This window comes from Halobellus captivus, from assembly GCF_007655485.1.
GTDB lineage: Archaea > Halobacteriota > Halobacteria > Halobacteriales > Haloferacaceae > Haloquadratum > Haloquadratum captivum.
This window is the reverse complement of the sequence record NZ_VJXQ01000005.1, coordinates 1-57,671: the sequence shown is the minus strand read 5'-3', so window position 1 is coordinate 57,671 and position 57,671 is coordinate 1. Positions and strand designations below refer to the sequence as shown.

Below are 57,671 nucleotides of genomic sequence, written 5' to 3'. Positions count from 1 at the left end.
ATTTAGTCAAAACGTGAATATTGATTTGGCATACACAAATTCCTCATCGCGAACTCTGTTACCATATGAAATCAACCCACGTATCTCCGGTCTTATTTCGGTCAATAGCAACTCGGGAATTAATCTCCTCTTGTATGGTATCTTAAATGCTCTTGATCAAGAAATTCCCACTGAGCAAAATTTTGAAGAGATCCGTATGCATCGGTGTTGGCAGGAAATATATGAATACTAAAATAAGTCGTGAACTCATTTTTAGAAAAGAGATTTCTAACACATATTGCGATCTTGCTAATATTGATATTGGTATGTTGTCTCCACAAGATCTTCAATACTATACTGAATCTAAAAAATATTCGAGTATTGATGTTAACAGATTACGTGAGGCAGATTATTGTATTATCGCCCGCCAAGAAGGCCATCCAGTACATCATTCCTGTATTTCTACTTCACAATATTTTGAGCATCCTAGAAAAGAATTAGCCATCGATATTTGCGCGAATGGAGGTTATGTGTACAACGTGAAGACAGAAACAGAATATCGGGGACAGGGAATTGCATTGGAGGTACTAAAATACATTGACCGATTCGCTACTACAGAAGGAATCGAACGGATCTACGCTGATGTGGATGCTAAGAATCACGCTTCTAAAAAACTCTTTCAAAAATCAGGGTATACTATATGTGGAATTTTGGATTACATACAATATGGATCTCTTAGTTTTGTCATAAATAGGGGGACCAAATTCTATTATAATTCGTATAGAATACTACCGTTCAATATACACCTCTCCAAATACCGTTCTTCCCGTCGACGCAGGATACAGTCTGACATTTCCGAGTGTGCGAGTGTGTGGCAGGAACAGAACCGATCGGTAGTTCTATTTGGTGCTGGGAACCACGCCGAAGAGGTTCTCGAAGTGGAATCCGTGAGGTTTTCAGTCTCGTATGCCGTTGACGAATCAACGGACAAGATCGGAACGACGCTTTCTGGAGGAGAGGTCCCAGTTCGCCCACTAGATGCTATATCAGAAAATCCACCGGACATCGTCGTGATCTGCTCTCGTGCTTTCCAACAAGAGATGGTTACAAGAGTTAAAGAGTATGATAAGTTCCCTCGTATACTGACACTATATCCAACAGTCGGGTATGAATGACCCTATATCTCCAAATTAACCTCTGTTTCAGTAATTGAATCTCCCTCACGGATCTCTACGGTCGCCTGTTTACCAACAACTTGATCAAAATATTTTGCTGAAAGTCCCTTACCTTGGGTGTCACCGCGACGAAGAATCCCGATATCGTCTTCGGAAATTATATCGCCCTGCGAGATATCTCGTGAAGCAAATAGCGACCTTCGAGCTCTCCTTGCTGTATCACGCTCGATATCTTGAATTGAAAGTCTACCGTCACCGAGTGATCGTTCCGTCTTTCGAATTTGCGTCACCATTTCGCGTACCTCATCAGGTTCCAGCGCAAACGAATGATCGGGCCCCTCCATTTTTTTATCGAGCGTAATATGTTTCTCGACTATTGAAGCACCTAGGGCGACGGCAGTAGGAGGAGCTGTAACAGGATCAGTCGTGTGATCAGAAAACCCAACTGTAGTATCGAATTCTTGCTCCAGTGTTTTGACTGCGCGAACGTTGATCTCATTGAGTGGCGTCGGATACGACGACACACAGTGGAGGAGAGCAATGTCTTCTACTCCGTTCTCTCGAAGTACGTTGACGGCCTCCGAAATTTCCTCCGATTTATGCGAACCTGTCGACATAATTATTGGTTTGTCGTAAGTGGCGAGATCTTCGAGAAACGGATGATGTGAGAGAGTAAATGAGGAAACCTTGAACGCTGGTACGTACTCGTCGATCTCCCGAGTTGATCGCTCGTCGAACGACGACGACATAAACTGAATACCTCGTGATTGGCAGTATTCGTATAACTCTGGGATCCATTCATACGGCTGTTCGAGACTTTCGAGGAGTGCATACGTCGAGTCGCTGGGGTCTTCGACTATATCTCGATCGTCGACGTACAGGTCCTCCGCTCGGAACGTCTGGAATTTCACCGCGTCGGCTCCGGCATCGACGGCGACGTCAATGAGCTCCTTCGCGGTATCGAGATCGCCGTTGTGATTTGATCCCGCCTCTGCAATTACGAACGCTGGCTCGTCCGGCCCGACGAGTCGGTCTCCGATGTAAAACTCGACCATACTGTTCTTCCCACGAGCGAACGAATAAAACCATCCGATCGAATTATGATATTTCGATATCTGGTCACCAAGGCGGATGGGCCGAAAAAGTGCTTCTTATATCCGTTATGTGTGGTATTCGTGTAGTCGGTGCACGGCTGTGATCACGTCCTCGACGTCTTTGTCATCCATCTCCGCGTGGAGGGGAAGACTTACCAACCCCTCGTACACCCTCTCCGTCTCGGGGAATGCCCCTCGTTCGTATCCGAACTCCTCTTGGAAGTATGAGTGGTAGTGAAGTGGAACGTAGTGGACTTGTACTCCCAGATTCTCAGCGTGTAGCGCGTTGACGGATTCCTTTCGGTCACAGCCGAATTCCTCGCCAATCTCGACGGCGTACAGGTGATACATCGGGTCTGAATTTGTCGATTCTGGCGGCGTCCGGAGTCCAGAAACGTCCGCGAACGCCGCATTGTATGCCGAGATGATCTCGTCACGACGCGTCTTGAACGCCTCGAGCCGGTTCAGTTGGGCGAGTCCGAGCGCCGCCTGGATGTCCGTCACGTTGTAGTTGTAGCCCACCCCTTTGGACACCTGATACCAGGGCTCGTCCCTATGGCCCTCCGGACTGTAATCCATCTCGAACGATCGAAGTCGCCGAAGCCGCTTCGCGAGCTCGTTGTCGTCCGTGACGACCATTCCGCCCTCGCCAGTCGTGACGTTCTTCACCGGATGGAAACTGAAGACCGCCATATCACGCTGTGCACCGATGGGCTCGGCGTTCCACGCTCCGCCGAAGGCGTGACACGCGTCCCAGATCACGGTCAATTTATGTTCGTCGGCGACCTCAAGGAGCCCCTCGATGTCCGCGGGATGGCCGCCGTAGTGCATCGGAACAATCGCTTCCGTTTCAGGAGTGATTCGGTCGCGAACCGCGTCCGGATCGAGCGTTCGTCGATACGGATCGATGTCCGCGAATATCGGCGTCGCCCCGCAGTACGTCGCCGCGTGCGCCGTCGAGACGAACGTCAGTGGGGTGGTGATCACTTCGTCGCCGGAATCGAACCCGGCTGCACGCCCTGCGAGGTGAAGCGCCGTCGTCCCTGACGTCGTCGCGATCGCGTGGTCCACGTCGACGAGATCGGCCACCCGCTCTTCAAATGCATCGACGGTCGGCCCGCGCGTGATGTAATCACCCTCCAGTGCTTCCACGACTTCCCGCTTCTCCTCTTCGCTGATACTCTGTGAGCCGTACCCCAACGCGTTCTCGCGGATCGGTTCGCCGCCGTAGTGTGCTGGAAGATCGTCCGTCATCCTGCGGTCTCCTCGCGCTCACGGAGCCACGTCCGGAGGCGGGAGACCCCCTCTTCGAGCGTGACCTCCGGCTCCCAATCGAGCCGCTCCTTCGCCTTCGCCGGATCACAGAGCAGCTTTTGGACCTCGCTTTGCGGGTGGTGGTGTTCCACGTGTGTGATCTCCGTCTCACCGGTAGCGATCAGCTCCGCGAGCTCGTTGATCGACACGTCTGTTCCCGTCCCCGCATTGATCACCTCGCCGACCGTCTCGTCGCTGAACGTTCCCTTGATAATGAAGCGGGCACAGTCGGTCGCGTACAATAGATCCCGTGTCTGGGTTCCGTCGCCGAAGATCTTCAGAGGTTCCCCCCGAATATCCCGGCTTGTGAAGATCGACACGACCCCACCTGCCATTCCGGTCTTTTGGTGGGGGCCGTACGTATTGAACGGACGCAGTATTGTGATCGGAAGGTCGTATCCGTGGTAATACCCCTCTGCGAGGTCTTCGGCAGCCAGTTTCGATCCGGCGTATGGTGATGCTGGTTTTGTGGGATGACTCTCACTAATCCCGGCCTCAGAGTCCACCATATCGTACACCATACAGGTGCCGACCAGTCCGAGTCGTGTATCATCTTCTCGGCACGCCTCGAGAACATTCTGGGTACCGATCACGTTCGACTCGAAGTGCGCCTCCGGATCTTCAAGACTCTCTTGGACGTCGATCTCGGCCGCAAGGTGAATACACGCATCCACATCGTGTTCGAAGAGTCGATCGACATCCTCGCGGGATCGAACGTTTCCCTCGTAGATCCGGAACGCCTCCTCGTCGGAGAACGTCTCGATATTCCGTTTGGAGCCGTTCGAGAAGTCGTCGAGTCCGTAAACGCTGTGTCCTCTATCGAGGAGTTCCGCTACGACCCAGCGACCGATGAATCCCGCAGCTCCGGTGACCGCGACTGTCTCACTCATTGGTTGCCTCGATAGAATTGTTCGTCTCGAGGAGTGAGACTATTTCGCTTTTCGATAACTTCTCGGCGTTCTTCGAAGACAGCACGATATCGTCCACTTCCTCGAACCCTTCGGGGAGGTCCGGTGTCCGGATTTCGGTCGCCTCCGGGAGGATCGCGTACATCGAACCGTTCTCGTATGCTCGCCGAGACTCGCGGTCGGTCATAATTTCTTCGTGGAACGTCTCTCCTGGACGGGGACCAATGACCTCAATTTCGATATCCTCCGGCCTATATCCATATCGCGCCGCGAGCGTTTTGATCATCGCGTCCGCTAGGTCGGGGATCCGGATCGCTGGCATCTTGTAGACGAACACCTCCCCGCCGGTCGTCTTTTCAGCTGCTCCGGTAACGAGGTCGAAGACGTCGTCGTACGTGAGGAAGAACCGGGTCATTCTTTTGTCGGTCAAGGTAACCGGTCCGCCATTGCGGATCTGTTCAGTAAAGAGCGGGATCACGGACTGTGAGGACTTGATCACGTTTCCGAACCGGACAGACACGAGATCAATGTCACTCTCACCGCTGTAGGTGTTTCCGGCCGTGACGAGCTTCTCTCCGAGTAGTTTTGTGGTTCCCATCGTGTTGGCCGGATGGACCGCCTTGTCACTGCTCGTGAAGACGAAGCGGTCGACGTTCGCGTCGATAGCTGCGTCGACGACGTTCTGGAGGCCGAGCGCGTTCGTCTTCACCGCCTCGAAGGGGTTGTACTCGCAGATATCGACGTGTTTCATCGCGGCCGTGTGGATGACGACATCCACACCAGACATCGCTCGTGAGAGGCGGTCACTATCCCGGACGTTTCCAGCGAAGAACCGGCAGCGATCGTCAGAAACATTCGATTTCAGTGATGCCAGACCGGGTTCGCTGTTGTCGAGGATGCGGAGGGTCTGTGGATCACGGTCTAGTAACCGCGGGACAAGGGAGCGACCAACCGATCCTGCTCCCCCAGTCAAGAGAACAGTGTTGCTGTCAATCATCTATCTCGTAACTACTGGACAGGACTCATCAAACTATTGAATCTGATCGCTATCCCGGTTGAGACGGTCGACATACTCGCCGGGAGTCCAGGGATATCAGTCACTTGATCCGTTCTCCTCGTGTTTTAAGATAGAATAAATCTGTTAACACGCATCAAATATCGATTACTGACTCGACTGCCCCGATGGTGTCAATCCTTCTATATTTTCGGAGTGGGTGGTGTATAATGGGTTGACGGGTCGTGTTTAGTTAAGGATGAAGAGTGAGGCGGGAGAATTTCTTGCTGATCTATGGCAGAAATCGCCCGCCTCAGTGGATGCACGGACTGGATTGATTTGGATTTTGTGGAACGACAGCGGACACCCGAGCACGCGATGAAGCTCGGTATTCAACTCCAATTAGCGGGACTCTCGCTGTCGAATACCGTCTCTATTCTCGAAGAGGTGGGTGTCGAACGATCTCGTAAAGCGATTCACGATTGGGTGCAGAAAGCCGATCTACAGCCCGCAGACGGTCGAAGCCCGAATCACGTTGCGCTCGACGAAACCGTGATTCGAATCAATGACCAACAATTCTGGCTGTACGCGGCTGCCGATCCCGACACGAACGACCTGCTGCATCTCCGGCTCTTCTCTACAACGACGACCGCATTAACCGAGATCTTTCTGCGAGAACTCCGCCAGAAACACGATGTCGAATCCGCCGTGTTTCTGGTTGATAGCGCCCAACACCTCCAAACTGCGCTGGCCAGAGCTGGCCTCCGATTTCAAACCGAACGGACTGGAAATCGGAACGCCATTGAACGTATTTTCCGCGAGTTCAAGCGCCGAACATCCTCATTTTCAAACTGTTTCAGCCACGTTGAGCCGCAAACCGCTGAAAATTGGCTCCAAGCGTTTGCTGCCTGGCTCAATGCTCCAAACTAAACACTACCGGTTGACGAGGGCAATGATTTAACAGTGCCATAGAGCGCGAGGCTTTGATTGGCCCCAGTGCTAATTACGTACTTCATTCGACTAGCACTATAGGCAGGAATACGAGCTAATTGCCAAATTTCCACCTTGAATGATGGGCGGAGGAATCTCTCGACGACCTTCGGACATTCGTCTAAGACCAACGAGACGTCATCGACGAACAGCGCGCAATTATCGAGGACCTCCAATCCGAGATAGATACATTAAACGACCAATGTACCGACCAACAAGTGGCGATAAAGGATCAACAAGAGGAACTCGGAAGTCTTCGAAAGCGGGTTGCTTCCCTCCGAGGAATTGGTTGAGACTATCGACACCCGGACCAACCAAATAGCATCGAAACTATCCGAACTCGAAAGCCGGATATCGGAAACGTAGTGCCACGTCGCACGACTCCGGACGGCAGTGTCGACGAGAGATAGCCGTGTTCCAACTGCAACCGTGGCGGTCACATTACGTTGCAGAGCAACGTTATCGACCCCATTAAGGTCGTGTACACCCACTGTGACTACGAGGATAAACCTGCAAACCGGTAGTGATTCAGTCCCCGGACCCGCATCCAGCAAACACTCCGGGGAAGCCCCGAGGCGACCCGACCAATTCCTCGATCTCGTCACCACCAATTTTCCCGGCCCGAACGAGCGCACCGACCTCGGCATCGGTCAGCTCCTGGCCGTCCTCGAAACGCCGGTACAATTTCTCGATGTCGGGGTTGTACTCGACCGAGATCGAGACGTCCACATCGGTCGCCCGCCCCGACGATTGAAAGAGTTTGTCGACGTTCGCCCCCTGGAGGACGCCGTGCTCGAAACGCGTTTCGAGCCGGGGTCGGTCCCCTTCGAGCCCGAGATAACTGAACGCGACCATCGCGGCGAGCACGTCGTCGGTCTCATCGGGGTCGAGCTCCTCGAAGATCTTCTCGCGCTCGTCCGATTCGAGGAACAAACTCAGTAACACGAAGTCCTTGAGTCCGTTGACCACCCGCTCGCGGATATCTTGTCGCCGGTTGGCGTCCGTCTGCGGCTGGGCGTACTCCTTGAGCCCACAGAGGTATTCTCGATCAGTCGGGGTGAGTATCCCCCGTGGTCGATTCTCGGGCGTGAGCAGCGGCTCACGCTCGCTGTCGTCATCGGTGACGTCGTCGACGCCGGTGAACAGTTCGTCGGTCGGTCGATCCGGGTTGTTAGTCATACTTAGGATATAAACACCTAATTCTTAATATCTTTTCACCCGTTAGTACTTTGCCGAAGCGAGCCGAATACCGTACTTGGACAGAGAAGATGACCGTCTCATTCACTCGCAAAACGATTCCCCGTCGACCGACTCCGCCGCCGAGAGCACTCGGGGAGCGACTCGCATCGAACCCGGGGAAATACGGACAGACACAGTCCTGGGATTACCGACTAACCCACAGGTATAGGATCTATACTCGGAGAAATCGTTCGGTCCTCCCACCTATCGATCACCAATTCACCGACCAATATCCGCCGTCATCGACAGGCGATTTTGGATCGAATTGGTCGACAAACTCTGAAAAAATGGTCGAGAGACAGGTCACAGAAATCGCCGAACGAGCTGTTCGGGGAAAACGGACTACGTGTGATATGGACTTCCCCGAACCCACCCCGACAACAGACGTCTCTGACTCCGAAATTGGTCGGGCCACTCGGGGCGACACACCAGTAACAACTCACTCAATCCCCATTCCAAGGAGCAAAAAACCGCGTTCCGGAGGGATCAGCGCGTGACCGACACAAACGAGACCCCCGACGCTGTCGACGTCCCCGACCAAACGGAGACAGACCCCGACCAATTGGCCAACAGTCCCGACCAATTCGAGGCAGACTCCGACGACCAAAACCAAGAATTGCGGACTGACGGAGGGGCGATCACGACAGAATTGGTCGAGAACGGCCATTCCAATGGGACCGTAGCCCCCGAGAGTCCGACGGGTCACGGAACACCGAAAGCAGGCACGACAGCCACCCGACGAACTGATCCGGGTCCCGACCCGAACGAATCCTCGGCGACAACCGATCTTGAAGAGCCGACCAATTCTAAATCCAAAGAGGTCCGAGATGGGGACGAGTTGTTCTCGGAGCCTGCCCCGGTGAACGACGTCCTCGATTTCTATCTCGAAACGAACCCGTGGGGAGTGGCCCAAGGCACCATCAGTTCCTACCGGGCACGGCTGAAACACTTCCGACAGTTTTGCGCGGAGCAAGACATCGAGAACCTTCGAGAGATTCAGCCATCCCGTATAGACGAGTTCCACAACTACCTTCGCAAACAACCCCAGATCGGGGCCCGATCCACGATCAAGGGGTGTCTGTCGTCCCTGCGGAAGTTCGTCCGATACTGCGAGCGCCGCGGGGTCTTCGACCGTGGCTTTCACGAGCTCATCATCCTCCCGACGCTCTCAGACGGTGATGGGAAGGACGAGACGTGGCTCTCCCGCGATGACGCAACGGAGATCGTCGCCTACCTGGCGAAGTTCAAACCGTTCTCGAAGGCGCACGTGATCTGGGCACTCCTCGCCGAAACGGGGATTCGGCAGTCCACCCTGTACGCCTTCGACCTCGACGATTACGATGCCACCGAGCGCTACATCGAGGCGGTCAACCGCGAGGACAAGGGAACGCGACTGAAGAACGGTGCCAAGGGTGAACGCGACTGAAGAACGGTGCCAAGGGTGAACGCGAAATCAGCATCTCAAGCGAGGCGGCGCAGATTCTCGACGGATACATCCAAGCGAATCGAAACGCTGTCACCGACGACTACGGGAGAGAACCGTTGCTCACGACGAGGAACGGCCGTCTTCAGAAGACCACGATGCGCCAGTACGTGTATGCCTGGTCCCGTCCGTGTGCGATTGGCGCGGATTGTCCGGTCGGGAAAGAGCCGAAGACGTGTGAGGCGGCACAGACGAACGATGACGCCTACAAGTGCCCGGAGTCAGTCTCACCGCATCCGATCCGGCGAGGCTACATCACCCACCTCCGGGCCAACGGCGTCCCCACCGAGGACGTGATCTCGAAACGGTGTGACGCCAATCCCGACACGATCGAACGCTGGTACGATATGAGTACGAAAGCGGAACGCCGTGAGGCGCGGCGTGCCTTCGTCGAAGATCTCTAACAGCGGTCAATCCTGAGTAGCGATATTTCCATGATACACATGCCGGACTACATCAGGATACCAGAACGACCAATGCCACGTGTCACGGCCAACGGTCAGGTCACAATTCCGAAGCGGATTCGTGAGACCCTCGGGATTGAGCTAGGAGACGAGGTCGCATTCGAACAGACCGAATCTGGCTACACGTTAGGGAAGGAGGTTCCAACAATAGCGGACGGAAAGAACCCATTTAAAAAATATCGTGGGAGTGCGGAGAGCGATGACACGATGTCCGACCGGATGCGCCGACTCAGAGGAGAGTGTCCTCGTGATGTCAGTCGAATTCGGGAACGAAATCTTCGGCGAGTTCGTCAGCGAGTTCACCACCAGTAAGCCACGTAATTTGTTCGTTGTCGAATCCGTATTTCGGTATTAGCGATTCCACCGCCTCACCAAGTGGAATATCGTTCGTTACTACAGCAACTCGATCAGTAGAACCATCAAGAAGCATTTCGAGTGCTAGACCCACGATTTCCGTATCCGCTTTTTCGACAACGTCCGCTGCCCGACCGCTCGAACTCGCGATGAAGTTCCGCGCCTGATCCATCACATTTGAGACATCCGATTCCGAATAGGACGGACTTTCGGTGACTTTCATCCATCCCTCCTGTAGTGACTCCTCGACAGCAGTATCGGAGGGATACGCATCGAGTGCTGGATCAGTGGTTACCTCGGCATATACCTGTGGTGAAATACGAAAGACGGTATCACGTTGACGGGCTTCACGAGCGAGTGCTCGAAATCGCGTGCTTTCACGCCGACCGCAACTAATCAGGACCGACGAATCGATGAAAATGACCGCCCCTTCACTTCCCATACCGAATCAATCCTCAACGACGGGACGGAGGGCATCTAGAATGACGCCCGCTTCGAGAGGTGAAAGCTCTTGTTCACGAGCCATAATCCGATGCGTAACAGAGCCGTCAACGTATTCGCGAGCGTATTCGAGCGCGATAGCGAGTCCATCAAGTCCGTGGCGGTCAATATACGTATCAATATCGTCGTCTCGGATCCGACGGGCGATTGCCTCAACTAGCTCTGGCGTGATTTGTCGTTCGGCATCGCCTTCTGCTAGTTGAATGTCGATGTTCCGAGCCGTATACTCTGCAGGCCGCCCATCATTCGACTGCTCGATGAAGCCTGCGATTTCAAGGTCGTCAACATATTCGTAGACCGTTCGCTGCGGAAGATTGAGCGTCTCGACGATATTCTGGATCGTTGTCGAGGGATGATGGTAGATATAAGTATAGGTCCACGCTTTGCGAGGATTCCTGAGGAGCTCGAACGCTTGGCCGCCGGTATCGAGTGGGGTATCCCAGTTTGCTTCTCTCGTTGCCATCTTTAATAGCGAATTGCGTGCAAATCGCAATAAAGGTTACTGAAAAGGAGTTGTCACGGCGTGATATTGCTTCAGACAAACTCTTCAATTATTTGAGGAGATGTCGGTAGTGTTTAATTAAGCGATTGCAGCCGAGAAACCACTCTTGGATGGGAATGGAAGGGGCCGCGCTCTCGACGACGACGCGCGACGCAAGGACTGGAGGCACGAGCCCTGCTTGCAGTCTTGCGGTTTTCTGAGAGACTAGTTTCTCATCGGATCCGTTAAATCCAGTTGGAAGAGTCGCTCTTCCAAATGTCAACGCTGAAGGGTTTCAACAGAGCCAGTGATTCCCATACCCCTTTGGGGAATCGCGAATCGGCCAGTCCAGCGGAACGACTTATCGTTACTGTACACCTCTATTGACTATGGATCCACGGATTACACTCGTGACACTCGGTGTATCAGATCTTGAGGAATCCATCCGGTTCTACCGAGATGGTCTCGGATTGCCGATGCAAGAGCGGGAAGACGACAGCGACGTCGCCTTCTTCCCACTCGACGGGACATGGCTCTCGCTCTACCCGAGAGAATCACTCGCCGAAGACGCCGCCATTCCTGCGGATGGTAACGGGTTCGCTGGAATCACTATCGCCCACAACGTATCGACTAAAGCGGAAGTAGACGCGGTCCTTGACGAGGTAGCGGCCTCCGGTGGACGGATCGTGAAACCAGCGCAGGAAGTCTTCTGGGGCGGCTATTCCGGCTACTTTGCCGATCCCGACGAACATCTCTGGGAAGTGGCCTATCCCCAACTCACCGACGACTAGCCACTCTCACACCACACTTTCGGGCTGGTGCTTCTGTTTGGTTCGTACGTAGATTCTCACGCCTGATTTGGTTGCGAGACTGTGGAGTAAACTCCGCGAAATAGTTCTACGAATCCAATAGCACACTAGGTAATTGTCTCGGGGGAACCGTTTACGCAGCTGTAGTGTAGCGTGTTTAGCAAACATTCGGCGAGAAGAATTTACGCAGGTGGAATTTGGACTGGCTAGAAAAACGATCTCGGGATACTATTTACTCAGACACAAGCAATTTAGACGTTCCCCAGATACGACCGTCGCTGTTCCATCCGTTCCCGGTCGGAGCGTTCGTCGTAGTGCTTCTCAATCACTCGTTCGGAGACGTCAGCACGACCTGCGACGGCCTGCGACGGGACGTCTGACCGTAACCAGTGCGTGATCGATCCGCGCCGGAACGGGTGGGGTGAGACCGATTCGGGACAGGTACTGGAATTACCGTAATCGGTCGCGTCACAGGTCTTCGGATCTCGCCCGAGCGGACACGACCCGTCGTGCCGACACGGTTGCGTCCACTTGTACGCATACCTCGAGATCGTGCTCCCAGCGATACGCCCCCTCTTGGTCGTAATGAGCGGCTCTCGGCCGTAATCGTCCGTGACGTCGGGGCGTTTGTTCTCGATCCAGTCGTCGAGGAGGTCGGCGATCGACTCCGAAATGGCGACGTGACGCTGGGACTTCGTCTTGTTCTTGAGCGGCGTGTCGGTGTCGGGTCGGTGTTTGAACCGGAGATACCGCTCGTCAGCATCGTAGTCCTCGACGTCAAGGGATCGGACGGCCCCCTTCCGGGCCATCGTGTGCCACATCACTGCGAGCGTCACGTGCGCCCGGCTGCAGTAGTGGTATCGTTCGAGGTTATTCAGGACTGATTGGGCGGTCTGAGAGTCGAGTTGCTCGTGTCGCGCCATGTTCGAGTCTTTGACAACGGGCGACTGAACGCGCTGTGAGAGTCCACTCTCGACGGCCTCGATGCTCTCACACCAGCGGATGAAGACGCGGGTGGTGTCCATCATTCCCTTCTCCGTCGCTGGCGCCCAGTCGCTGTCCTTGCGACCCTCGATCTGGTACTCCTTGATGAGGCGGCCCGTGAGTTCGTTCAGGTTGGTTATCTCCCGCTCGTCGAGCCACTCGACGAACGAAGAGAGGCGCGACCGGTGGGAGATGATGGTGCCTCGCGAGAGGTTTCCACTACGATCTTCGAGGTACAATTCGAGTGCTCTGCTCGGGTCGATAGGTTCTAACTCCGACATACATATCACTTTTCTTATCTTAGCTAACCACCAGACAACACCGGAGTAACGGATCGTATTGTCAAGGCCTAGGCCCTGCAGATACAACCACGCTTCATCACAAACCAGATACGGGAGACGGCGTCGGATTCCGATTACGTCCTTCTTCAGTTCCAGAAATATTGAGAATCAGCTATGCTTTTCATCTGTGCGATGAGTTCACTGTGAGCTGATCTGTGTACGAATATCTGAAGAACCTCGAACGCGTTCCACACATAACTGATCCCCGGGTCCACGCCCGTCGGGTTACAGATCGTCTGAGTGACCATCGAAAAGGAACGCCCAGCGATAGAATCGGCGCCGATTCGAAACGAATTCGAATCGATCTGTCCCGCGAGAGAGGCCGCTTCGTACATTCCAGTACGCTCTAACACCGTCGCTGTCGGGCGAAAAAGCACACGAAATATACTCTCTCAATGCACGACGTGAATGGATACTCCTCCCCGCCGATCGTTCTCTCTCACTCCCGCGTGGCGATCGCGCTCATAAAGAACGCGTTGAAGACGATCTGCACGCCAAGAACGATCGCGGTAAACGCAACCACGTCGCCGACGACCATCGGCAGTCGCGTAAAGCCGGTCTGCGCCCACTGGACGACGAGCCACACCGCGTAGCCAGCGCCGGCAAGGAACAGCGCCAGCCCCAGGGTCGACATCCGTTCGAGCGTCACGTGTTCGATGAACGCGTTCGTAAAGGGGTCGTTGGGGCGCTGGATCGGGTCGCTCCCGATGGTCGCGAACGCGCCCATATTCGCCACCTGAAAGCCGACGAGCGTCAGGAGCGAGCCCGCGATCGCCGTGTGCGTCCCGAAAGACGCCCCGCCGAGACTCACGTTGCTGACGGCGACGACCATCACTAACAGTCCGAGCAGTCCCATCACGAGTCCGGGAATCGAAAAGAGGTAACTCGGGGCGTTCAAGAGCATAAACCGGACGTGCCGCCACCCGTCGCGAAAGCTCTCTAAGGTCGCTTCACCCTCGCGCTCGTAGTAGACGATTGGGATTTCTGCGATCGTCAGATCTCTGGCTCCGGCGTCCATGATCATCTCGGAGGCGAACTCCATCCCCGTCGTCTCCAACTTGAGCTCGTCGAGGATGTCCGCGCGGAACGCACGGAACCCCGAGTGGGCGTCACTGACGCCCGCATCGTAGAACGCGTTCAGAAAGCGCGTGAGAAGCGGGTTGCCCACGTACTGGTGGAGGGCTGGCATCGCACCCGGCTCGATCTCTCCCTCCAGGCGACTGCCCATCACCATATCGGCCTCACCGCGGATCACCGGATCAAGCAGCTTCGGGAACTGCTCGAAGTCGTAGGTGGTGTCGGCGTCACCGATGATGATGTACTCGCCGCGGCAGTGCTCGAAGGCGTACCGATAGGCGTAGCCGTACCCCGGTTCGTCGGGCTCGACGACGATCGCTCCGAGCTCGCGGGCGATGTCGGGCGTGCGGTCGTCGGAGTCGTCGCTGATGACCACCTCTGTGAGGTGGCCGGATCGATCGACGGCGCGTTTGACCCGCTCGATGCACTCGCGGATGCCCTCCTCTTCGTTCATCGTCGGCATCACGACGCTGACCGTCGGTGTGATGTCGCTGTCGGCGTCGAGGAGTACCGGACTCTGATCACGCTCTCCCGAAAGCGTCTCTGGACTGTCTTGTGTCTGGATGGAACTCATAATGAAACAAACGGCGGTCGTCTGGAGGAGAGAGTGACGCGACTATGTGGCTGATGCGATCGTGTCGTCGAAGCTGCCGTCCCGGTAGTCATCGCCTACTCGATGCGGTCTGTCGAGTGTCCCGCGTGGCTGCTCCCCCACCATAGAATGCCATTACCAATCTTAATACGAGATTTGCATAAAAGTATTTCTCTACAAGACAGTCCGGTCTGTTGATGACTAATGACCCAATCTTGTCCGAATCCGATCGGCTTACTGCGAGAGGCACCGCCACCACGACGCACCTGTTACGCGAATATCCAGACAGGAAGATAAATTACAGAAGTATGACTGTAACTGTAATTTTACTGTGTTTTCCAAATTTGATTTTTGGGTAGAAGGACTTCGAGGTCCGTACTCGTATGTAGACTCTCAATTAACTGGTAACTATCATTCTATAAAATGAGAGAACTATGTTGGTTCACGTACTAGTGTGGACGGATCTTTGCTGGGTAGCAGTCGCTACGACGACCCGTTTGTCAAGCGATTTATCCGCTGCGCGCCCCGGCCCGATACCGACTGGACAGCCAGATTCCGAACGCGAGGACGGCGAGGGCGTACTGGAACAGAAACCGTGGATCTCCGAGGGAGTTGAACACGCGAATCCACGGCGGAATTCCGTCTGACGGGTAGTCAATCGGCGGGAAAACCGGCCAGAGGAGAAAGCGCAGTGCGTTCCACTCGCCCGCCAGCACGATCCGATACGTGTCACCGACGAAGTGTGCGAGGCTTGCAACGACCAACGCCACTGACGCTTCGCCGTACCCCCGACGCCTCGCGACGACGAGCAGCGCGATGAGCACGGGTCCCATCACGAGCAGCGAGTGTCCGAATGAGCGGCCGCTTTCGAGCACGCCGTAGTAGGTGAGCGGTTTATCGATCAGGTCGGGCAGCTGTGAGCCAACGAACACGGCCCCCAACAGCCACCCGTCAGGAAGCGGGCGATCTCGAATGCGACGAACGAGGGCGACGGCGAGGTAACCAAGCGCGAAGTGGCCGATCGGGAACACTATTCGAGGCGAGGGCCTGGAGGGTCATTGATTCTCTGGTTGCTCGTTGAGAACGTACAGTGCGTACGGACCGACTGCGGTCAACACGACCATAACGATGTATTCGATCCACTGCTCTCCGAACTGAGTCATATCGATAGTCGCCACGCCACCGGCCGAAGCCACGGCCCCTAACAGATACGTGAAGAACACGCCCATTGCGATCAACTCGAAGGCGACAATATACGCGAACAGTCGTTTTAATCCCATACGCTGTATGCTCCGTGCTGTGTCTCACCGCGCAGTGCGTTCCGCTCCAGGAGATCGTCTTCTTCTCTGCGGGCTGTCTGCTGTCGCCCCTCGAGGTGATGGCTTCCGGGAGAACGTTGGTGAAACGGCCACCGGTATCCCGGACTGAGAGATCATTCCAGTACGGAGTCGCTCCTCTCCCTTCGTTATCCCCCCCATTCCCGCGTACGAACGGAAATTAAAGCGTCATTCAGTCGTTCACCTCCCTGTGTCGAGCGCTGTCAATTTCCGTCTTGAATGTGTCACCCGACGGACGACGCCCCGGCGGTTTCGGCCAAGCGACAGTTTAGTTAGTCTCGACGCGAAGCGAAGCGTATGGCGACGGCACGACGTGAACGGTTTATCCGCGCGCAACTCGCGTGGATGCTCGGTGCCACGCTCGTGCTCGTCCTCCTGGATTCGCTGTCCTACGAGCTGGTCTTTGTCGTCTCGCTCATCGGCTTTCTCATCGTCGTCGAACTCAGCGCTCCCATTGCGGTCACGCCCACGTGGCGGCGACGCCTCCGCTGGCTCATCGCCGTTGGTCTTCTCGCCTTTGGCTACATCGTCGTCCGGCGGATCCTCGCAATCCTCCCACCGGGGGTGCTCTGAATGCGGCTCGGCTCTCTGGAACTCGGCTACCCGCATCTGCTCGCCGCTGGGCTCGTCCTCGCCTTGGCGCTCGGCGTTGCCGTCGGCGCGAGTACGTCGGCGGCGACCTACGGCGCGTACAATCCCGCGTGGGACGGCGCGTCGGGGGTCAAAACCGTCGCCACGGACGCGGGTACCGACCACCGCGTCATCTACGCCACGAGTGACTACGCGGATGCCGACGCCGCCGGATCGATCGCGTTCGTGCTCTCCCCGGAGACGGCCTATGACGACGCCGAGGCGTCCCGACTGGCGTCATTCGTCCGCGCCGGAGGCACGCTCGTCGTCGCCGACGACTTCAGATCCCACGGCGACGACCTCCTCGGCCGTCTCGGCGCGTCGGCACGGATCAACCAGACGCCGCTGCGCGATGAGCGACATAACCACAGATCGGGCGCGTTACCGATCGCGACGCAACCTGCGGAGGACCCCTACACCGACGGCGTCACGCAACTAACGCTGAATTACCCGGCGACGGTTGAGCCGAACGGGAGTGCGGTGCTCGTCCGCTCGTCGAACTTTTCCTACCGCGACGTCGACGACGACGGGGAACTCGACGACGATGAACCCCTTCGATCGTACCCCGTCGCGACGGTCGAACCCCTTGGCGACGGCGACGTCGTCGTTGTGAGCGATCCGAGCCTCTTCATCAACGCGATGCTCGAACGTCCGGACAACCGCGCTTTCGTGCGGGCGCTTGTTGGCACTCACGAGACGGTGTTTTTGGACTACTCCAACGTGGGCGAACGGCCGCCGCTGTGGGTCGCTCTCTACTACCTGCGGGGCTCACCCGCCCTCCAATTCCTCTTCGGTGGGGCGGTACTCGGAGCGCTCGCCCTCGTTTCGCGTCGTGGTGACGGCCACCGGGAGCGCTGAATAGGACCCGAGAAGGCCGAACTTATAAACCTCGCACACGCACAGGATGAGTAACGAACGCTGTCACGCCGACTACGCGTCGTATTTCCCTATGATCGTCTTTCAGTTCCCAATCTCCGACAGAGCACTTCGAGGAAGCACCCACCGTTGGGACGCAGAAGGCACGTCCCCGAGCGCACGGCACCCGGACTATCGTCCTCCGTGGCAGGCGCCAAACCGAATTCGTCGCCAGGGCATCAGCGAGCCACCGCACAGGAGTCAGTGGACGAACCGGAGGCCGTCGGTATGAGTGCCGAAGCGATCTACGACGCGATCGTCGAGGAGACATCGCAGCTTCTCGTCGGCAACGAAGACGCTGTCGAGGCGCTCACTATCGCTCTTCTAACGGACGGGCACGTCCTCATCGAGGGCGTTCCCGGCGTCGCCAAGACGACAATCGCGAACCTCTTCGCCCACGCGGCAAACCTGGAGTACCAGCGGATTCAGATGACGCCCGACGTGCTGCCCGCAGACATCACTGGGACGCACATTTACCGCGAGAAAACTGGCGAGTTCGAGCTGCAGAAGGGTCCCGTGTTCGCGAACGTCGTGCTCGCCGACGAGATCAACCGAGCGACGCCGAAGACGCAGTCGGCGCTTTTGGAAGCGATGGAAGAGGGACAGACCACCATCGAAGGCGAGACGCTCAGTCTGCCCGATCCGTTCATCGTCGTCGCGACGCAGAACCCGATCGAGTACGAGGGGACGTTCGCCCTCCCAGAGGCACAGCGGGACCGCTTCCAGTTCAAGGTCGTCGTCGATCTACCCGAGCGATCCGCCGAGCGGGAGATCCTCCAGCGGTTCGACCAGTCGCCGTCGCTCACGCCGTCGGACATCTCGAACGTCATCGACGTGGCCGACATCGATGCGGCTCGACAGGAGGTCGAAAACGTCCACGTCGACGACAAGCTGTTCGACTACATTCTTGACCTCGTCGCCGCGACGCGCAATCACGAGGCCATCGAGTTCGGGGCCTCGCCCCGGGCCTCTCTCGCGTTCCTGCACGCCGGAAAGGCCGCGGCGGCGATCCGCGGCCGGGACTACGCGATTCCTGACGATATCAAGCGGCTCGCACCGCTCATCCTCTCGCACCGTCTCGTGCTCGACACGGAAGCGGAGATCAGCGGCCGCGATCCGCGCGAGATCGCTGCCGAGGTGGTCGAGACCGTCTCCACACCGGAGTACGAACTTCGAGAGACTCCGCGAGCTGCGGACGACGACTGATCACCCACGGACTGAGATGGCTCCCTTGGGGCTGAACGGCCGATCTGCTCGGCTGCCCTCGATTACTCATCCATTTCGCTCTGAGGGCTCCCACCGGCACGTCACGACGAAATCCGCATCCGTCTCGGCCGCGACCTCGGTGACGACTGGAGTGTCGAGCCCCTGCGCTATCGTGACGCTCACGAACGACGCCACTGGCGTATCGAAGGCCGTCGGACCACCGAACCGGCACTGACCGATGCGGACTGTCACGCGGCCGTCAGCGGTATCGACCTCGGCTGTGGCCGACCCGACGAGCTCGAACAGTTCGACGAGCCCGTCGGCCGCCTGCCGCGCGAGCGTTTCGGGATCGTCGCCGAGTGGGCCCGTCCGACTCCGCTCGAATTCATCGAACAGCCCGCTGCCGCTCGGCTCGAAAGCCACCCCTCGGCGCTGCTCGTCATCAGTGACGACGAACGTTCGCCGAAGCTCCTCTGCGGACGGGAGCGCGTACGCGCGGTGTTCGGGAACGAAGAGCCGGGTCGTCTCCCGATCGGCATCGGGAACGTACACGGCCGTGTCTTGGAGACCGAGTTCGTCGACGATCGCCGCGTGGTTCTTCGCGTGCGCCCGAAAGACCGTCGTCCCGATCTCCACGGGAATGAACTGCTCGGGGCTGAGATACCGCGTGATCGCGGCGGCGAACACCCCGATCGCGCCGAGGACCACGAGGACGTCTCTCACCGGTGGAAACAGCACCGCACTGATAAGTGAGAGGACGCCTATCGCCAGCAGGGCGATCGCCGTCTTTCGGTACTGCTCTCCCCGCAAGCTGTCGTAGCGGCGTCTGAGACGAGCGTTCTCTCGCCTGAGTGTCGCGAGTTCATCCCGGTCCGGTCCCGCGGCCCCGGCGTCATCCCGATTCCCTCGGAGTGACCCCCCGACGAGCGGCCGCCCATCCCGCGAACCGCGCTTGCGGGACTCGCCTGACGCCTCGGGCTCCCGCGCTTCGTTCGATGTCATCGATCCACCTCCGTGGAACCGTCCGGCGTCGTCACGAGCCCGAGATTGACGCGTTCGTAGCGGTGCAGGACGTACGCTACACCGGCTGCGAGTGCAACGACCAGCAGTGCGGACTGCCACAACCACCTGAGGTTCGCCTGCAGTCCCCACACGAGACCGAGAGCGGCGACGTACGCCGCCGTGAACCGTCCGAGCTGCGCGCGTGTCGGTGTGGGGCCGTACGCCGCGCTCGCCAACAGGAGTCCGGCTGCGAGCTGTGTCGCCGCGAGCGTCCACGACTCCGCAACGGACACCAGCGAGACGATCCCAAGCTGTGCGAGGAGAAACGCTGCGGGGCCGGAACTAGCCGTCGCCGCTCCGAGGACACCAATGCCGACGAGCAGCCCCCAAACGCCGTGAGAGCGCAGCAACACCCCTGTGAGGACGATGGCGCCGATGCCGTCGAGCAGCGTCAGTTGATTCGAACGCACTGACGGTCGAAGCGATGTCGTCTCGGAGTGTCCTGCCCCCACCATCAGCGATCCCCTCCGGCGGTGGCCGCGTCGGTTCGCGCCCGCTCGACCGCCGGGCGAGGGGCGACCTCGTAGGCGGTCACGTTCCGCAGCCGATTAAGCCGTCGGCGGAACGCCTCGAATTCGACGAACCCGTCGGTCCCTGCGGTCTGCGTCCGATCGAACAGGGCACTCGGCGTGAGGAACACGCTCGTCTGCTCGCTCTCCTGCGAGGCGAGGACGATCGCCTCGTACGTCTCCACTTTCGACGTGTCATCGGTGATGAGGACCAGATGCGCTCGGCTGTCGGTTCCACACGCGGTTTTGACGGCATTGAACAGCGGTCGATCGCTGACCCGCGAGATGTAGGTCGCCGTCTCGTCGAGGAACGGCCGAAGCGTTGTCGCGAACGGCGAGTCGCCGTCGAGCGACTGTCCGGTCTGTCGCGCCTCCGATGGGCTGACTGGGTTCGAAATGTCGACCGTCCCGGTGCCGCCCGCGGCCGGACGGCTGTCGAGGAGTCGATTGCGAATCGTCTGATAGGCGTCGGAGGTGGTGGATGGCCCGTATCGCCAGTGTGTCCCGTCGTCGTCGAGGAAGTGTGCGCGGATCGGATCACCGTAAGATTCAGCGGCGTGAACGAACCCGAGCGCGATCTCCCGCGCGTAGGCGTGTTTCGTCCGTCCAGTCGGTCCGGCGCGCATCTGCGATCCGGCGTCGAACACCAGTGAGAGCTGATAGTCCGATTCTGATTCGTACTCTCGGATGTACGGTTGATTCATCCGCGCGGTCGTCTTCCAATCGATCCGTGATAGCGTATCGCCCATCACGTACTGACGCGTCTCGTGCGGCACTAATCCCGGACCGGTCTGGTCGGTCGGGTGCTCGCCGAACATCGTCCCGACGGCTCGACCGCCCTGCCCAACGTGGAGATCCGCGGCCGAGGGAGAATCGACAAGAACCCGTGCGTCTGCGTCCAATTCGATCGATTCGGTGAAATATCCGGTACGATCCCCGATCGTCAGGCGCAGGGTGTCGAAACGGATCCGCCCGGCGACCGGGAGCGTCACGCTGCAGGTGGTCGTCGCGGACGTCTCCCCCGGGTCGATCCTCAGGACGTGCTGGTCCCGGTGGGGTTCGGAGACACTCGGCGGAGCGACGAGTTCAACGTCGACGGGCGCATCGACTGGGCTCGACAGCGACGCGTCGACCGTGACGGCCGTCCGGTCGCCGACGAACGCATTCGGGGTCGCGACCGAAACGTCCGTCGACAGCGCGCGCTCCACCTGGCGCATCGTCCGGATCGCATCGGCCTGTCCGAGCAACAGCCACGCGGAGAGCCCGCCCGCCGCGTACAGCGGCGTCGCCTCTCCGAGGATGGCGGCGAAGGCGGCGAAGAAGCACGCAGTCCCAGCGAGGACGGCCCATCGGCGGGTCGGAAGCATCGTGGTACTGATTCGTAGCGCCGAAGTTGAATGTTTGTGTTCGGCGACCGTCACCAGGGATCCGTCATCCGAATGCGAAAGCCCATTACGTTCGCCCGACTGCCTCCGATAGTGCGCGGAAACTGGCATCGCTTGAGCTGTCTGTTCCTCTTGCTTCTCGTCGCGACGAGTGGGGCCGCGGCGACGCCCGCTGAGGCGATACCGGAGTCGACGGATGGAATATCGTCTGCGATGCCGTCACTGATAGATACGAATCCCCGGCAAGTCGGTGACGACGCTCCCATCGACGGTTCCAGTGCCGAATCCAACAACAGCAGCGTGCTCCACGAGGACCCCGAAGACGTCGAGAGTGAGAGTCGTCTCGACCGTCTCGCTTCGTATCTCTCGGGCGATCTGAACGCTCGAATCGGCGATAGTTCGCTCCAGCTCAGTCAGGCGGAGTACGATGCCGCGAAGGCAGCTGTCGGCGATGACTATTCGGAGGCACTGGAAAAGTACGTCGACGTCGACGGCGAAACCGACGGGGACGGAGCGAGCGAGGAGTACGGGACCGTCCAGGAGACGCAGCGCGAGTACGTCGACACTGTCAGCGAATTCCGCGAGGCCCAACGCGCGTACGAGGACGCCGCTGCGGATGGCGACGACGAACGAGCCCGGGAACTCGCGCGCGAACTGAGTCGGCTCGCGGATGATGGGGAATCGCAGTCGGATCGGCTGCTTGAAGGGTACGATCAGATTTCGAACGCGACCGGCAGCGACCTCAACGAGAGCAGCAGTCGAATCGAGGCGATCCAGACGGACATTGACACAGATCGTCGAGAGATCGTCGCTCGGGAGTTCGTCGAAACGCGGTTGGTGGTTGGGTCGTACGACCGCGAGGTGTCCTTCCGGGATCCGCTTGTCCTCTCGGGCACACTCGAAACTGCGAACGGTACGTCGGTCGACGCAGAAACCGCGCAGTTCGCCGTCGGCGACCAGATTGTCGAGGCGGCTGTCGACGCCGACGGCGAATTCGAATTCACCTATCGGCCGACGACCGTCGACGCCGATACCGACGAGCTGGAAGTCGCATATCGGCCAGCCGCTACCTCAGTGTACCGCGGATCGAACGCGACGGTGCCCGTCAATATCACCCAAGTGACTGCGGAGGTAGAGACCACAAACCACTCGGGAGACGCCTACGGCTACGCGGACTCGCTGGCGGTCACGGCGACGGTCACCGCAAACGGGACTCCGGTCGCGAACTACCCGCTCACCGCCTCGATCGACGGATCGCAACTGTCGGCGGCGACGACCAACGCGAGCGGCCAATCGACGCTCACTGGCACTGTCCCCGCGCGCATCCCTGCGGGGAGCGTCGATCTCGGCGTCTCGACCGACCGTTCGGATCGTGCCGTTCGGCTCGATCCGAGCACGACGTCGCTTTCGATCGTATCGCAGCCAACGGACCTCGACGTGAGCGCCCGATTGGACGGGGACGACACCGTCGTTGTCGAGGGACGGCTCAGGACAGAAGACGGTGAGGTCGTCGACGCCCAACCGATCACCATCGCCGTCGACGGGCGGACACTCGAGACAGCTACAACCGGTGCCTCGGGCGCGTATCGAACGACGATCGATCTACCAGCAACCGTCGCTGAGGAGAATGCGACGGTGTCGGTCGCGTTCGACGGATCGGGAACGAACCTCGACTCCTCGGCGGCTTCGACGGGCATTGACCCGGCTGACGCGATGGAACAAGCTGGTATCGATAGCACGGACGAGGACGCGAACGGCGACCTGTCCGCCGATCGGTTCACTCTCCTCGGCGTCGTGGTCGGCGTCGTGGTCGGCGTCGGGGTTGTCGGCGTCGTCACTGTGTTCCTCCTCCGACGGAACGGGGCACTCGCGTCGCTCTTCGAACAGGATGAACCGACCGCCAGCGCGGACGATACCGTGACAGAATCGGCTGACGGCACCGCAGATCGTGAGTCCGATCTCGAGCCCGCGTCGTCGGTGGAGCGCGCCTCGGTAGTCGAAACCGCATCTGATGCGCTCGCCGATGGCCGTCCGAACGATGCCGTCGTGATCGCGTATGCGGGCGTCCAGCAGGCGCTCGCAGACCGCGTCGGAGCCAGCGCGGACGCGACCCACCGCGAGTTCTACGAGCTGTGTGTCGAACGCGGTATCGACGATCCCGAGGCGCTCGAAACGCTGACCGACGGCTACGAGAAATCGGCCTACAGCGGCCTCTCGGTGAGCGATCGAGAGGCCGAAGCCCTGCTCGAAACCGCGCGCGGACTCCTCGAGGCGAACGTACAACAGTGAACGCCCGGCGTTTTCGCCGCGGTCGAACAACTACTTTTTGTGTGCTGATCGCTATTGCCAGATAGATGTCCGGGCGACCACACTGGCGGCTCTACCTCCCCGAACCTGTTCGGACTCTCCCGGCCGACCTTGCCGTGGTGGTCGCGATTGTGGGATTACAGCTGTTGACGACGCTTACGCCCGGGTTGAATGAGACCCCACTGCGGGTCATCCTCGGACTTCCGTTCGTGTTGTTCGTCCCCGGATATGCCCTCGTTGCGGCGCTCTTCCCCGAGCGAGGACCGACGGTTTCGGGGTCCGAAGACGCGGAACCGGGCGGGACTGACGCGACCACCGAGACTGAGGGGTCGACGGATCCCAACGCGACCGGCATCGACGGCATCGAACGCGTCGCGCTCTCGTTCGGGACAAGCATCGCCGTCGTCCCGCTCTTGGGCCTCATCCTCAACTTCACGCCCTGGGGGATCAGACTCGTTCCGGTCCTCGTCGCCGTGAGCGGATTCACGCTCGTCGCCGTCGCCGCCGCGTCTACTCGCCGGAAGGCGCTACCCGAAGACGAACGCTTCGCGGTCCCCTACGAGCAGTGGTTTCACGCGGCGACCGAGGAACTCTTCCACCCCGACTCGCGGGCTGACGCCGCGCTGAACGTCTTGCTCGTGGTGAGCGTGCTTCTCGCGACGGCGAGCGTCGGCTACGCGGTTGCGATGCCGAAACCCGGAGAATCGTTCAGCGAACTGTATCTGCTCACCGAGGGCGAGGACGGCGAACTCGTCGCTGACGACTACCCCGAGGAACTCGTGCGCGGTGAGCCTGCGTCGCTCGTGGTGGGCGTGGGAAATCAGGAGCACCGGGCGGTGAACTATACGGTCGTCGTGGCGCTCCAGCGGGTCGAGGTCGCGAACAACTCCACGACGGTGCTCGAATCCGACCGCCTCCGGACGTTCGAACCGCGGGTCGAGCACAACGAAACGTGGCACCGTGACCACGAGATCCGCCCGACGATGACCGGGGAACGGCTTCGGCTGACCTATCTGCTCTATAAGGACGCGCCGCCGTCGCCGCCGAGCGTCGAAACCGCCTATCGTGAGGTGCACCTGTGGGTCACCGTTCGGTCGGGGTAGCTCGCCCCGGCACGTTGCGGTAGCCCGGTGCGATCCAATTCACTGCGCCCCGGCCGCGGGAGGAACGGCGCGAGCCGGGACGACACACTTTTCAGGAGATCGACTGGAGTGATCTACTATGAAGCGCTCCCGCTTCCACATCGTTTGTCTTCTCGTTCTCGCCGCCGTGCTGCTGCTCGCCGCCGGAGCGGCGGTGGCGTCGTCGGGATACACGCTCGAATCCGAAACGAGCATCGACACGCCCTCCAAGACCGTCTCCGTACAAGGAGAGACGTACACCGTCTCGTCGCTGGGCTACCGAGACGTCGGTGAAACGCTCCCGGTGGAGGTGTCGCGCCCGGGAGACAGCATATTCACGGTCTATCTGTACAACGGCGACGGTCAGATTATGGACTCGGTTCGAAGGACCGAGAACGGGACGTACACGCTCGACGACACCACCTCGCTCGAACGCGGCACGTACGTACTCGCACTGACTGTCGACGGCTCTCGGCAGGCCGTCCAACCGGTCGTGATGTCCGGATACGACTTCGCTGTCGACGCGCCGAGCGAGGTCTCTGAGGGCGAACGCGTTACTGTCACGATCGAACTGACCGGCGACACTGAATTGCCAAACTACGTCGATTTGGCAGTGATGAACGACTCGACGCATCGGTACGTCGCGACCAAGGTCGACGATCGAACGTACAGCGTCACCTTCGACGACCTCGCGGCGGATGAGTACGAGATCTACGCCGCCACTCGCGGCGAGGATGAAGTCAACGGTCGCGACGAGGTGACCGGCGTGAGTTCAGTCGAGACACTCACGATCTCTTCTAACGGCGAGACGACGACGGAGTCCTCCGGAGGCAGTGATCCTGATCCCGGTACTTCCGATTCCGATGACTCGTCAGGGACACCCAGTACAGATGCGACGACAACGGTACCCACGAACACGGCCGCGCAGACGACAACGACACCAGGGACGACTCCGGATACGACAACCAGCGCCGTGACGCCCGTTTCACCACATACGGATGCAAGCACTTCCACCTCGACTGACGGTTCCGACGATAACGAAGCCGAGCCCACGTCGAACGATTCGAACGTCATCGACCCATCGACGCCGACGGAGACGCAGCCGGGCGAGTCGGACGCGTCGACGCCGATGTTCCCGCTCAACGTCGTTGGCGCGCTCATCGTGTCCGTGTTACTGATTCGGCGGGAGGGCGATCGGTAAAAAGGACCGGTCGAAAAGAATCGAATTCTGCGAACCTCAGCGTCGCTGACGTTTGAGAATACCCACCACTCCGAGCAGCGCCGCGATCGCAGGCACGATGCCAAATCCGGGCATCTCCGAGGATGTCTCGTCATCCTCCTTGACGGTCACCGTGCTCACGTCGTAACGCTCGTCGGTGTCGTCGTTCTGCACGCTGATGTTGTACGTTCCGGCGTCAGTGATCGTTCGCGGGAGAGATACTGTCCGATTGGTGTTCGCCGAGACGTTGTACTGCTGCTCGTGGAAGAGCTCATCATCCTTGAAGAACGAGACGTTGATCGTTCGTTCCTCGTCGGCGGTGTTGTTCAGCGTTACGTTGATGAGGACGTCTTCGCCGGCGGTAATGGCTTCGTCTGAGAGCTCGGTATCGACGATTGTGACGTTCGCGCTCCCTCCGCTGCCCGGCTCGGACGGCTCCGTGGAATCAGACGATTCCTCGACGGTTACCGTTCCGGCGGGTTCGGTTTCGGAATCAGTCGAAACATCGAGGTCGTAGGACCCCGCTTCATCGATCGTCTGCGTTAGCGTCACAGTATTTGTTCCGCCGGCGGAGACCGAGACATCCGTCGCAGGGACCGAGACTTCCCCGTTCGCGGTTAACTCGACCGACGTCGTCCCGTCGGCCTCGCCCGCGTTCTCGAGGGTAACATCGACGGTCACCGAGTCGCCAGCAGTGATTTCGCTGGATTCGAGCGAAGTGCTCTGAATGCCGATGTCCGGTTCGGGAACCGTTTCAACTTCGTTCAGCGTCACCTCGACGGTCTCGTCGTTGGTAACGTTCACCGTTCTCACGTGGGTTTCGTCGACGAACCGGTCGGCGTTCGGCGGCCGTTCCACGCGAATCGTGTAGTTCCCCGCGGCCTCGATTCCGGGACGGTCGTTCACGGCGAGGTACCCTCCTTCGTCGGTCAGTCTCGTGAGGCCCGCGCTACTGGGACCGGACGTCCCGGCCTGCGTGGGGATGACGGTGACGAGTGCGTTCTCTACGGGCGTCCCGGATTCGTTCTCGACGCTGACGTTGAGCACGCCGTTCGAATCCGGAACGGTTCGTTCGTCGAGGGAGTAGTCGTCGTCTCCCACTTCGACGATCGCGAGTTGGTAGAAGTCGGTCAGGCCATCGCGCGGTGCCATTACTCCTTGCTCACCGTCGGCCTGCCCGGCGGTCACGCTGTAGTTCTGGTTCGCTCCGACCGGGACTGCGAACGATCCGGTTTCGTTCGCTTCTCCGGGAACGAATGCTGTCTCACCTTGACCGACCAGGACATCGTAGCCGCTCAAGTCCGATCCGCTTTCGTTCACGAGCTGGCCGGTCACGTTGACGCGGTTGTTGACGACGAGCGTGACGTCACGGTCCCCGTCTACCTCGAACTCGGTCACGTTCTGGGCGTACTCGTCGGTTCCAGCGACGGACACGCGGAGCGTACCGTTCACCTCGACTCCGGGCGTACTGCTCCCGGCGAGGACGACTTCGCCGTCGCCTCTGGTCGTCGCCGGGTGGTGCGCGCCGAAGGAGCCCGCGAGGACGTTGATGCCGACGTCGGCGTCGGACACCGGCTCACCGCTCTCGTTCTCGACCGTGACGTTCACGAGGTGTGCCTGCGGAAGCGTCCGCTCGCCAGCGTTGCGGTCCTCATCCTCGACCTCGATTGCACCGAAGGTATGGAGATCGGGCTGGCCGTCCTTCGGGAAGTCGACTGTCTCCTCGGCGAGGTCCGTCTGTTTGACCCCGAGCGAGTAGAACTGATTCGGCTCGGGGTTCAACTCGTAGAACCCTGTCTCGTTGGTGAGTCCGTGGTCACCGCTCTCTGACTCCTGACCGAACAGCTCCGCCGTGTAGCCGGTCGCGGGGGTTCCGTTCGCATACTCGACGCTACCGGAGACGGTCACGTTGCGGTCGAGCGTGATGTTGACGGTCTCGTCTTCCGTCACGTCGACGCGTTCGTAGTCGCTTCGGAGATCTGTTCCCTCGGGAGCCGATGCTTCGATATCGACTGATCCGTTGGCTTCCAGGTGAAGCGTGCCGTCAGTGACGGTCCCTTCACCGCCCCACTGGTACGCATCGTTTTCGGTGCTCCACAGCCGAACCGTCGCGTCCTCGACCTGATTGCCTTCCGGACCGACGACGTTCACGGTGAGGTTGTGAGCTTTTGGAAGCGTGACGGGTCCGAGCGCGGCCGCTTCTGCGCTCGTCACGTTCTCGATGGCGTAGACGTCAACGATGCCGTCCTGTGGATAGGGCGGACCGAACGGGCTGTCCGCGTCGCCCTGTACGAATCCCACGTAGTAGGCACCGTCGGCGGCGACACGCGCATCGAAGTAGCCGTTCGCATCAGTAGAGACGGTTTCGGTGCTGCCTTCCTTGACCGCGTTCACCTGTATCACTTCATCGGCGGCCGTTTCCCCGTCCGGTTGAAGAATTGTCCCGTTCACCGACGCCGCTTCTTGAAGCTGGATCGTCCTGGAGCTCGCCCCGTCAACCACGATATTCCGCTCACTTGCGTCGGCGAGACCGGAGTCTTCGGGCGCGTCGACGTACACATCGATGGAACCATTCACCTCGATACCTGGCTCGTCGGTGCCGTACGGCACGAACGAACCGGTCTCGTTGACACCACCACCTAGGCCAACTGCGAAGTCCTCCTCGTCGTTGTTATCGGAGACGAAGACAGTGACGTCATCCACGGGATTTTCTTCTGGTCCCACAACGGAGATGTCGAGCGGGTGGCCGACACCGAGTTGTTGTGTACCTATCGAGTCATCCTCAGTACCGGTTTCGACGACAGTGATCGATTGGATATCAGGAATGCCATCTTCTGGGAAGTTCACTTCTGTTCCCTCACCGTCCTGTCGGAAGCCGAGTTCGTAGGTCGAGTTCGACGCGAGCTCGAGCTCGAATTCGCCGCTCTCGCCGACCGGCGCATCAGCGGACATCGATCCATCCGACGACCGGGCGAACACTGTTCCGTTGGCCACGGAGTCGCCGCTAGCGTTGGCGATGCTCCCCGTGACGTTGACGACCTCCTTGGCTTCGAGGACGTACGTCTCGTCCGACGTTACTTCGATCGTCTCGCGGGCGACGTACTGCTGGGACTTGAGATCCAGTTCTACGGTGCCGACGACTTCGACGTTGGACGTGCCGCTGAAGTTGATCCATCCGGTCTCGTTGGTGCGCGGAAGGGTTGACAGCCCGGCACGGTTCTCACCGTTAATGTGCGTGACACCGAGCTGTTCACCCGAAATCGGATCACCCGATTCATCGACCACTCTGACTTGGAGGCGGTTCGCCTTCGGAAGCGTTAGATCGTTCTGTGTCGGATCGTCGACAACGGTGGGCTCGGCCGCGTAAACGTCCGGCACTCTGTCAGTCGGGAAAGCGGGTGCCCCGATCACTGTCGGCGCCCGCTGGACGAACTCCACGGAGTAGAGCGCCGGAAGCAGATCAGTCCGGTACGTTCCGTCTTCGGACGTGACGGCCTCACTCCAGAACGGCGCGCTCCATTCCTCAATCCCGCTATAGGTAACAGTCCCGTTCGAGACAGGCTGGCCGTCTGCAGTAACGGTACCACTGACCTCGTGGCCGGACAGTTCGACAGTGATCTCACGGTCACCGGTGATTTCGACATCGGTGGAATTGTTGAAGCCGTTGTAGTTCGCCCACACGGAGACGTTACCAACGAGTTCCAGTGACGTCGATCCGTTCACGACGAGATATCCGTTCTCGTTCGTCGCTCGACGTTCGCCCTCTCGGATTTCAGCACTACCGTTTCTATGGCTGACCATCACGTCGGCGGCTTCAATGGGACTGTCGTCATGGAGACCGGGCTTGACAACACGGATCGAAACGTTGGACGCCTCCGGGAGTGTAACTTCCCCGACGTCATCTGGCGGCGAGACCCGATCGATCGCGTAGAGGTCCGGCACGCCGTTCGGCTCGGTCGACCCGTTTGTGTCCCCGTACACGAGGTTGTACGTCGCGTCCGCGGACCCGCCGCTGATAGTGAAGTTTCCGTCCGCGTCGACGGTCGCGTCGATGCGTTCTACGTTATCACCATCGATCTCACGGTAAATGCTAACGGAATCGTTCTCTAGTGATGTACCGCTCTCTGCGGAGAGACTTCCAGTAACCTCTGGACGGGTCAGTTCGACGGTGATCTGTTGATCACTGTCGACGCTCACGGTCGTCGATGCGTTGAGTCCGTTGGACTCTGCGTATACGGTGACGTCATCGACGAGCTCGAAGGTGCTCGCGCCGTCAAGCGTGAGATAGCCCGATTCGTTCGTCGCGTTTCGCTGGCCCTCCTCAACGGTAGCGTCGCCGTTAGCGTGACCGATCGCGACACCCGCACCTTCGATCCCGTCACCGTTCTGACCGATAACGCGGACCGTGACGTTGTGTGCCTTTGGAATCGTTACCTCGTCGACGTCCGCAGGCGCGGTGACCCGTTGGATCGCGTACAGGTCGGGCACCCCGTTCGGCGTCGTCCCGACCTCGTCGTCGCCGAAGGCTAGCGTGTATTCCTCACCACTTAGAGCGGCACCGATCTCGAACTGGCCGTTTTGGCCCACAGTCGTGTCGATGCCTTCGATGCCATCCTCTTCTGTCTGCGTGAAGATTCCGACCGTGTCGCCCTCCAATGACGTCGACTCGGAAGCGGATGTCAGCGTTCCGTTGACCCTCGCTCCGGCTAGTTCGACAGTAATCATTCGATCGCTGGCAACTTCGACTTCGGTCGAATTCTCGACCCCATTAAACTCCGCCTCAACGGAGATATTTCCGACTAATTCGAGAGATGTCGAATCGCCGACGGACAGATAGCCAGTATCGTTTGTCGCGTTTCGCTCACCTTCTTTGATGAAGGCTTCACCGTTGGTGTGCTGGATGAGAACATCCGCATTCTCGATCGGATTTCCATATTCATCGGTAACCCGGATTGTAACATTATGCGCTTCGGGGAGAGTCTCAGTGACCGTTTCCGGTGGTGTGACGCGATCGATTGCGTAGAGATCAGGAACCCCGTTGTGTTCCCCACTGGTGTTCGTATCGCCGTAGACCAAATTATACGTCTGGCTGGCTGGCAGATCGTTGATCTCGAAACCTCCGTCGGCTTCGATTTCGGTGTCTGCGCCAACGACATCGTCATCGTCTGTGTCGGCTTCATAAAATGCGCCGACTGAATCGCCAGCGAGAGACGCACCGTTAGGCCCCGAGAGCGATCCATTGATCTCAGCGGTCACATATTGATTCTTGAATTCGGGATACGTCGTTGTCAGCTTCCAGACCCTGAAGAAGTCAAATCCGGTCATATTCTCCTTGGCGTCGTCTCCAGTCATCTGCGAGGTGGTGAGGCCCGTCCCACCTTCAGATGCCGACACGCCGCTTACGTCAGTGTCCCAATAGGAGTCAGTGACCGTTCCATCGGTACTGTGCCCGACGAGACCGCCGGTTTCCGTCGCCGCGCCGGTGATCGACCCGGCCGCGTACGACGTGATGACGCTGCCGCTTCGAAGGACACCCACGAATCCACCGGCCTCTTGTGTCTCTTCGATCGTTTCAACTGATGTGGTCGTGTATGAATTGACGACTTGGCCCTCGTATCCGTTCGTGTCAGTGGTGACGTTTCCAACGAAGCCACCGACACGTTCGGAAGCCGTAACGCTGCCCGTCGCCGATGACAATTTGATCGTGCTCGCCTCGACCAGTCCGGCGAATCCGCCGACGTTACTCGTTCCGTTGACGTCACTCTCTGCTGTCGAGCCAGTTACAGTTGCTGGGCGGCCTGTCATTGACCCGACGAACCCGCCGACCGCAGTTTGGCCGTTCACAGTACTCTCTGCTTCTGATCCCTCGACGAGACCGGAACCACTGACGTCGCCAGTGAGACCCCCAATGGACTCACTCCCTTGGACGTCCCCGCTTGCCGAGACGTTTTCCAGCGTCCCGCCGTTCACAGATCCGACAGCACCGCCGACAAAAGTGCTCCCGGTCACGTTCCCGCTCACAGAGGTTGATCGGACGAGACCGTCTACATTAACATTGCCCGCGAGAAGACCGCTTCCGTCTCCACCGTTAACGTTCGCATCGCGGAGATGAACGTTCTCGACGGTTCCACCGTTTTTCACGATCCCGAACAGCCCGACTCCGAGTTCGGAGGGACGGTCAATCGATAGGCCTGAAATTGTGTGTCCATCCCCATCGAAAGTCCCGTTGAATGCTGGTGAGAAATCCCCGATCGGATCGAACCCGGCACCACTGTTCCATTCACTCGTCCCCGATGCGTCGATGTCGGCGGTGAGAACGTAGTGCGCACTGAGGTTCCACGACTCGATGCATTGGAGTTGAGAGACGTTTGTAACTTGGTATGGATTCGATTCTGTCCCACTCCCGGCGTAGCTTACGTCCGAACAGACGGGAGCTGAGCCGCTGCTCTGGGCGCTGACGCTGCCCGGGAGCGACTCTTGGGCGCCGAGTCCCGGTACCATCGCAACGCTGGCTATTGGACTGACAACGAGGAGCACGCAGACCAACGACACAATCGCAACCCGGCCGTATCGTGAGATCGGTGCACGCATAGCTCACCACTTCCCCACTGTGATTCGCGGTCGTCCCCGACGACCGGTGTGTACCCCGTCTGTAATCAGTCCCGTTGCTGTTGAGCCCCCACTGTGTAGCATCGTACTGTATCAGATAAGGAATATGTAAAAATCTAACGGGAGGGGCCATTTAGGCGATGTATTTTTGACTTTGATAACAAAAACATATTTAAAATGGTAATTATAATGCGAAATGTTGTTCTACCGATCTATCGGGCTCTAAAATCTCACACACATATATCAAATCACAGTTGTTTCCAAGTTTAATTTCTGAGAATATGAGATGTGACACCTGGGGAAATCATCCTCCGCAACTGGCACCGTCCTTCGTCGCTCTCGTAGCGAGAGAAGCAACTTTCAGCTTCCCGTCATCCGCGAACTCCGCAATATTCTCAACTGAGTTGGTACAGCGCCCCAATCGAGTTACAGTCTCCGTGTTCGTGCTGATCCAGTGGGCCAAAAGGGAGATCAACTCACGAACAATCAGCGAGTTCGAGTATGTACCGGATGGATCCAATCGTTCGAGACAACGAGCAGACTACGGCCGTTGATTTCCCAGTAGCTTACGGCAGACGTTTTCCTGACGACTGAAGCGACTGATGACTAGTCGGGACACGGACGAAAACGAAGACAAACAGCAAAACGATGAAGCAGCCGATAGTAGCCGAAACGACCCAGTCCGGGTGTTATTGCTCTCGACGCCAGTAGACGAAGACGCCGATGAGCACTGCAATAACCAACACGAGTAGCCCGAGGAGGGCGAAGTTGATGCCATCCTGTTCGGGCTCATCATCGGGTTGGGTTGTTGTAGTCGTGGGTGACGTTTCTTCCGTGACCGTTAGCGTACCCGCGGTCGTGCCGCTTACACTGATATCGTAGGATCCAGCACTCTCGAACGTCTGGCTGAACGTCACCGTCTCTGAGCTTCCGGCGTCAACAGTCACTGACTCCTGGGAGACGACCTCCCCGTCAACAGTGAGGTTCGCTGTGAACGTTCCGGAACTGCTCCCGGTATTCTCAACGGTTGCTGTGACGTCGACGGAATCGCCCGTTGCGATCTCAGTCGATTCGAGGTTCGCATCGGTCACCGAGAACGCGGGCTGTTGGGCCTGTGCGGTACTCACAGCGAACACGGAGAGGCCGGGAGAGGTGGCTTGGAACTGCACCGATCCATCACTGCTACCCGACTGTGACGTCTCAAGGGCATCCCACGAGCCGTCGTGGTAGCGGTAGAGTACGACATCTTCCGGCGCAACCCCGCGTTCTTCGAGACGGTCGCGGTCGACCGTGAAGTCGAACGTCACGTCACCGACCTGTTCGTCGGTGAACTCGTGCTCGATGTTGAAGTAGCCGAGATCCTGGTCCGCGTTCACGGGCGGCGTGTCACCGGGTGAGCCGCTAACGGACATCGATGTGCTCTCGACGTCCTGACTGAAGCCCACGGTCAGCGAATCGAGTCGCGGACTCGCGTCGCCTTCACCGGTCACGCCGGGTTCGATCGTCACTGGCTGATCAGCACTCGCACCGGAAATCGACACCTCAGCGGTGCCGTCTTGGACGGTCACGTCGACTGAAGCAGGTTGGGTCGTTGCTCCACTGGAGCCACTCGAACTGCCCGGACTGGTCGTATCGGTTGAATCGTCCGGGTCGCCAGCTTCGGTCACATCGAGCGTTCCAGCGGATTCACCGCCGAATGCAACGTTGAACGATCCCGTCGAAGCTGGGGTGAACTCGATCGTGACCTCTCTTGTATCGCCTGCGCGGACGGAGACGGATTCGGTCTTTTCAGTCGTTTTGTCAAGGGTGAGGTCGAAGTCTGCCGTGCCGTCCGCGGCACCGGTGTTTTCGACTTCGACAGTGAGCGCCACCGGATTGTTCACCGTGACAGACGAAGTGTTCAGGCTTGCACTTCCACTGACGACGCCGAGGTTGGGCTGCGGATCATCCACGACGATTGCGAACTGCGAGAAGCTATCGGTAGTCGCCTCGTAGACGTAGTCCGTCTGCTCCTCGCTTTCGAGCGTCGTTCCACCGCTTACGGGTTCGTAACTCGTTCCGTCGTACCGGAGGAGCTCGACGTCCGACTTACTCGCATCTAAGTCAGCCAGTTTGGCCTTACTCACGCGGAATGTGAAGGTATTGTTCTCAAGCGAGCTCGACGAAATGTTCGACTTCGTCGCCGAGACGTACCGGATAGCACCGTACTCCTTTGAGTTGACTTCCGCACCGAACGCATCGGACGAACCGTCGATCCGGAGCTCGAAGTCATCGCTCGTCTGGACGTACGGCTGCGTGCCGGTCACTTCAGCGTCGGCGTCCGGGTACGGCCGGAACGTGCGCTCCGGCTGAAGTCCGGACTCCACGTTCTCGTAGGAGAGATCGACGCTGCCGTACTCGACGGTGACTATCGTCTCGGAGTTCGAGAGGAACACCGACTTCCCGGGCTGACGCGGGTCACCCGTGATGACGTTTAGCGAACCGTACTTCGGTCCGGGAACCTGCGGCGTCAACTCGACGGTGGCAGTCGTCGACTCGCCCGGTTCGAGGACGTCATCACCCGTGTCGGTCACGGTGAACTCGTTGCCGATCCCGCCAGAGGCGGCCACAGCGCGGAGGTTCACGTTGGCGGTTGCGCTGACGTCGTTCCTGATCGTCAGCGTCCGCGTGGACGTGTCACCGATAGACGTCGATCCGAATCGGATCGCGTCACTGCTCACGCGGAGTTCTGGCGTCTTGCCCGTTCCGCTGAGGTCGACTTGGAGCGTTCCCTCGTCGGGATCGTCGCTCTGAACGAGCAGCGTCGCGGTCTGGGCAGTGCCGTCTTTCGCTTCTTGCACATCGTCCGTCGGAGGTGCGAATTCAACAGTGACTTCGCGGCTGTTCTGCGGCGCAATTGTCAGCGGTGAGCCACCGGAGACGGACGGTTCAACAACCTCGAACTGGTCGGAATCGGTTCCGGCGAGCGTGAGGTCGGACACGTTCAGCGGCGCGTTGCCGGGGTTCGAGATGGTGAACGTCGCGGTCGTGGTCGTCCCGAGTCGCGTCCGGTCGAACGTGACGCTCTGTGTCCCGAGATCGATGTCCTGTTCGACGCCGGTCGCGCCGAGGCTGGCTGTCGTCGTGCCAGAGTCACTCGTCTGTATTTCGAGTTGTGCGGACGCGCTGCCCGTCACGCTCGGTGAGGCTTCCACTGAGAAGGTCTCGGATTCATCGACTCCGACCGTGCCGGTCGAGAGTCCGCTGACCGAGAAGGCGGACGCGTCGTCGCCCGTGACGGAAACGCTCGTGATTGTCAGCGAAGCGTCGCCATCGTTGGTGAAGGAGAACGTCTCCTCAGTCGCGCTGTCGATCTGGACGTCACCGAAGTCGTACGTGGACGGATCGAGTGACGCTTCGCCCTCGACGCCCGAGCCGTTGAGATCGACCGTGAGGTCACGGTCATTCGACGTCAGGTTGAACGTTCCCTCGAAGTCGTCGGTCTGTTCGTCCGGCGCGAAGGCGACCGCGTACGTCGTGCTTTCGTCCGGTGCGAGCGTTGTCGCTCCACCGCTCACGACGCTGAACGCGTCGGATCCGCTCGTTGTCGGTCGCTGGATTTCGAGCGTCGCGTTGCCGTCGTTAGTGACGGTGAGTGAACGCCGTTCGGAGCTACCAGTGCGAACATCGCCGAACGCTCCATCCAGGTCCTCTGTGACGCTGAGGTCGGGAGCAGTACCCGTCGCAGTAAGCGTCACGTTCGTATCAGCAGGTGCGTTCGATTTGACAGTCAGGTTCGCTGTCAGATCTCCCGTGCTTGTCGGCGTTGCGACGACTGTGACCGCCCGAGTAGCACCTGGGACAATGGCGGAGTCACTGTCATCGCCGCTCGTGACGTTGAACTGCTCTGAGTCGGGTCCGACGAGGGCGAGATCCGAGATCTCAAGCGCCTCGCCGCCGTCGTTCGTGATCTCGATCGTCTCGGAATCGCTCGTCGAGTCGATCGGGACCTGCCCGAAGCCGATCGCGCTCGGGTCGACCGAGGCACTCGGCGCGGAGCCGACACCGACGAGCGTTACCTCGATGGTGTCCTCGTCGGGATCGTCGGTCTCGATCGTCAGCGTTGCGGTCTGTTGGCCGGTCTCCGTCGGGTTGAACTCGACGTCGAACGTCTCCGAACCGCTTCCGGAGATGTCGGTTCCCGCAGACGGCGCGTCAGAAGCCGTGAACGCGGCGGCGTCCGAACCGGTGATCGACACGCTCTCGACAGTGAGGTTCGTTCCGGGCTCGTCGTTCGAGATCGTGACGGATTCGCTCGCATCTTCACCGCCGATGTCGACGTACCCGTACTGGAGCGTGTCCGCGTCAACCGAGACGTCCGGCGGCATCGCATCGCCGGAGAGCGAGACCGCGAACTGGCTGGATCCAGCGACGTCGCCGGATGCCGCGAACGTGACGGTCGCCGCGTGGCTTCCGTCCTCGGTTGGCGCGAATTTGATCGTGACGTCTGTCGACTCACCCGCGTCGAGCGAGTCGGGGAGCGTGCTGGAATCGACCGCGAACTGTCCTGCGCCGCTTCCGGTCTTCGAATCGACGCGGAGGCCGGTGAGTTCCTCAGTGCCGTCGTTGGTGAGAGTGACCGTCGCCGTCGACGACACGTCTTCACCGATCGATTCGTACTCGACAGTTCCGGTACTGCCGGTGAGACTACTGCGTTCGCCGTCGCCCCGGAGTTGGAGCTCGATCGTTTCGTTGCTCGGATCGTTCGTCTCGACCGTCAGAATTCCATTCTTCTCGCCCGGACTCGTCGGGCTGAACCGAACCGGAAGCTCGCGCGTTTCCTCCGGCTGAATCGTGATCGTTCCGGGTGAGTCGACGAGTTCAAACGGCGATCCGGACGGGATCGCGTCCGTGGTGTCGACTTCGAGGGCCGCGTCGCCCGTGTTCTCGATGACGGTCGCGTTGGTCGTCGAACCGCCGACCGCGACTCCGCTGAAGTTGAGGGACTCGCTGGTCGGGTCAGGCGTGACCTCGGCAGTCGGCGTGAGCGTCGTCGCTGCCACGTCGATCCGCGGGCTCTCGTCCGCGCTGTTAAACGTGATGTTCGCCGTGGGGGAGTCTGCCGTCGACGGTGTCACGTTGATCGTCAGGAACTCCGATGCCCCCGACGCCAGCGTGATCGAGGAGTCGTTGACGCTCCCGCTACTGTTGCGAATCGCGAAGTCGTTGGTGTCGTCGTTCGCGATCACGGGGGTGACCGCGAGGTCGTCAGTTCCGGTGTTCTCGATCAGGACGTCTGCGGTCGACGACGATCCCTGGGTCACGGAACCGAGCGAGATGTCGGTGGCTCCAGTGTCGTCGGGTGCTGGCGAGACCAGCAGTTCGCCGCCGAGTCCGGTGCCGCTGGCTCCCACGGTCACCGTTCCGCTGAACGGATCGTTCGAGGACAGACGGAGTTGGCTGCCGTACTCCTGCGGAGCGTCCGGGGAGAACGTGACATCGACCGTCTCGTTATCGCCCGGCGCGATCGTGGTTGTTCCGCTCAGCGACCGCGAGAAGCCGTCACCCATCGATTCGGAGGAGACGTAGAGGTCGGCGTTACCGGTGTTTTCGATCTCGACTGTCTCCGTCGCTGTTTCGCCGATGGCAGTTTCGTTTCCGAACGCCAGCGACGATTCGTTGACGCTGATTCCCGGGGCGACGCCGGTGCCGGATAGATCGACCGTCCGAACCGGGTTCCGCGGGGTGTCCGCACGGAACCGGAGCGTCGAGGAGACTTCACCGCGCGTCGCGGGCGTGTACGCGAGGATCATCTCAGCGGACTCACCGGCGGCGACCGATTCGGGGGCCTGACGGACCTCGAACTGACTCGAGTTAGATCCGATGATGCTGGCGCTCCCGAGCGAAATCGGGCGTCCGCCGTCGTTCGCGATCTCGACAGTGAGTGTCTCTTCGTCCCCGCCATTCGGCGCGGCATCAGCCTCGCCGAAGTCAGCCGTGTCCGGAACCGCAAGCGGATCGGTGACCGTCACCCCGACGGAGTCGCGCTCGTAGGCCACCCCATCGGTCGTCGTCTTCGTTGCGACGGCGGTGTACGTTCCGTTCACCCTGACTGACGTCGTCGCGCTCCCGAACTGATCGGTCGAGACGCGCTGATCCCCGATTGCGACAACGGCGTTCTCGACTGCGTCGCCGTTCTCGTCTTCGACGTTGAACACGACCGTTTCACCGGCCGAGACTGTTGGCGTCGAGGTGGTCAGACTCAGCGAGGCCTGCTGCAGCGCGATAGACACCGTTGTCGGATCCAGGTCGTTGATCTCGACGGTGCTCGACCCGTTCTCCTCAAATGAGACCGTGAAGTTCTCGGACTCGGTCTCGCTGTCGGCGACGGTGACAGATCGGGTCTCTGTCTGCTCGCCTCCAACCGAGAGATTCACCTCGACGGTATCTTCGATCCCACCGCGGTTCGTGACGTTCGCCTGCACCCGAATCGGTTCACCAGTTGCAACAGCCGTCCGATTCAGCGTGTAGTTCGCGACCGTCGCTGCCTTCTGGACGTTGGCCGTCGACCGACTGATCACGTCGGTCTCGTTGTGCGTAGCATCGAGCACCCTCTCACCGGTCTCGTTGAGTTGCGTCGAGAGCGTCACCGTCTTTCGAGTGCCCGGATCGACGGACTCGACGGAGTAATCCTCCGTCGTTCCGTCAACCTGGAGCGTGACGTTCCGATCGCCCGCAACGCCGCCGACGTTCAGGAGATCGACGTCGACGGAGACCTGATCACCCGCGTACACCGTTTCCCCAGTCGTAACGGTCGATCCGAGGATCGTCACCTCTGCGGGGTTGTACACGGTGAACGTCGCGTCCGCGGGGTTGTACGACGTCTTCGGCCCGTCCTTCGTCACCGACACCGAGAGCGTCCCGGCGCTGGTGAAGGTGTGGTTCGCTAGCCCGGATGCGTTCGTTTCGAGCGTCACGCCGCCAGCGGTGACTGTCGCGTCCTCAACGGGGGCGCCCGTGCTGTTGGTGACGTTTAACACGACGTCGTCCTCGGTCGTCGGGTTCTCAGTCTCGACGTCGACCGAGAGGTCAACGATCCGCTCGGTGGCTAGTACGCTCGTGGCCTGCAAGTCGTTGACCGAGAGTTCCGTCGTCCCGACGGTATCAAGCGTTGGCGTGAACTCGACGTAGGTCACGTTTCCAGCGCCGAGCTCGTCGACTGTCTTGTTCTCAAGCTCCTCGCCGGTCGCGTTGTTCAGCGCGACCGTGAGCCCGTCCGTATCGTCGGTCGTCCCGCGGTTTCGGACCGTCGCGTTGACGGTGACCGTGTTGTCGACAGTCACCGACGTCGACGAGACCGTGTAGTCAGTCACTGCGGTCTGTGGGTCGACCTCGACGTCTCCGGCCACCGTCTCCTCGCCGGACTCGTCAACGACCGAGAGCGTCCGCGTGCCGGGCGAGTCGAAGGTGGCGTTCAGGGTGATCGTCTTCTGCTCGCTACCGTTGACTCTGATCTCTTCGCTCGCTTTAACTCCCTCATCCGCGGTGAGGTTGACCGTCGTAGTCCCGTTCAGGTCCCCGTCGTTCGTGACGACCGCTTCGATGGTCACGTTGTCGCCCGTGTACGCCTGCGTCGTCTCGCGGTAGGCGTTCTCGACACTGATGTCTGCGGGCGCTTGAACCGTCACATCCACCGAGTCGCTGTTGAAGCTCGTCCCGTCCTCGTCCTCGGGCTTCGTGACGACCGCGGTGTACGTCCCTGCGTCGAGATCATCGATGCTTGCCGTGCCATCGGTAACCTCGTACTCGGTTCCGTCGATCGTGATCGTCGCCGTGTCGAGGGATTCATCGTCCGTACGATTTACCTCGAATTCGAGCGCCTCTCCGGTCGTGACCGTCGGTTCGTCGACAGTCAGTTCAAGATCCGTGACGTTCTGTGCGACGGTGACGGTTCCGACGTCGAACTCGTTGGTCGGGCCGCTGACGTTTACGTCGTAGTCGCCGTTGGTGCCGAAGCTGAACGTCTCCGAGACGGTGACGGTTTCACCGGAAGCAATCGACCCCGTTCCGTTAGTTGCCGACTGCTCACCGGCTCCGAAGCTGACAGTGATTCCGTCATCCGTGGTGCTACCGCGATTCTCCACCGTCGCACTCACGCGCACGACGTCCGCGGTTGTCATCGCTGAAGCGTTCAGCGAAGCCTCGGTCACCACCGACTGGGGATCGACAGTGAGGTTGCCAGCAGAGACACTTCCGACGGTGATCTGCTCGTCTTCGGTCGGGGCGTCGAACTGCGTCGTTAGCGTGACGGTACGAGACTCGCCCGCGCTGAGGCTAACGGTCCTCCTTGTGATCTCATCGCCCGATTCGTTCGTGGCGACCAGTTCGAGGTCGCCAGCGACTCCGCCGTCGTTTTCGACGGCGACGCCGATCTCGACGTCGTCACCCACGTAAGCCTGCTGGGAGGGGAGGAAGGCGTCCGTGATCGAAACGTTCGCGGGCGCTCTGATCCTGATGCCGGTCGAAGCCGGATCGTAGGTCTCCGTGGACGTGTCCGCCTTCGTGGCGCGGACGGTGTATCGGCCTGCTTCATCGAAGGTGTAGTTCACAACGCCGTCCTGACCTGTTTCGAGTCGGTTGCCATCGACGGTGACATTCGCGTCCACCGGCGAACCGCTCGAATCGTTCACGTAAACGGCGACCGGTCCACCCGTTGTTGTTGTCGCCGTCACGTTTGTGGCGATTTCGAGCCCGACGCTCTGCCGCTCGACGGTCACCGTTCTCGCGTCGAGGTCGTCGACGGAGACGGTCTTGGGTCCGATCGCCGCACCGTCTGAGCTCCAGATGAACTCGACGTCTTTGGAGCTACTCGCGTTCACGTCCACTTCTTTTGAGTCCTGATCGCTGTCGACGGAGAACGGGATAGCCCGGGTGCGGTCGGTGCTCCCTCGGTTCACGACGGTCGCGGTCACGACGAGATCATCGCCGATCGTCACGGTCGGCGGAACGGAGAGGCTGTCGACGACGATCGCGCGGTCGACAGTGACCGGGAAGGTGTCTCCGTTAACGACTATGTCGTGTTCGCCCGCGCTTGTCGCTTCGGCGCTGAAGTTGAGGGTCTGGCTCTCGCTGCCATTCAGCGAGACAGTGCGATTGTCCGGCGTCCCCTGGAAGCTGAAGTTCACCGGGACAGTGTCGTTGAGGTCGCCCTGATTCTCGACCGTCACGAGAGCGGTGAGCGTGTCACCCGTGTAGAGGTTGGTCGGGAGCGGCTGGACGTCGGTCACCGTGATATTCGCTGGCGCGTTGACCCGAACCGTCGTAGAATCATCGACGTAGGTCTCTCTCGACGTCTCCGGTTTGGTCGCGGTCGCGGTGAAGTCACCGGCCTGCTCGAAGGTGACGTTCGCGCTCCCGTCCGCGCCGGTCCACTGTTGCGTTCCGTCGACAGTCAGCGACGCGTTCACCGGAGTTCCGTCGCTTTCGCGTGTCACGTCGAATCTGACCGTCTCTCCCTCAGTGACTTCTGAGGTGTTTGCAGAGACACTCAACTCGACCGTCTGGCGGTTCACCCGTATCAGTGTCGGCGTGCTACGCACCGCGCTATCGAACTCAGAGTCGCCAACGGAAACGTTCAGGTCACCGGCCCTGTCGAACGCGGCGGTCAGTTGGAGATCGGTCGATTCGCTGGCTCCAATCGTGCCCGTGAGATCGCCGCTGACGTTTCCGGCGTCGAGCGCCTCGCCGTTCGCGTAGACGGCGGCGTTGTACTCTCGGTCGACGTTCCCGTTGTTCGTGAGGGTGACGTTGATCGAGACGTCTTCGTCGACGACGGTCTCTATCGGCGTAATCGACACGTCACTGTACACCAGCGCGTTCGGATTGCGGACGGTCAGGTCGAGTGAGGTGTCCAGATACGTTCCATCGCCTTCGGGACCGTCTGCTGTCGCCGTCGCCGTCACCTGCCCGTCATTTACGTATTCGACGGGAAGCGTGACGGTTCCGTTACTGTCGGTGGTTCCGCTCTCTTCACCGACCGTGACAGTCGCGCCGTCGACGAGGTTGCCCTCGTCGTCCCGCACGGTGAAGGTGACGTTTGCTCCCGGCGCGATATCGTCCGTCTCGTTGGCAGTTAGCTCGAGCGGGATGCCGTTCCCGAGCGTGAGGTCGCCTGAGTTCGCGACCATCTCGGTGCTGTTGTTTGCGGATGCGACGTGAATCCAGCGGTAGTCGGTGGTCGTCGGCCAGTCGGCCGGAACGCCGACCGTGATCTCGGCCTGTTGGCCGGTCTTCTCTACGGTGACCGACGCGTTCAGAACGGCGTCACCAGTGGACGAGCTGTTTAGTTGGTCGCCCGCCAGCGTCTCAATGAAGGCCGCTGGGTCGAGGGGTCGTGTGATTTCGCGGTCGGACGGCGAGAAACCGAACGCTGTCGGTTCGTTTGTTATCCGGAACTCACCGTTTACCGACTGGATGCTCGTTGAGTGAGAGATGTTAGTAGAGCCAGAATCAAGTCCGGAAATAGTGATTGTTTGGGTCTCGGAGCTGAGAGTCTGCTCATCATACAGAACTATTGCATGACTCGCATTCTCATCTCCAGGTAGATTACCCGCATTCACATTGAATGTCACATCACTTCCGGTTGATCCGTCTGCTGGTGGTGTAACATCTGATAGATCTTTTTGTACCATCACTGTGTCCATCCCGAGCAATGTGACGTTCCCGTCTTGGCTCAGATCTCCGTCAGTCGCAGTGAATCCGCTTGCACCAGCTTCTGGATCAGCAAGAAAGACCACATATTGGCCCGATTGTTCAGGGGTAAATGAGAGTCCATCAACGGTAACGAAGGAAGAGGTGGTCTGCGATGTGACGCTATAATTAGCAGAGGAATTATCTTGCAAAAAGGAGGAGAGGCCGCTCATTGAACGTGGGATTTCGGAACCCGATTCAACACGAGCAGTGACTAGTTGTACCTCCTCGAGATCTGTGTTATCAGGGTAAGTGGAAGGGTTAAAATCAAGTTGAACCTCCTCGCCTGCGGAGTAGAACTTGATCTCTGGTTTGTTTAGTGGTGCATTGAACCCAAGAGAATCAACAGTTGTGACAATATTACCCGAAGAATGAACTGGTTCTGAGCTAGTTCGAAGCGCGTTCACTCCGGGACCCCAAATGGAAGTATTGTCTGAGGCTCCAAACACATTGTCTTCATTCTCCCAGTCGATCTCTTGTTGAATTGCACCATCAGCGTCAAGGTCCGATTGCTCTGCGGACCCCGAATCAACTGCGGCTGATGCTGGCGATGCGATCGTCGCTGCGTTCCCAATCGGGGAAAGCAGGACTAGGACTACCAGGAAAATTCCTGTAAAAGTCCCCCCACTAATGGTTATGCCGCTCATAATTCGTATAATCATTGACTTGTTTATAATACTTCGTATTTAATTCACCGGGTACTCCGGATGAGAAAAGTGTGCCACCTCTGTGGATCTGGTGGAAAAAATTGGTAGGTAATCACATCCTAATATGCAGTTATACAGTCCCTAACTAGTGATCCTGCCCGAATTTCTGGTGGCTACCGAACGATTCGGTGATCCTGTGGTCGCACGTGGAACTCGGAGTAATTGGATCAACTCATACCACCATACTCCTGGATTACCGACAAATCTTCAGGTTGATAATTAGGGTCAAATATGATGTCCTCGATGAGTGCTTATATAACTTCAATACCCATTTCAGCCCGTATACTGCAGTTTTACACCATTTCATCATCTATCAGTATTCCAATTATCTATATCGATAATTAATTTAAATACTATATCGAGATAGGATTTAAATAGATCCAACGGAACACTCAGAATACACGATGGCACAGGCCGCCCAGCCGCCCTCCGACCAGCCCCCCGTCGTCACCTGCCGGGACGTGACGCGGCAGTACATTCGGGGATCCAAATCTAAATTCGCGAACCAACCGCGGCCGACTGTGACCGCGCTCGACTCGGTGTCGGTCGACATTTGTCCCGGCGAGTTCGTCGGCATCGCGGGACCCAGTGGAAGCGGTAAGTCAACCCTACTGCATCTTCTCGCCGGACTCGACACGCCGACAGACGGGGACGTGACGTTGGCGGGGACGTCTACCATCGGCCTCTCAGAACAACGTCGCGCGCGACTCCGACTCGAACACGTCGGTATCGTCTTCCAACATTTCTATCTGCTGCCGTCGATTTCCGCTCGGGCCAACGTCGCCCTCCCGCTCGTCGAGTACGGTATCGGAAGATCGACGCGACGTGAGAAGGCAACGGCGCTGCTTGACCAAGTCGGTCTCGAGGATCGCACGACGCACAAACCGGGAGAGCTGAGCGGTGGTGAACAACAACGCGTCGCTATCGCTCGAGCGCTCGTGACGGATCCGGAGGTACTGATCGCTGATGAGCCCACTGGTGAACTCGACACCGAGACTGGCGAACAGATCATCAACGCGCTCAGTGCGAGCAGCAGCGATCGTGCTGTCGTCGTAGCTTCCCACGACGAGCGCGTTCTCGAACGGACAGATCGGGTGATCCGACTCCACGATGGACGACTCGTGAGCGATGGATAGCCGCCATCGATACATCGGTCTCCTCGGCATCGCAGTCGGTCGGCTTGTCGGTCGATTCCGACGTGGAGAAGGCAAACAACTTGCGGTGAGCGTTCTCGGTGTTGCGATCGCTATTATGCTGATGGTCACCGTTGGGGGCGTCGCCCTCGGGCTCGCCTCTCAGTCAGCCATCCAAGGCGACAACGTCGATTACTGGATCGTTCCAGAGGATCGGACGGCGTCCTCCATCGCTGTATCCGTCGATGGGCCACAGCTGGGGGGAACCCACGACATAACTGCCGAGCTTAATACGAACCCACAGATCGACTATGCAACCCCCGTTTTGCTCCGTGTCGTTCAGTTACGGGCCCCTGCATCAGACACTTCCGAGTATATTATCGTCGCAGGCGTTGTCCCTGACGGTGGAGACCGTGAGGTCCTCGGCGTCTCGACGGGAGCGCTGACGCCAGGTGATCCCTTCTACGCGAACGGAACCTACGACGGACGGTGGACGGGGGAAATCGTCGCGAGCGAACCGGCCGCAGAGTTGCTATCGGCCGAAGTCGGAGATTCGCTCACGATGCCCCGGCAGGACTCGAACCGGTCGCTCCACGTTGAGAACATTTCAACGGGAAGCTACAATACCGGAGCTGGCCCGCTCCCGATCGTCGTTCTTCACCAGAGCGAACTGCAAGCCATTACCGGTGCGACTGATGGCGATCCTGCCGATCAGATTCTCGTGAGTACGAAGTCGTCCGACGTCAGGCCCGAGCTCGAATCGCTCTACCCGCAGTCGACGGTAGTCTCGAAGGGCGGGTTCGCCGAGCAAAGCGTCTCGACGTCGAGTCTGCCGGTTGCCGTCGCGTTGACCGCCGTCCTGACGGCTGTCGTTGTCGGAACACTCTTTGTCGCGACGATGATGGGACTGGAGTTACACGCCGATCGTCAGCGGCTGGCCGTACTCTCGGCGATCGGCTACCGGATGCGCTCGCAGGCGTTCCTCGTCGTGGCCGAGACGTTCATTTTGACAGGGATCGGCACCTTCGTAGGCGTCGGATTGGGACTCACCGGAATCGCTGCGACGAACGCGCTCGCGACGCGTTATCTCGGTGTACAGTCGGTGGCCATATTTGACCCCGTACTCGTATTGACAGCGGGTGCTGTCGCAGTGGTCATTGCCGCGGCGGCCTCAATTTACCCCGTCTGGCTCACCCGTCGGACCGATGTGTTGGAGGTGCTCGGCTGATGTTGTTACTCTCAAAATTTCGTGCGGTAGTCGGCATCGCTGTCCAGCAGCTGCGGCACGACCGTGGCCGGACTGTCTTGGCTGTCCTCGGAATCTGTCTCGCCGTGTTGTCGATGACGCTGCTCGGAAGCGTTGGCCTCGGCGTGATTGAAACTGGTGAGGAGAAGTTTGACCAATCCGGGCGAGATCTCTGGATTACGGGAGGCCCGGTCCAGCTTGCTCCGGGTTCCGTCGGCGGCTTCGAGAATACGGTCTACGACGCCCACCAAATCTCGGCGGAGATCGGACAGCGAGATGATGTTACCACTGCGGTACCGTTGGCCTTCCAGACGGTATACGTCTCTCCGAACGGGTCCGAGTTCGATACGCTCATCGGAACAGGTGCACCTGCAAGAGGTGGATCCGTACGGATTACTCAAGGAGAGTCGTTCTCATCCCAAGATCAGCACTATGCTGGCGGTTCATACGATGGCCCGATGAGTCACGAAGTGGTGATTTCACCGCAGACTGCCGAACGCTATGACGTTGGGGTCAACGATACACTGTATCTTGGCGGCTCTATCGGGAGCGCGCAGAATAACGAGTTCCGAATTGTCGGTATCTCACCGACGTTCTCGCAATTCCTCGGTACGCCTACTGTCGTGTTGCACCTGAGCGAGCTCCAAACGATCACTGGCCAGACGGCAAACGACAGAGCAACGATGATCACTGTCGACGTCGATGATGATGCAGATCTTAGCCAGGTGGAAGCGGAAATTCAGGCAGCGTACCCGGAATATGACGTCCGGACCAACCGCGAGCAGTTACAGGCGACGCTCGAGCGACAAGCGGTACTGCTTGCTGCCGGTGGCAGTCTCGTTGTCTTCGCCGCCCTCGCTGGTATTACGCTCACGACAAATCTCCTCCTCTCGTTGGTCTATCAGCAACGACGGATCCTCGCAGCGCTTCGCGCCCAGGGTGCGGCAGCATCGACACTAGTCGGGGTGGTCGGAACGCAGGCAATCCTCCTCAGTTTCGTGGGAGGCATCCTCGGGGCGGCAGTGACCGTCCCAGCGATCCGCGTCTTGAATATCGTTGCCGAAACGATCGTGGGGTTCGAGAATGTTGTAAGCGTCCAACCGTGGATCTTGCTTTCCGGGATCGTCTGTGCGTTCCTCATCGGGATCGGTGGGGCATTTGTCGCTGGGTGGCGGGTGTCTCGCGTCTCACCGCTCGAACAGCTCCAGTGATGATGTCCTGCAACTACGCTCCAGTCGAACCGGTAGCGACTCTTTAGGATACAACAACAGGCACAGCAGGGGGTAGGCCACCGGATGATTAATCGAACATCCCGAAGCCCTCGTCTCGCATTAATTCCGCAACCGATTCTGGGTTCTCGAACGCAGCGAGTAAGGCAAATTCCCGTGCATCGGTTTTTGAAACTTCGTCCGTATCAAGATGCTCGGCAAGGGCAGTTCGGAATTGTGCCTCTTGCGTAGCGACTTCATCTCGGACGTGGATCTCCAGACGTGTATCACGCTCGTCACCGACGTTACTCCGTCGAACAAAATAGGGATACGTCTCTGTAGCGGGATCTTCTTGGTTATCAGACTGTTCTGACGAATCTTGTGTGACTGGTGCGGATGTCTCTGATTCAGGTGCGTCCGGTGATTTGGTGACTGAATCAGACCCGGTCGGTGTATGTGAGTTGGCACTTTGAGATGGATCATCCTGCTTGTCACCATCATCCTCACCGAAATTGAGGTTTCCAGATCCTGATTTGAAATTACTCATACTGTAGTCACCTCCGTTTGAGTCCCTTCTGTAAGATCGATTCTAATCGGTTCAGAATCTTGGATATTCAGTTCGAGAACAGGTGCTACGTCCGCGTCAAAGGTCTCCGTTGCGATGAAGTGAGCAAGGGTATACAGATCTCGAAGTGTTTCAACTTCTCTGTCTCGGATACGTCGGTGTCCAGGTTCGCTCCTCATTTCACCCTCCTGCTCGAAAGTCTTCCACCGTTCCTCAACGACTTTGAAAGCAGAGCCTCGTGCTTCCCACATCGCGTCCATCAAACTCTCGCGGTTTCCGATTGTAACCGGTGTGGCGAATGCCTCCGTATCTTGGAACTGTTGTTGGTATTGCTGGTGCGCGTTAGTTTGTCCGACGCCGGAAGGGACAACACAAGATAAGCCGACCTCGATATCTAACTGGGATTCCATATTTCCAACGAGTTCTTCGAGGCCCTCCAAGCTCAGATTGCCTTTTCCTGCCGGTTTAACTGGGGCAATGAGGGTGCGTAATGCATAAATTGCATTATATAGAAGATCCTCAGCACGGGCGTTCGGATCGATAAGGATTGCATCGTACTGTTTCTGAAGTTGCTGTTTGTTCCACAGAAGGTCATAGAGCAACTCGAATCGGGGATACTCCTCACGACTCATATTCTGCATTCCCGTTTCGTACGAGATTTTCTGTTCTAGATTTGATGTGAAGTCACCGAGCATATCGTGACTTGGAATGATATCGACCCCTTCTGCGGTTGTTTCGATGAGATTTGAAAACTCACCATCAGGCATATCTAGGATGTGTTTCACTAAATTATCCGCATCGGGATTACTTCGGTTCGATCCCACATCGAAGAGACTGGTTAAATTCCCTTCTTGCGGATCTAAATCCAGTACGAGTGTATTTTGCCCCATCCGCTCCAACGCGACGGCAATATTAGCCGTCATTGTTGTTTTGTATGTCCCTCCCGATTCGGAGTAGACTACTGCAGTGATCATACGCGCCCGTAATCTCTGCTAGAGTATAAATCTGTGTCAGACGTTATTTACAGCAGTTTGTGACATACGTTACAGACTTCTGTCTGTAGTATATCTCTGTAACTAAATTCTATAACTGATGTCTGCAACGTATACTTGTTACTTATATCAGTATCTACTGTCTGTTCTGTATATCGGGCACATATCCCTGTTACAATAGTATGTGGCATATGGTGCAGATATAACTCACAGATGATCGAGATACACTTATTGCTGATCTCCGGTGTTGTGACTGCTGGAGAGAACGGGAACCCCACTGACTACGATGACAGCTGGAGAATCAAGAGTGTCTACAAATCGACCAACGAAATATGACAACGATGAGTTCAAAGGAGGTCAGTCGCTAGTTGTTTCACTTTGTCCTGCGTTGAAGTAACTCCTGTTCTCACTCTGGTGACTGGTGGGTTTGGTTGTGCAGGTCAAATGACTAGCGAGTAGAACGATACGTCGATTGTGACGGCAGACAATATGGATGAGACTGCCGAAACGGAACTGAAATTGGACAGCGAAGCAGCCACCACAAAAGCTAATTCCTGAATGACAACACCACTTACCGGCGTAGGAAACCCGTCGAATGGACGTGGAAAATGAGACACTTCGATGAAGGCTAATTGAAGCATCTTCTGGCCTTCAATTTGTCCAAAACAACGCGTTAGCCCCGCTATACTGCTGTAGTCTCAATTCCCACCAGAGATAGAATTTCATATAGCATAATATAGTTTAAAAAAAGAGCTACTCAATGGAAACCTAGCGTACAAGACCACTATAACCGGAAATTGGCCAATATATCAACTTTGTTTTCTGGTCCTGATTACCCTAATAATCACGACCAGTTTGAAGTACCCCGCCGCCGTCGGTGAAGCACGAATGCTGCAACCACCTCACGACGGCGCTTTCCCCGGGGAGTGCCGTCGAGAATGGGGTTCGAGTTCGCTCCTGCGCTCCACAGCTAAGATTGAAGCGATGGCGAACGGCAATATTCGATATAGAACTAATGACCTCAACCTATATTAAGATAAAGCTCGAACGGTGTAGTATGACCGAAGATGAATCGAACTCCAAGGGCCTGATGGAACGCCAGACCACGGGTGAAGACCGCGTGCGGATGGTTGCTCGGCAGCTGTCGGAGCCAAAGACGGTCAATTGGATCGCTTCCGAAGCGGGCTGGTCACACGAACCAACTAAGCGCGTCCTCGAACGCCTCGTCGACGATGGCATCCTCCATCGTGACGAAAGCGGTACTCACACGACGTACTACCCTGATTACCGCCGCCAAGCGATGCAGGAGGCGATGCGTCTTCGAGACAGCGGGCACACTGTCGAGGAGCTCACGGACCGTCTCGCTGATATGAAGACGCAGATTCGCGACTGGGAGGACGAATTCTGTGTCGAGTCACCGAACCAGCTTCGCGGGATGCTCGCTGACGAGTCGCTTGACGCTGATGAGGAAGATCGGCGTCGTGAGATCGCCCGTGAGTGGGAGCACCTTCAACGGCGTATCCAGATCGTCGGCTTCGCAATCCGCGAATGGGACTTCCTCGCGCCGACGACAGAGCCCGCTGAGGCCAGCAGCTAACGGATGTCGGTCCCACATCCAGGTGGTGATCCGAACGCGAACCTCTACGCCCAGCTGAAGCGAGACGTCCTCGACCGTGTTCCACAGATCACGGCCGTCGAGTACGTTCCTGACGATATCGAGGCAAAGCAGCTGCGGGCAACTTTCGATCCGGCCCGCCTGGATCCCCCGACAGGCCCCGATTCACCGGAACTGACCGTCAAGTGGTATCGGCAGGACCCACACGATTGGTTCCGTATCAATTACACCGACCCGAACACGGGCTTTCACGCTGGCTGGCACCAGGACGAAGACCATCCCGATCTGGGACGGACGCATTTCCAGTACTCTGTCGCCGATACGGAGGACCGCTGGGGGATCACATTCGAACACGGGACTCCCTCCCTGATTCTCTGGGAACTCGTCGAAGAGCTCCTTGAGGACGTCCGTCCGACCTACCAGTACGCGAACGAGGAACTATGACACCTCGAGAACGCGCTGATCAGTCACTCACCGAGTCCTTCGAGCGCTACCTACAGGACAAGGGAAAGGGCCGCGGAGGCGACGGCGGGAATTACAGACGTAACGCAGCACGTGAGCTCAATCGGTTCGCCGAGTGGACTGCTGGTGACCACGGTGACGACGATTGGACCGGGATCGTTCCCGACGACGTCGACCGCGATCCCACCTTTGAGGACCTCAACGAACGTGTCTTCCGGGAGTACGCCCGGCATCTCGCTGGTGACCGTGGACTCAAACAGAACACTGTACAAACCTATTACCGCTATATCTCTGCGTGGTGCGGGTGGTGTGTCAACGAAGGCTATCTCGAAGTGCACTACGCTCAGCGGGCGAGCGCGATGGCGCCGCTTCCCGACGACGACGGCCGCAAGCCCGGCGATCAGCAGGCCTGGACGTCCGAGCAGCGCCACGCGCTCACCCGCCACGTCGACGAACGGGCCCGCGACGCAATCGAGGCGTACACGACACTCCCGGAGGGTACTGACCCCCTCGACAAGCAGCGAGCACGCTATGAGGCGCTGAAGGCTGCCCGTGACCGCGCCCTCGTGTTCGTCCTCGCGTACACAGCCGTCCGCGTTGGGGAATTTCTCCGGGACCCGAACGACCCGCGCCGGCGCGGGGTCCGCTGGGGAGAGATTTCACTCGATGACGGGAGTATGGATGTCTACCGGAAGAAACAGCAGTGGGACGCGGCGAGTCTCCCCGATCCGGTGATCTCGCCGCTTCGGAGCTATCGGAATCTGATAGATCCACCCACAGAGCGGTGGCCAGTGTTCCCGACGTTCGACCAGCGGACGCTGGCGACGGTCGTACAGGAGGGGTTGGCCGATCGAGGGGAACAGCCGAACGCAATCGACGAGCGACGTAACGAGTACGCTCGTGACCTTCTGTTGGCGCTCGATAGGGATGTTCGACCCCCCTCGATCACGACCGATGGTGCCCGGTCGATTCTCCAGCGACTCTCGGAAGCCGCAGACGTCGACATCGACCATCCAAAACACGATTACCTTGCTCCGCACGGAGGTCGACGTGGAATGGGTGAGGTGCTCGTCCGCGCGTTCGGGTATACTGTTGCGGCTCGCTATCTCGACAACTCCGAGGGGATGGTCCGTGAGCGGTACTCCCACATTGAGGCTGGCGAACTTGGTGATGTTGCAACAGAGGCACTCTCAGAGATTGATGGATGAGGAGTGAACGACAGAGATTACCCAGCAACCAGTCACCGGGTGATTGGATGCGTTCGAACTGTTCCCGCCAGCGAGGTACGGACTCCTGATGACAGAGCATTACGCCTGGTGTCGTGACCGCGATCGCACGAATGCCGTTATCTCTATCCGGCCGCTACGCTCTACGGGCACGGTCAGCGACAGCGCGTTGCGTTCGCTCTTCTACCTTCTACTGAACCGCTTCTGACGACACCGACACCGATGCGAGGTCGGCAGCCCGACAGAAGTAGCAGAGCATCGTTTGCAGGAACGCGATAGAGAGTGGATATCTGTACGATTAAGTCGCTGGGAGCGCCACGCAAAATATGGATATTTGCAGCACGGAGACACCGGTTATTGGGATGGTTCATTTACCGCCGCTTCCGGGTGCACCCGGGTTCGATGGTGACCGATGCGCCCTTCGCGAGCGAGTACGCCGTGACGCAACAGCACTCGAATCGGGGGGTGTCGACGGGATTATGCTCGAAAACTTTGGTGATGCGCCCTTCTATCCGGACCGAGTCCCGCGCCACGTCGTTGCGGACGTCACAGCACTGGCGGCCACGCTTCGTGAGGAGGTGTCAGTTCCGTTTGGTGTGAATATCCTCCGGAATGACGTCCAAAGTGCATTAGGGGTCGCCGCTGCAACGGGTGGCGAATTCGTTCGCGTGAACGTCCATACCGGAGCTCGGCTAACTGATCAAGGTCTCATCGAGGGATTGGCACACGAAACGCTCCGTCTTCGCGACCAACTCGATGCTGACGTGACGATTCTTGCAGACATCGATGTGAAACATTCGGCGCCGCTTACCGAACGCGCCCACGGGGAAGTGGTCAGTGAGCTGGTCGAACGCGGCAGGGCCGACGCCGTTGTTGTCAGCGGGGCCGGAACCGGCGAAGCTGTCGATACCACCGTTCTTGAACAAGTGGTCCAGGCCCGGGACGAACGTGGGATCGACGCACCAGTGCTGCTCGGTAGCGGTGTGACACCCGATACCGCACCCGAGTTGCTCTCGATCGCAGATGGGGCGATCGTCGGGACGGCGCTCAAACAACAGAGCGAGACGACCAATCCAGTCGATGAAGCGGCGGTCAAGCGACTTATCGAGGCCGTCCCTCAGTGATTGGTAAGAAACTCTCGGATATCTGAATCAGTCGGGAGCTGCTTTCGGGCGTGTGCCGTCGTACAGTTGAGGGCCGCTGCCGCGGCGGCAAACCGCCCTGCTTCACGTGCCGGACTCTCTTCGAGGAGCCACGTCTGAATGAGGCCCGCAGTGAAGGCATCACCAGCGCCGGTCGTATCTTCGATAGCCACCTCAAAGGCCGGGATCGGAGTCACTGTATCCCCCTCAAGCAGGATGGCACCGTCATTTCCCTGCGTGACAGCTGCCCGAGAGACCGATCGTTCAGCGAGGGCATCAACGGCGTCCTCGATCTCGCCGCCGAAATATGATCGAGCGGCGACCGTGCCAACCACAAAGAGATCACCGACCGAAAGGATCCGATCGATGGTCGATGGAGCGGTCCCGCGGCCTTCGAGTTCCGAGAGAGGGCCCGCGAGGTCGAAGACGAGCGTCGAAATGACCCCGCGTTCACGCGCAGTCACGAGCTTTGAGACCACCGCATCGGGTGCGTAGGCACTGGTGAAGACGACCTCGGCATCGCTCAGATACTCAAGATCGGCATCAGCAAGCCGTAAGTTCGGGACGCTTTCCCCGCCGGCGACAATCATTCGACCGCCGTCCGGGCCACGCAGCACTAACGTGTATGAGGATTCTTCAGACCCAGTTCGACCCCGTGTGCAGTCGATCCCACGAGCGTTGAGATCGGTTTTGATCTCAGAAGCCGAGTCACCACCAAATCGTGTGATGATTCCCGTTCCCGTCCCGAACCCAGCAAGCCCAGAGGCGACATTGGCAGCGACACCACCCACAGCGGTCGTATGGTCGCGGACAAACGCCCCACCGTCGGGTTCCGGCAAATTTGAAAGCGTGTAGATCTGGTCAAGCACCGCGCTCCCCACCGTAACAACAGCTGGAGCTGGCATTATATCGATCCACGCAGGCGACCGTTTTGAACGTATAGGAATCGAGAAAGCGAGGGGGCTCGTATTCACCCGACCTCAGTTCCGTTGAAATCGATTGTGTCTGCAATTTCAGTCATTCTGGGATCGTTCTATGGAATATTTTTGCCGGTCTGGCGACGTCTACCGAGGACTGGAGGCGAAGTTGAAAAACCACTAATTTAGTGTACTCAATCCGATGTGCCCTAGACAGTTGGCTATTTTTGATGAAATAAGAAGAGTCGTTATGGTCAAGTCATACTCTCTACTGAGCAATTTAGAGCGGGCCGAGCTGAAAATTTGCTGAATCAACCGCGAAGCGACGCTTGGATAATGACCGTTCGAAGAATAGCCGTTATTAATTCGCGGTTAAGCCAGTGAAGAGTCACCTCAATTTATTAGCAAAATATTCTAATACATAGTTAGATGCCTAATCTCTTGAACGAAAGGGAGCAGCAACCACTTGATGAGTACCAAATTGGCGACGGAGAGTCTCTACTTCAGGCACTTGTAAGTCGATTTGCGGAGATTGACAGCGAACGGGATGTGCAGAATAATCCGCTACAAGAATTAGTCGATGTTGACAGTCTTTCCACGATAATAGCTTCAGACAACGTTAACCACGTCTCAGCTGTATTCTGGGGCCACCCTACGTATATTACTTCAAACAAGATCATTATCTATCCATCAACCAACAGTTAAATCTCCTGTACTGTGCGGTTGGTAAAATAGCCTCAGAGCCACGCTAAGGAATGGAAAAGAACCAAAATGGACATATGCCCCAAGTGAAGCGTCTGAGGGTTTGTCCAAGATAATATCATATACACGTCTGAGAGATGGTGACGGTACCCGAGAGATCATCCGATAAGCTGCGCCCCACCACCTCGGACGCCACATATAGAGTCCACACGACTTACCCCCGTTGAGGACGAAGGGGGATGCAGAAAGCCAGGATGGATTCTAGAGAATCTCACTCTCCACAAGGTCAGGAGCCTGTGGACACGCCGTCAGTTCCTTGCACAGCTTGCACGGCTGCCCTGCAATCCCCTGAACATCGGCACCTCTCATTTTTACTGCTCGATCAATTCACAATCCCTGTTGTCGGCTGTACCGAGCATCTCGCACAGTTTACCTCCATTGTTGGGTACACGACAGATGACACTGCCGAGCTCGTTGAGCATCGCCCCGCCGGGGGTATCAGCTGTCCGAGTTGCCAGCTGGCTCCCCATACTCTACGGCAGCCCGTTATTCCGGTCGGTGCCGGTGCAGTAAGCATTCTTGCCTGTCCAGAACACCAATCCGAGATTATCGGTCGGTTCCATACCGGATTCCAAACACAACAGCAACTCACGACATCCTTGGATAACTGACGTGCGTCCCCATTTCGCGTACGAACGATCTCTGTTCGGCAGATCAGCGATGCAGTGTTTGAGGTTTTGCTCCGTAGTGGTGACATGCAGATTTTGAGAAGCTCTGGAGCAAGTGAAAAATTAAATGACGGATAGAATCGATCTGGAACCACTTACAGATCGCGGGACTAGACGAGTCGCGACTGAACCACTCATAGGTCCAATTCTGAGAAGAATACTCACGATTGGCTTCGATCGAGGCAGTCAACCGTATTATTCGTCCGCAGATACCGGTTCACCTGCTTCCATCCGCCATTCAAGTTCGACATCGAATTCGGCCTCGTCCTCGGAAACTTCGTACTCAACTTCCAGCTCAACCCGTTCTGGAACTGCCACCGTGAAGCCGTTTTCCCCCTCGATGTCAATTCGTCCCTTCTCGACACCATCAGCGACTTCACGGAGAACTCCCGCAGCGTCTGCTCGACTCAGTATCCTCTCTCCCTCACGTTCCGTCTCCTCGTCTTCCGATTCCGCTTCGGTATCGGATTCTTGTTTATCGTTTGCCATACTAGAGATACGACGACAGTCAATAAAACATCTCGGGCTTTCACCAACCCAATTTGATGGGCGAGAGTCACCACTTCTGGGAATACCTCAGGTACATCAGATGGTAGTCACGAACGGAAGTATCTTCAGCCAATAGTGCGTAATCAACTAATTACAACTGACAGCCAACCGTCCGATCAAGATTTCAGCAGCTTCCAGAAGGGCAACACTGCTCAGTGAAAACACAGCTCCAGCGGTGAGAACTCCCCCGACAAGTAGGAACGATACGACAGCCGTCGCTATGACTCCGATGCCGTCGATAATAAGCCCGGTGAGCGTGGAAGATGATGGCGATAAACGGCAGCCAATGACGCCAAAGAAAAATGCCGAAGGTACGACGATCGGGAGCGCGAGAGCGGGAAACAGAAAACTCGAGAGCCAATCACCGCTCATCGATTGAAATCAGAGATCTTCTGATTAGTATGACAGCCGTGACCGGTCTTCATAGAGCGCTACGAGTCGAGATTCTGCTTTGCGGAGATGGTTTGCAGCGGTGCTTTTCGAACAACTGAGTTCGTCAGCGATTTCGCGAACACTGGTGCGTCGAGGAATTTCGTAGTATCCGAGTTCCCGTGCAGTTTCAAGGACCTCCCTTTGCCGATCGGTGAGGGCTGTAACGTACGGTTCCCTGTACGCGTCGTATTCACCAAGTCGGTTGACAGGGTCGTGTTTAGTTTGGAGCATTGAGCCAGG

43 protein-coding genes (1 of these 43 running past the window's edge) are annotated in these 57,671 nt (G+C 58.3%); 21 read left to right on the top strand and 22 right to left on the bottom strand.

The features are described 5' to 3' along the window. Together FJT57_RS12950 and FJT57_RS12945 are read left to right on the top strand one after the other, a co-directional pair. Window positions 1-232, top strand: the 3' end of a protein-coding gene (locus FJT57_RS12950) for an ATP-grasp domain-containing protein (protein WP_144905916.1). 809 nt of this gene lie to the left of the window's left edge; the window shows 232 of its 1,041 coding nt (coding positions 810-1,041); the start codon falls outside the window, past its left edge; the stop codon is at window positions 230-232. Beyond that, window positions 147-1,154 carry a GNAT family N-acetyltransferase gene (locus FJT57_RS12945; protein ID WP_144905914.1) on the top strand — a complete coding sequence of 336 codons (1,008 nt, stop codon included), beginning with the start codon at window positions 147-149 and terminating at the stop codon, window positions 1,152-1,154. Before FJT57_RS12950 ends, FJT57_RS12945 begins: the two co-directional genes overlap by 86 nt. A 2-nt stretch (window positions 1,155-1,156) precedes the next feature. On the opposite strand, the gene FJT57_RS12940 is transcribed toward FJT57_RS12945, so the two are convergent. From FJT57_RS12940 to FJT57_RS12925, 4 genes are all read right to left on the bottom strand, one after another. Further along, window positions 1,157-2,209: an N-acetylneuraminate synthase family protein gene (locus tag FJT57_RS12940; protein ID WP_144905912.1), complete on the bottom strand. Its 1,053-nt coding sequence runs from the start codon at window positions 2,207-2,209 to the stop codon at window positions 1,157-1,159. A gap of 105 nt (window positions 2,210-2,314) precedes the next feature. Beyond that, on the bottom strand, window positions 2,315-3,502 hold the full coding sequence (locus FJT57_RS12935; protein WP_144905910.1) for a DegT/DnrJ/EryC1/StrS family aminotransferase: 1,188 nt from the start codon (window positions 3,500-3,502) through the stop codon (window positions 2,315-2,317). Then, entirely contained in the window at window positions 3,499-4,452 is a 954-nt protein-coding gene (locus FJT57_RS12930) for a dTDP-glucose 4,6-dehydratase (protein ID WP_144905907.1), read from the bottom strand. The genes FJT57_RS12935 and FJT57_RS12930 overlap by 4 nt, the downstream gene beginning before the upstream one ends. Beyond that, window positions 4,445-5,467, bottom strand: a complete 1,023-nt coding sequence (locus FJT57_RS12925; protein WP_144905905.1) for a polysaccharide biosynthesis protein — start codon at window positions 5,465-5,467, stop codon at window positions 4,445-4,447. The genes FJT57_RS12930 and FJT57_RS12925 overlap by 8 nt, the downstream gene beginning before the upstream one ends. Window positions 5,468-5,758: 291 nt before the next feature. Here FJT57_RS12925 and FJT57_RS12920 point away from each other — a divergent pair, with 291 nt between their 5' ends. Beyond that, entirely contained in the window at window positions 5,759-6,394 is a 636-nt protein-coding gene (locus tag FJT57_RS12920) for an IS6 family transposase (protein WP_144905903.1), read from the top strand. A gap of 588 nt (window positions 6,395-6,982) precedes the next feature. On the opposite strand, the gene FJT57_RS12915 is transcribed toward FJT57_RS12920, so the two are convergent. Next, complete coding sequence (locus FJT57_RS12915) at window positions 6,983-7,633, bottom strand: hypothetical protein (RefSeq protein ID WP_144905901.1); 651 nt, start codon at window positions 7,631-7,633, stop codon at window positions 6,983-6,985. Window positions 7,634-8,186: 553 nt separating this feature from the next. On the opposite strand from FJT57_RS12915, the gene FJT57_RS12910 reads away from it, so the two are divergent. The 3 genes from FJT57_RS12910 (at window position 8,187) to FJT57_RS12900 (ending at window position 9,952) form a co-directional block, all read left to right on the top strand. Next, complete coding sequence (locus FJT57_RS12910; protein WP_144905899.1) at window positions 8,187-9,119, top strand: tyrosine-type recombinase/integrase; 933 nt, start codon at window positions 8,187-8,189, stop codon at window positions 9,117-9,119. Window positions 9,120-9,235: 116 nt separating this feature from the next. Then, entirely contained in the window at window positions 9,236-9,580 is a 345-nt protein-coding gene (locus tag FJT57_RS12905; protein ID WP_144905898.1) for a hypothetical protein, read from the top strand. Window positions 9,581-9,652: 72 nt separating this feature from the next. Next, the gene (locus FJT57_RS12900; RefSeq protein WP_144906140.1) at window positions 9,653-9,952 is read left to right on the top strand and encodes an AbrB/MazE/SpoVT family DNA-binding domain-containing protein; all 300 of its coding nucleotides are present in this window, start codon (window positions 9,653-9,655) and stop codon (window positions 9,950-9,952) included. On the opposite strand, the gene FJT57_RS12895 is transcribed toward FJT57_RS12900, so the two are convergent. Both FJT57_RS12895 and FJT57_RS12890 read right to left on the bottom strand, forming a co-directional pair. Continuing rightward, a complete protein-coding gene (locus FJT57_RS12895; protein WP_144905896.1) occupies window positions 9,894-10,436 on the bottom strand; it encodes a hypothetical protein in 543 nt (180 codons plus the stop codon). The two genes, FJT57_RS12900 and FJT57_RS12895, sit on opposite strands and share 59 nt — an antisense overlap. A 6-nt stretch (window positions 10,437-10,442) precedes the next feature. Next, window positions 10,443-10,958, bottom strand: a complete 516-nt coding sequence (locus tag FJT57_RS12890; protein ID WP_144905894.1) for a DUF7437 domain-containing protein — start codon at window positions 10,956-10,958, stop codon at window positions 10,443-10,445. A 407-nt stretch (window positions 10,959-11,365) separates the two neighbouring features. On the opposite strand from FJT57_RS12890, the gene FJT57_RS12885 reads away from it, so the two are divergent. Continuing rightward, window positions 11,366-11,767, top strand: a complete 402-nt coding sequence (locus FJT57_RS12885) for a VOC family protein (RefSeq protein WP_144905892.1) — start codon at window positions 11,366-11,368, stop codon at window positions 11,765-11,767. Between the two features lie 269 nt (window positions 11,768-12,036). Here FJT57_RS12885 and FJT57_RS12880 read toward each other — a convergent pair whose 3' ends face one another. The 4 genes from FJT57_RS12880 to FJT57_RS12865 form a co-directional block, all read right to left on the bottom strand. Continuing rightward, window positions 12,037-13,050: a tyrosine-type recombinase/integrase gene (locus FJT57_RS12880; RefSeq protein WP_144905890.1), complete on the bottom strand. Its 1,014-nt coding sequence runs from the start codon at window positions 13,048-13,050 to the stop codon at window positions 12,037-12,039. A gap of 499 nt (window positions 13,051-13,549) precedes the next feature. Further along, window positions 13,550-14,761 carry a glycosyltransferase family 2 protein gene (locus FJT57_RS12875; RefSeq protein ID WP_144905888.1) on the bottom strand — a complete coding sequence of 404 codons (1,212 nt, stop codon included), beginning with the start codon at window positions 14,759-14,761 and terminating at the stop codon, window positions 13,550-13,552. 527 nt (window positions 14,762-15,288) lie between these two features. After that, window positions 15,289-15,810, bottom strand: coding sequence for a metal-dependent hydrolase (locus tag FJT57_RS12870; protein ID WP_144905886.1), 522 nt, complete (start codon window positions 15,808-15,810; stop codon window positions 15,289-15,291). Between the two features lie 24 nt (window positions 15,811-15,834). Then, window positions 15,835-16,059: a hypothetical protein gene (locus FJT57_RS12865; RefSeq protein WP_144905884.1), complete on the bottom strand. Its 225-nt coding sequence runs from the start codon at window positions 16,057-16,059 to the stop codon at window positions 15,835-15,837. Between the two features lie 354 nt (window positions 16,060-16,413). Between FJT57_RS12865 and FJT57_RS12860 the strand changes: the two genes are divergently transcribed. From FJT57_RS12860 to FJT57_RS12850, 3 genes are all read left to right on the top strand, one after another. Beyond that, the gene (locus tag FJT57_RS12860; RefSeq protein ID WP_144905882.1) at window positions 16,414-16,689 is read left to right on the top strand and encodes a hypothetical protein; all 276 of its coding nucleotides are present in this window, start codon (window positions 16,414-16,416) and stop codon (window positions 16,687-16,689) included. Then, window positions 16,690-17,604: a DUF4350 domain-containing protein gene (locus FJT57_RS12855; RefSeq protein WP_144905880.1), complete on the top strand. Its 915-nt coding sequence runs from the start codon at window positions 16,690-16,692 to the stop codon at window positions 17,602-17,604. 285 nt (window positions 17,605-17,889) lie between these two features. Then, on the top strand, window positions 17,890-18,867 hold the full coding sequence (locus tag FJT57_RS12850) for an AAA family ATPase (RefSeq protein ID WP_144905879.1): 978 nt from the start codon (window positions 17,890-17,892) through the stop codon (window positions 18,865-18,867). Window positions 18,868-18,933: 66 nt separating this feature from the next. Here FJT57_RS12850 and FJT57_RS12845 read toward each other — a convergent pair whose 3' ends face one another. From FJT57_RS12845 to FJT57_RS12835, 3 genes are read right to left on the bottom strand one after another with little or no spacing between them, the layout of a single operon-like run. Beyond that, the gene (locus tag FJT57_RS12845; RefSeq protein ID WP_238993993.1) at window positions 18,934-19,869 is read right to left on the bottom strand and encodes a hypothetical protein; all 936 of its coding nucleotides are present in this window, start codon (window positions 19,867-19,869) and stop codon (window positions 18,934-18,936) included. Then, window positions 19,866-20,384 carry a hypothetical protein gene (locus tag FJT57_RS12840; RefSeq protein WP_144905877.1) on the bottom strand — a complete coding sequence of 173 codons (519 nt, stop codon included), beginning with the start codon at window positions 20,382-20,384 and terminating at the stop codon, window positions 19,866-19,868. The genes FJT57_RS12845 and FJT57_RS12840 overlap by 4 nt, the downstream gene beginning before the upstream one ends. Continuing rightward, window positions 20,384-21,805, bottom strand: coding sequence for a DUF58 domain-containing protein (locus FJT57_RS12835; protein ID WP_144905875.1), 1,422 nt, complete (start codon window positions 21,803-21,805; stop codon window positions 20,384-20,386). The genes FJT57_RS12840 and FJT57_RS12835 overlap by 1 nt, the downstream gene beginning before the upstream one ends. A gap of 111 nt (window positions 21,806-21,916) precedes the next feature. On the opposite strand from FJT57_RS12835, the gene FJT57_RS12830 reads away from it, so the two are divergent. The 3 genes from FJT57_RS12830 (at window position 21,917) to FJT57_RS12820 (ending at window position 26,452) form a co-directional block, all read left to right on the top strand. Further along, complete coding sequence (locus FJT57_RS12830) at window positions 21,917-24,112, top strand: DUF4129 domain-containing protein (RefSeq protein ID WP_144905873.1); 2,196 nt, start codon at window positions 21,917-21,919, stop codon at window positions 24,110-24,112. A 65-nt stretch (window positions 24,113-24,177) separates the two neighbouring features. Next, window positions 24,178-25,233, top strand: a complete 1,056-nt coding sequence (locus FJT57_RS12825) for a DUF1616 domain-containing protein (RefSeq protein ID WP_144905871.1) — start codon at window positions 24,178-24,180, stop codon at window positions 25,231-25,233. Between the two features lie 118 nt (window positions 25,234-25,351). Continuing rightward, a complete protein-coding gene (locus FJT57_RS12820; RefSeq protein WP_144905869.1) occupies window positions 25,352-26,452 on the top strand; it encodes a hypothetical protein in 1,101 nt (366 codons plus the stop codon). Window positions 26,453-26,488: 36 nt separating this feature from the next. On the opposite strand, the gene FJT57_RS12815 is transcribed toward FJT57_RS12820, so the two are convergent. Beyond that, a complete protein-coding gene (locus tag FJT57_RS12815) occupies window positions 26,489-32,491 on the bottom strand; it encodes a CARDB domain-containing protein (protein ID WP_144905867.1) in 6,003 nt (2,000 codons plus the stop codon). A 1,277-nt stretch (window positions 32,492-33,768) separates the two neighbouring features. Continuing rightward, window positions 33,769-43,245 carry a choice-of-anchor D domain-containing protein gene (locus tag FJT57_RS12810; protein ID WP_162524351.1) on the bottom strand — a complete coding sequence of 3,159 codons (9,477 nt, stop codon included), beginning with the start codon at window positions 43,243-43,245 and terminating at the stop codon, window positions 33,769-33,771. 1,673 nt (window positions 43,246-44,918) lie between these two features. Between FJT57_RS12810 and FJT57_RS12805 the strand changes: the two genes are divergently transcribed. Genes FJT57_RS12805 through FJT57_RS12795 form a run of 3 tightly spaced genes read left to right on the top strand, consistent with a single transcriptional unit; the run spans window position 44,919 to window position 48,104 of the window. Next, window positions 44,919-45,650 carry an ABC transporter ATP-binding protein gene (locus tag FJT57_RS12805; RefSeq protein WP_144905863.1) on the top strand — a complete coding sequence of 244 codons (732 nt, stop codon included), beginning with the start codon at window positions 44,919-44,921 and terminating at the stop codon, window positions 45,648-45,650. After that, window positions 45,643-46,875 (top strand): ABC transporter permease, encoded by a 1,233-nt coding sequence (locus tag FJT57_RS12800; RefSeq protein WP_144905861.1) that lies wholly within the window; start codon window positions 45,643-45,645, stop codon window positions 46,873-46,875. Before FJT57_RS12805 ends, FJT57_RS12800 begins: the two co-directional genes overlap by 8 nt. Beyond that, window positions 46,875-48,104 (top strand): ABC transporter permease, encoded by a 1,230-nt coding sequence (locus tag FJT57_RS12795; RefSeq protein ID WP_144905859.1) that lies wholly within the window; start codon window positions 46,875-46,877, stop codon window positions 48,102-48,104. The genes FJT57_RS12800 and FJT57_RS12795 overlap by 1 nt, the downstream gene beginning before the upstream one ends. Window positions 48,105-48,192: 88 nt before the next feature. Here FJT57_RS12795 and FJT57_RS12790 read toward each other — a convergent pair whose 3' ends face one another. Together FJT57_RS12790 and FJT57_RS12785 are read right to left on the bottom strand one after the other, a co-directional pair. Beyond that, entirely contained in the window at window positions 48,193-48,648 is a 456-nt protein-coding gene (locus FJT57_RS12790) for an acyl-CoA dehydrogenase (protein ID WP_144905857.1), read from the bottom strand. Then, window positions 48,645-49,640, bottom strand: coding sequence for a ParA family protein (locus FJT57_RS12785; RefSeq protein ID WP_144905855.1), 996 nt, complete (start codon window positions 49,638-49,640; stop codon window positions 48,645-48,647). The genes FJT57_RS12790 and FJT57_RS12785 overlap by 4 nt, the downstream gene beginning before the upstream one ends. Window positions 49,641-50,673: 1,033 nt before the next feature. Here FJT57_RS12785 and FJT57_RS12780 point away from each other — a divergent pair. From FJT57_RS12780 to FJT57_RS12765, 4 genes are all read left to right on the top strand, one after another. Then, window positions 50,674-51,255, top strand: a complete 582-nt coding sequence (locus tag FJT57_RS12780; RefSeq protein ID WP_144905853.1) for a DUF7342 family protein — start codon at window positions 50,674-50,676, stop codon at window positions 51,253-51,255. A 3-nt stretch (window positions 51,256-51,258) separates the two neighbouring features. After that, window positions 51,259-51,717: a hypothetical protein gene (locus FJT57_RS12775; protein WP_144905851.1), complete on the top strand. Its 459-nt coding sequence runs from the start codon at window positions 51,259-51,261 to the stop codon at window positions 51,715-51,717. Beyond that, window positions 51,714-52,943, top strand: a complete 1,230-nt coding sequence (locus FJT57_RS12770; protein ID WP_144905849.1) for a phage integrase SAM-like domain-containing protein — start codon at window positions 51,714-51,716, stop codon at window positions 52,941-52,943. The genes FJT57_RS12775 and FJT57_RS12770 overlap by 4 nt, the downstream gene beginning before the upstream one ends. 344 nt (window positions 52,944-53,287) lie before the next feature. Then, complete coding sequence (locus FJT57_RS12765) at window positions 53,288-54,085, top strand: BtpA/SgcQ family protein (RefSeq protein WP_144905847.1); 798 nt, start codon at window positions 53,288-53,290, stop codon at window positions 54,083-54,085. Here FJT57_RS12765 and FJT57_RS12760 read toward each other — a convergent pair. After that, the gene (locus FJT57_RS12760; protein ID WP_144905845.1) at window positions 54,079-55,008 is read right to left on the bottom strand and encodes a carbohydrate kinase family protein; all 930 of its coding nucleotides are present in this window, start codon (window positions 55,006-55,008) and stop codon (window positions 54,079-54,081) included. The two genes, FJT57_RS12765 and FJT57_RS12760, sit on opposite strands and share 7 nt — an antisense overlap. A 441-nt stretch (window positions 55,009-55,449) precedes the next feature. Between FJT57_RS12760 and FJT57_RS12755 the strand changes: the two genes are divergently transcribed. Next, the gene (locus FJT57_RS12755; RefSeq protein ID WP_144905842.1) at window positions 55,450-55,725 is read left to right on the top strand and encodes a hypothetical protein; all 276 of its coding nucleotides are present in this window, start codon (window positions 55,450-55,452) and stop codon (window positions 55,723-55,725) included. A 920-nt stretch (window positions 55,726-56,645) separates the two neighbouring features. Here FJT57_RS12755 and FJT57_RS12745 read toward each other — a convergent pair. The 3 genes from FJT57_RS12745 to FJT57_RS12740 form a co-directional block, all read right to left on the bottom strand. After that, entirely contained in the window at window positions 56,646-56,939 is a 294-nt protein-coding gene (locus FJT57_RS12745; RefSeq protein WP_144905841.1) for an amphi-Trp domain-containing protein, read from the bottom strand. A 147-nt stretch (window positions 56,940-57,086) separates the two neighbouring features. Next, window positions 57,087-57,371 carry a hypothetical protein gene (locus tag FJT57_RS16705; RefSeq protein ID WP_203229183.1) on the bottom strand — a complete coding sequence of 95 codons (285 nt, stop codon included), beginning with the start codon at window positions 57,369-57,371 and terminating at the stop codon, window positions 57,087-57,089. Between the two features lie 24 nt (window positions 57,372-57,395). Beyond that, on the bottom strand, window positions 57,396-57,671 hold a 276-nt coding region (locus FJT57_RS12740), incomplete at its 5' end, for a helix-turn-helix domain-containing protein (RefSeq protein WP_203229182.1).

What these genes read in the sequence shown, in the direction of transcription:
- FJT57_RS12945 (WP_144905914.1), top strand. Translation starts at nt 147, where the DNA reads ATGCTCTTGATCAAGAAATTCCCACTGAGCAAAATTTTGAAGAGATCC.
- FJT57_RS12940 (WP_144905912.1), bottom strand. Translation starts at nt 2,209, where the DNA reads ATGGTCGAGTTTTACATCGGAGACCGACTCGTCGGGCCGGACGAGCCA.
- FJT57_RS12935 (WP_144905910.1), bottom strand. Translation starts at nt 3,502, where the DNA reads ATGACGGACGATCTTCCAGCACACTACGGCGGCGAACCGATCCGCGAG.
- FJT57_RS12930 (WP_144905907.1), bottom strand. Translation starts at nt 4,452, where the DNA reads ATGAGTGAGACAGTCGCGGTCACCGGAGCTGCGGGATTCATCGGTCGC.
- FJT57_RS12925 (WP_144905905.1), bottom strand. Translation starts at nt 5,467, where the DNA reads ATGATTGACAGCAACACTGTTCTCTTGACTGGGGGAGCAGGATCGGTT.
- FJT57_RS12920 (WP_144905903.1), top strand. Translation starts at nt 5,759, where the DNA reads ATGGCAGAAATCGCCCGCCTCAGTGGATGCACGGACTGGATTGATTTG.
- FJT57_RS12915 (WP_144905901.1), bottom strand. Translation starts at nt 7,633, where the DNA reads ATGACTAACAACCCGGATCGACCGACCGACGAACTGTTCACCGGCGTC.
- FJT57_RS12900 (WP_144906140.1), top strand. Translation starts at nt 9,653, where the DNA reads ATGCCACGTGTCACGGCCAACGGTCAGGTCACAATTCCGAAGCGGATT.
- FJT57_RS12895 (WP_144905896.1), bottom strand. Translation starts at nt 10,436, where the DNA reads ATGGGAAGTGAAGGGGCGGTCATTTTCATCGATTCGTCGGTCCTGATT.
- FJT57_RS12890 (WP_144905894.1), bottom strand. Translation starts at nt 10,958, where the DNA reads ATGGCAACGAGAGAAGCAAACTGGGATACCCCACTCGATACCGGCGGC.
- FJT57_RS12885 (WP_144905892.1), top strand. Translation starts at nt 11,366, where the DNA reads ATGGATCCACGGATTACACTCGTGACACTCGGTGTATCAGATCTTGAG.
- FJT57_RS12880 (WP_144905890.1), bottom strand. Translation starts at nt 13,050, where the DNA reads ATGTCGGAGTTAGAACCTATCGACCCGAGCAGAGCACTCGAATTGTAC.
- FJT57_RS12875 (WP_144905888.1), bottom strand. Translation starts at nt 14,761, where the DNA reads ATGAGTTCCATCCAGACACAAGACAGTCCAGAGACGCTTTCGGGAGAG.
- FJT57_RS12865 (WP_144905884.1), bottom strand. Translation starts at nt 16,059, where the DNA reads ATGGGATTAAAACGACTGTTCGCGTATATTGTCGCCTTCGAGTTGATC.
- FJT57_RS12860 (WP_144905882.1), top strand. Translation starts at nt 16,414, where the DNA reads ATGGCGACGGCACGACGTGAACGGTTTATCCGCGCGCAACTCGCGTGG.
- FJT57_RS12855 (WP_144905880.1), top strand. Translation starts at nt 16,690, where the DNA reads ATGCGGCTCGGCTCTCTGGAACTCGGCTACCCGCATCTGCTCGCCGCT.
- FJT57_RS12850 (WP_144905879.1), top strand. Translation starts at nt 17,890, where the DNA reads ATGAGTGCCGAAGCGATCTACGACGCGATCGTCGAGGAGACATCGCAG.
- FJT57_RS12845 (WP_238993993.1), bottom strand. Translation starts at nt 19,869, where the DNA reads ATGACATCGAACGAAGCGCGGGAGCCCGAGGCGTCAGGCGAGTCCCGC.
- FJT57_RS12840 (WP_144905877.1), bottom strand. Translation starts at nt 20,384, where the DNA reads ATGGTGGGGGCAGGACACTCCGAGACGACATCGCTTCGACCGTCAGTG.
- FJT57_RS12835 (WP_144905875.1), bottom strand. Translation starts at nt 21,805, where the DNA reads ATGCTTCCGACCCGCCGATGGGCCGTCCTCGCTGGGACTGCGTGCTTC.
- FJT57_RS12825 (WP_144905871.1), top strand. Translation starts at nt 24,178, where the DNA reads ATGTCCGGGCGACCACACTGGCGGCTCTACCTCCCCGAACCTGTTCGG.
- FJT57_RS12820 (WP_144905869.1), top strand. Translation starts at nt 25,352, where the DNA reads ATGAAGCGCTCCCGCTTCCACATCGTTTGTCTTCTCGTTCTCGCCGCC.
- FJT57_RS12810 (WP_162524351.1), bottom strand. Translation starts at nt 43,245, where the DNA reads ATGGTCGCGAACTCAGGCGACCTCACGCTCGGGAACGGCATCCCGCTC.
- FJT57_RS12805 (WP_144905863.1), top strand. Translation starts at nt 44,919, where the DNA reads ATGGCACAGGCCGCCCAGCCGCCCTCCGACCAGCCCCCCGTCGTCACC.
- FJT57_RS12800 (WP_144905861.1), top strand. Translation starts at nt 45,643, where the DNA reads ATGGATAGCCGCCATCGATACATCGGTCTCCTCGGCATCGCAGTCGGT.
- FJT57_RS12795 (WP_144905859.1), top strand. Translation starts at nt 46,875, where the DNA reads ATGTTGTTACTCTCAAAATTTCGTGCGGTAGTCGGCATCGCTGTCCAG.
- FJT57_RS12790 (WP_144905857.1), bottom strand. Translation starts at nt 48,648, where the DNA reads ATGAGTAATTTCAAATCAGGATCTGGAAACCTCAATTTCGGTGAGGAT.
- FJT57_RS12785 (WP_144905855.1), bottom strand. Translation starts at nt 49,640, where the DNA reads ATGATCACTGCAGTAGTCTACTCCGAATCGGGAGGGACATACAAAACA.
- FJT57_RS12780 (WP_144905853.1), top strand. Translation starts at nt 50,674, where the DNA reads ATGACCTCAACCTATATTAAGATAAAGCTCGAACGGTGTAGTATGACC.
- FJT57_RS12775 (WP_144905851.1), top strand. Translation starts at nt 51,259, where the DNA reads ATGTCGGTCCCACATCCAGGTGGTGATCCGAACGCGAACCTCTACGCC.
- FJT57_RS12770 (WP_144905849.1), top strand. Translation starts at nt 51,714, where the DNA reads ATGACACCTCGAGAACGCGCTGATCAGTCACTCACCGAGTCCTTCGAG.
- FJT57_RS12765 (WP_144905847.1), top strand. Translation starts at nt 53,288, where the DNA reads ATGGATATTTGCAGCACGGAGACACCGGTTATTGGGATGGTTCATTTA.
- FJT57_RS12760 (WP_144905845.1), bottom strand. Translation starts at nt 55,008, where the DNA reads ATGCCAGCTCCAGCTGTTGTTACGGTGGGGAGCGCGGTGCTTGACCAG.
- FJT57_RS12755 (WP_144905842.1), top strand. Translation starts at nt 55,450, where the DNA reads ATGCCTAATCTCTTGAACGAAAGGGAGCAGCAACCACTTGATGAGTAC.
- FJT57_RS12745 (WP_144905841.1), bottom strand. Translation starts at nt 56,939, where the DNA reads ATGGCAAACGATAAACAAGAATCCGATACCGAAGCGGAATCGGAAGAC.
- FJT57_RS16705 (WP_203229183.1), bottom strand. Translation starts at nt 57,371, where the DNA reads ATGAGCGGTGATTGGCTCTCGAGTTTTCTGTTTCCCGCTCTCGCGCTC.